The following is a 45,264-nucleotide window of genomic DNA, read 5'->3' as shown; positions in this document are numbered from 1 at the left end:
GTTTTGTGTTCGCTGGAGAACTCTGTAGGAGCTGCCGGAGGCTGCGATCTTTTGACCTTCCAGCATCGAAACACACTGAAAAACATCCGGCCGAGCGAGCTCAGAAATCCTTCCTAATCTTCAGGCAACCCATTGAGCAAGGAAGCTCACGATGCCTTTTAACCTGCACCTGTTTTTCATTTTTGTACTGAGCTTTTCCGGCTTGAGTGCGGACGCCGCCACATGCCCCGACTGGCCAGCCGAACGCGCCTCGAACGAAATCGCCGCACTGCAAAAACAGGTTGATACCTGGGACGACAGCTATCACCGCGAAGGCCGTTCACTGGTCGCCGACGAACTCTACGATCAGTCCCGCGCGCGTCTGAGCGAATGGCGCCTTTGCTTCAACCTGAGTACATCCGCAGAACCGTTACGCACTGCACGCGGCACGCTCGCGCACCCCGTCGCCCATACCGGCCTGGACAAATTGCGCGATGGGCAAGCGGTCGAAAACTGGCTGCGTGACCGTACAGATATCTGGGTCCAACCCAAGGTCGACGGCGTTGCCGTGACCCTGATTTATCGCGATGGTGTGTTCATTCAAGCCATCAGTCGCGGCGATGGTACGCACGGCCAGGACTGGACAGCTCCGGCGCAACAGATCGCCGCCATTCCCCAGCGACTCTCACAGCCGCTGGACCTGCTGGTGCAAGGCGAACTCTACTGGCGTCTGACCGATCACATTCAGGCCCAGGCCGGCAGCCTGAATGCCCGCACCACGGTTGCAGGTTTAATGGCCCGCAGGAATTTGAGCGCCGAGCAGGCGACCGGGATTGGCCTGTTTATCTGGGACTGGCCCGAAGGTCCGGCTAGTGTGTCGGAGCGCATCGAAAGGCTGGAGGAACTGGGTTTTCCGCCAACCACGCCGTACAGCCACTCCATCAACAAATTTGCCGATGCCGAGCAGTGGCGCGATCACTGGTATCGCTCGCCCCTGCCATTCGCCAGCGACGGTATCGTTCTGCGGCACAACCAGCGCCCACCCGCCGAACGCTGGCATGCCAAACCACCATTTTGGAGCGTTGCCTGGAAGTACCCCTTCGCCCAGGCACTGGCTGAAGTGCGCAAGGTCCAGTTCAAGATCGGCAGGACCGGGCGAATCACCCCGGTACTGGAACTGACGCCGGTGATGCTCGATGACCGATTAATCAAACGCGTCAGTGTGAGTTCCCTGCAACGCTGGCAAACGCTGGACATTCGACCGGGCGACCAGGTCGCCATCAGCCTGGCCGGCCTGACCATTCCCAGACTGGACTCGGTGGTGGCGCGCAGCATCGAGCGTGCGGAATTGAGTGTGCCGCTGGCGACGGATTTTCATGCGCTGAGTTGTTGGCAGCCGACAACGGGATGCGAAGGTCAGTTTCTCGCCCGTCTGACCTGGCTCAGTGGCAAGCAGGGTCTGGCCTTGCCCCACGTCGGCCCTGGCACTTGGGAAAAACTTTTTGTAACAGGCCGTCTGAACGGTCTGCTGGATTGGTTGACCCTCGATGCTCAAGAGCTTGCTACCATTGATGGTTTCGGCGAGCGCAGTGCTGCGCGCCTTTCGAGCAGTTTCGAGAGTGCCCGGCAACGCCCCTTCGCCCGCTGGCTCAAAGCGCTGGGCATGCCGCCGACCGGCCAGGCACGCCTCGCGGATTCCTGGCAGGCGCTCGCACAACGAAGCACCGAACACTGGCAGGCCGAACCTGGTATCGGCCCCGGACGCGCGACACAACTGAGCTCATTTTTCCGCGACCCACAGGTCCTGGCCTTGAGTGAAACATTACGTGAGGCAGGGATTGACGGCTTTTAGCCACCGACAATGCCTTCCCACCCGGGAACCCAATAGTACTGATGGGCTCAAACAAGCCATCGCCGCTTCGACCCGATTGCCTTTTCACATGGAGCTTTTATGAAATTTCTTTCACCGCTGGCCCTGTTGACCCTTTGCAGCGTAATGGCCGCTCCATTGATGGCCGCCGAAGACGCCCCGGGCCTGACCGGTTGTGCCGCCAAGAAGCAAGGCATCATCAACCAGATCGAACTGGCCAAATCCCATGGCAATGCCGACCAGCAGGCAGGCCTGGAAAAAGCCTTGAGCGAAGTCACCGCCAACTGCACTGACGCCTCGCTGAAGAAAGAACGGGAAAACAAGGTGCTCGACGCCAAGCACGAAGTCAGCAAGCGTCAGGCTGATCTCGACAAGGCCATGAAAAAAGGCGACCCCGAGAAGATCAACAAGCGCAAAGACAAACTCGCCGAATCCCGCAAGGAGTTGCAGGAAGCTGTCGACGAATTGGATAAATAAATCTAAAGATCGCAGCCTTCGGCAACTCCTGCAGGAGTTCGCATTCCATTGTAGGAGTTGCCGAAGGCTGCGAACTTTTCAGCAATCAATGATCCCGAAACTGTTTATGGCACGCACTGCAGGCATCTTCGACTTTCTGCACCGCCGGCCCCAGGTTGCTGGCCTTGTAGGGTTGGACCTGGCTGGCGATCACCAATTCACCGGTGGCGGCTTCAAGGGTGCGGGCCATTTCCTGGAAACGTGCCTGCTTGTCCCAGACATCGCTTGTGGCGCTGGTGTGGTCTTCTTCACGCACCTGAGGAAAATGCTTCCATGGCTCATGGGACAGCGCGTCGAGTTTCACCGCGCCGTCAGCGAACTTCGGACCATCGAACGGAATACGCCCACGCAACATGCCGCCCAGGTCTTCGCCGGTCTTGAGCATTTGCTTGAAAATGGCCTTGCGCTGACCGAGCGGAGAATTGGGATCGACACCGCCGCAAGCGGACAAGGTCAAACAGGCCAGCAATACAACAGAAAGTCTTTTGAGAGTCATGGTGGCTTCAGGTCACGGGAAACGGCGGCCAGTATCCTCGTGTCATCGGCAAACACCAATAGCCCTATTATCAATACGGGTTGCCTGAGCGCATGGAGCACCCAGGCAACCGGCAAAGGAATTACTCCATGAACAGCCGTTTCAAGGCGTGGCGTCACAGCCTGGCCTGGACCCTGCCGATGGTGGCCCTGCTCGCAGGCTGCACCGGTGGCGACAAGCAACAACCGAAAACCCATGCCTTGGCCACTTACTCCAGTGCTACATGGGAAGCGCTGCCGGCAGTGTCGGACACCGACCTCGTCGCCGGTTTCGGTTCATGGCGCAGCGCCTGCACCCGACTCAAGGCCGACCCGGTCTGGGGCGGTACGTGCGCAGCCGCCGCCAATGTGCCGCAAACGGCCAGCGATATTCGCGGCTTTCTCAAGCAGAACCTCGACGTCTACGGCCTGCGCGCCGCCAACAACAACCCCAACGGCCTGATCACCGGCTACTACGAACCGGTTTATCCCGGCAGCCTGACCCAGACCGCCACAGCGAACATCCCGGTGTACGGCGTCCCCGAAGACATGATCATCGTCTCGCTCGACAGCATTTATCCGGAACTCAAAGGCAAGCGCCTGCGCGGCCGGCTCGAAGGTCGAGTGCTCAAGCCTTACGACGATGCCGCGACCATCGAAACCAACGGAGTCAAGGCGCCGGTAGTGGCCTGGCTGACTGATCCAATGAACCTGCAATTCCTGCAAATCCAGGGATCGGGTCGTATCCAGCTCGACAGTGGTCGCCAGCTGCGCATTGCCTATGCCGACCAGAATGGCCACCCGTATCGGCCAATCGGTCGCTGGCTTGTGGAGCAAGGCGAGCTGAAAAAAGAAGACGTAACCATGGGCGCGATCAGTAATTGGGCCAAGGCTAATCCGTCGCGCATTCCAGAGCTGCTCGGCAGCAACCCGAGCTATGTGTTCTTCACTCGCAACCCGGACAGCAACGAAGGGCCGCGCGGCTCGCTCAATGTGCCCCTGACTGCGGGATACAGCGCTGCGGTAGATCGCAAGGTGATTCCGTTGGGCAGTCTGCTTTGGTTATCCACAACCAAACCGGACGGTACTGCATTGGTTCGACCGGTCGCTGCTCAGGACACTGGCGGCGCGATTGCCGGCGAAGTGCGTGCTGACTTGTTCTGGGGCACCGGCGATGCGGCCGGGCAACTGGCGGGAGACATGAAGCAGCAGGGGCAAATCTGGATGCTTTGGCCAAAAGGCGCAGCGCTGCCGCAAGTGCCTCAAGTGGCCGACAAGCTCTAAAAACAAAAGATCGCAGGCTGCACGCTCGATGTAGGAGCTGGCGCAGCCTGCGATCTTTTGATCCTTCTTTTAAGCCGACACCACAAAGAAACTCACGATCAGCCCCATCCCCACAAACCACATCAACGACCGCAGCGTCGCCAGGTCCGTCAGATAGAAAATGATGTAGAGCAGACGACTGGTGATGAACAACACCGACAGCACATTGATCGTCACCAATTCGGCATTGCCCGCCAGATGCGCCACGATCACTGCAGCCGCAAACGCTGGCGTCACTTCAAAGCTGTTCAGCTGCGCCGCATTCGCCCGCTTGCCCAGACCTTCCAGGGAATCAAGAAACCCCCGAGGGTCATGATTGTGTCTCAAACCATATCCGCCGCTGATCTTGGCCACGCCCGTGCACACATACGGCAGGAAGATCGCGATCAAGATGCACCACAGAGCAACCGTCATAAAGCAGTCCCTTTTTCACGTTTCAGAGCAGTCAGAATTTCATCACCAGCATGCCGATCAACACCAGCCCGCAGGCCAGAAGCCTGGGTCGGCCGAAAGGTTCTTTCAGGTAGCGCATGCCGAACAGCACCACCAGAATCACGCTGATTTCACGCAGGGCCGCCGCTTCGGCAATCGAGCCCAGCTGCATGGCCCACAGCACCAGAGCGTAGCTGAACAACACGCAGAAACCGACCGCCAATCCCAACCGCCACTGTTCACGCCAGAACAACTTGAAGGCCGGCCGCTTGCGCACCCACGCCAGCAACGGGAACGGCCAGGCACTGAGCAGCGTGACCCAGACCAGATAATCCAGTGGATGCGACCAACGCCGCAGCGCCTGCCCATCGATGAAGGTGTAGCAACCGATACACAGGCCGATCAGCGCCACCACCGGCAACATCGACCACGGCAGGCGCGCACCACCTCCGCCCTGCCAGAGCAGGCACAACATACCGAGTGGAATCAGCAGGATCCCGAAGATCTGCTGGTTCGTCAGCACCTCGCCGGCAAAAACCAGCGTCAGCGCCAATACCACCAGCGGCGACAATCCGCGCATCAGCGGATAGACCAGCCCCAGATCGCCGACCCGATACGCCTGAATGAGCAAATAGCGGTAGAGCAACTCGAAGGCCGCCGAGGCCAGAATCCACGGCCATAGTTCCAGCGGCGGCAAGGACACAAACGGCAACATCATGGCGACAAACAGCAGCGCCACGCTGTCCATGCAGGCCACGACCAGCAACCGTTCCGCACTGAATTTGATCAGGGTATTCCACGCCGCGTGCAACAGCGCCGCCACCAACACCAACGCCGTCGCAAGCACGGCACACTCCTTATTGTTACCCCAATTTCCACCTGTAGGAGCTGCCGAAGGCTGCGATCTTTTGATCGTGCTTTTTAAAAATAAAAAGATCGCAGCCTTCGGCAGTTCCTACATAAAGCGGATGGAGATTTGATTCGCCATATGTCAGCGGCTGTTTATACTGCAAACGACCACGCCGCACTCAGTTGCACACAGACTAATTCCAATAAAAATCTGCCCTGGCCCGCTCTCGTCGAGAACGGTCTTCGGCATGCGTATGCCTGATCAGAGCGTCAAGACTACCGACAGAGACCTTGCGCATGCCACTCGCTTTGCTTGCCCTCGCTGTTGCCGCGTTCGGCATCGGCACCACTGAATTCGTCATCATGGGCCTGCTGCCCGATGTCGCCCGCGATCTCGCGGTGAGCATTCCCCATGCTGGATTGTTGATCACCGGTTACGCCCTGGGCGTGGTGTTCGGCGCGCCGATCCTCGCGGTCGGTACCGCCAACATGCCACGTAAAGCCACGTTGCTGGGCATGACGCTGATGTTCATCCTCGGCAACATGCTCTGTGCCCTGGCGCCAAACTACGCAACGTTAATGGCAGCGCGAGTGGTCACGGCGCTGTGTCACGGCGCGTTTTTCGGGATCGGCTCAGTGGTTGCAGCCGGGTTGGTCGCGCCGAACAAACGGGCCCAGGCGATTGCCATGATGTTTACCGGGCTGACCCTGGCCAACGTGCTCGGCGTGCCACTGGGCACTGCGCTCGGACAATACGCCGGCTGGCGCTCGACGTTCTGGGCCGTTTCGGTGATCGGCGTGATCGCGGTAATCGCGCAGTGGGTTTGGTTGCCGAAAGACATCGCCATGGACAAGGCCAACCTCGCCAGCGAGTTCAAAGTACTGGGCAAGATCAATGTGCTGCTGGCTCTGGGCATGAGCGTACTGGCCTCGACCAGTCTGTTCAGCGTATTCACCTACATCGCGCCGATTCTGCAGGACATCACCGGCGTCAGCCCCCACGGCGTGACGATCATGCTGCTGTTGTTCGGGGTCGGCCTGACCGCGGGCAGCATGCTCGGCGGCCGTCTCGCCGACAGCCGATTGCTGCCTTCACTGGTCGGTATGGCACTGTCCGTGGTGGTGGTATTGGCCGCTTTCAGCCAGACCAGCCACTCGGTTGTCCCGGCAGCGATCACGCTGGTGCTGTGGGGAATATTTGCCTTCGCCCTGTGTCCGATCCTGCAACTGCTGATCATCGATCAGGCTCACGAAGCCCCTAACCTCGGCTCAACCCTGAACCAGAGCGCGTTCAACCTCGGCAACGCGGCGGGTGCCTGGATTGGCGGATTGGTAGTAGCCAGCGGAGCCGATCTGGCGGATCTGCCCTGGACCGGCGCACTGGTCAGCGGTCTGACCGTCCTGACCGCGCTCTTCTATATCTACCTGCAACGCCGGAGAGCAGGGGAAGAAAAAAACCTGGTCCAGATTGAGCCGTGACCCGATCAGAAATTGGCCGCGGACACCCACGCACCGGGGACAGGCGTTGTGTGAATATTTTCCAAACCGTATAGCCGATTACTGACGCGCACCGGAATGGCCTATGCCAGAGCGTTTCAGGTATTTTTTTGCTGGTCTTCCCCGGCTTTATTGCCAATTGATGCGTGAGGTTTTGCTGCGCCGCATCGGGGCTAAAGTGTCGCTTCCGAACATTTATCAAGGAAGAGGCAAACATGACTGGTGCCATCAGCCAATCAATTTCGACACGTCTTTTGAGTGTCGCGAACACCACCGATCACAACTCACCCACAACCCCGATAGACAATGATTGCGCAGACTTTCAGAACGGTTCCATGCGTATCGGACAGGGTACGTGCGAAGTGTTGGTGCACTGCGTGACAGATCGAGCGCTGACTATCCGGCGCTATGAAGACGGCGTTGTCGAGATGGACCTGAAACTCCCCGACATCGAGCGCCTGGTACTCAGTGGTGGCGGCGCCAAGGGCGTCGCCTTCTCGGGGATGGTCAAGGCACTGGAGGCCGACCAGGTGCTGGACAAGATCCGCACTATCTCCGGCTCATCGGCCGGGGCCATTTCAGCGGCTTTTCTGGCCAGTGGCATGGGCCACGCAGACTTCGACAAGATGTCGGACGAGACTAACCTCGTCGCACTGCTCGACAGTCACAACAAGATTCTCGGGCCGATTCAGCACGTCAGCTCCGTCATCGGCAAGGGCATCGCAAAAGTCCCCGGCAAGGCGGGTAGCATTGGACGGCTGCTGCTCGATCTGATGCCTCGCCTCCAGTCCAAAGCCGCACCGCTGGAAGAACTGCTTCACGAGAAAATGGTTGAGTCTGTTCAGTCACGCTTCAAACACGCCCTTAACGATCCGCAGCGACAGCTTTCACAGGCCACCAAAGACTGCGTTGAGCAAATAAACACCAACGGCTATGTGACATTCGGCGATCTGGCGACACTCAGCAAAGAGCTGCCTGAAATCAAACAACTGAACATCACCGGAACGGCCATGCTCGACGGACGCCCGCAAATGGTGGTGTTCAATGCCAGTCTGACACCGGATATGGATGTAGCCCGCGCGGCCCATATATCAGGTTCGTTGCCCGTCGTTTTTCAGAAGCCTTCGGAACAGGGACTGCCCTTTCAAACTAAGGGAGAGCTAACGTCCTTCCAGGACGGCGGAATCATGCTCAACACACCGGTTCTGGACCTTTACGAACCTCAATTTCCAATGAGTCCGATTCCCGAAAGCGATCAGCTAATCCTCAAGTTCGAGAGCGGGAATAACGACACCAAAAAAGATCGTGGGACCGTGGGCTCGGCACTGGCCGATAAAATCGTCGGCGTTCGCTACGCGGCTCGGGACGCACAAGAAGCAAGCGGCCTCAAGGCCTTTGAAAAGCAAACAATCGTCGTTCCATTGAAGACTGAAAAAGGCGACTTTACGGGTACGTTCAATGGCACCGTCAACTTCAGCATGCCGTTGAAGCACAAAAACCACTTACAGCAAAAACTGGAAGTTGAGGTGAGTGAATATCTGAAACGCCATGAAAGCGGCGAAACCTACACATTCAACTCCATCGGTGGCGCACTTCTGGCCCTCGATGACCAAATGTTCGAAGCTGCAGCGAATGAACTGCAAAACGATCCCGGCTGCGCAGAAGTCATCGACTTCCGCCAAAAATCTCAACAGACGATGACGGACTTAAGCCAAGCCTTGATCGAGGCGAAAGCCACAGGCTCCGACAAGCTGAACCTCACTGCTCCACTGAAAGATGCAATTCACGCTCTTGATCAACTCGGCGACACGCCGGGCAAGATTGAATGGCTGGCGAAAAAGCTCAACCATGGAAACGTTCCGGATTACATGGAGCTGCTTCAAGCCGTTAAACGCATGGATGCCAAGGCAACAGGGCCAAAGTCTGCTGTTTTAACCGCAGCTATCAAAGAAATGGGCGCCCGCGACATCGTAACCAAGAGCGAAAACTTCATTCGCGAAGTGATCTATCCTTCCCTGTACCGTCTTGACCAGCCTGATTCAAACGTCAAGCTGTTAAAGGCAGCAATCGTTGACCTGCGAGAAACTACCAGCGCCGAGGGTTACAACGCTGTACTCAATCGGATTGCCGATCAGTACGTCTCGCGCAACTTCCCTAACTCGTCACGCCCGTTCAATTCGACAACAGTCGATCAAGCCCGAGCATGGGTGATTCCCGGCGGATAAAAACTACGTGCCATTCGGTCGGGCGAGCTTTTGAGGCCTCGCCCGGCTAGTGTTCATCAGACTCCGGCTCGGCTTGGTTTCCCTTATCTTTTGGCGCGCCGGACTCACTGCGGATTTGCGCATGGCTGATCAACGCGAAAATAAAGCTGCCACCGATGATGTTGCCCGCCAGCGTCGGGCCGGCAAAGACCAGAAAAAAATCCTGCCATGGCAATTCACCGGCGAATACCAGGTATGCGACCTCCAGCGAACCCACCACGATGTGAGTGAAATCCCCTAGCGCCATGAAGTAGGTGATGAGGATGATGATCCACATCTTGGCGCTCTCCATGGAGGGGATCATCCAGACCATGGTGGCGATCATCCAACCGGAGATAATGCCCTTGGCGAACATCTGGCTGGCATGGTTTTCCATGACCTTGCGGCCGATGTCGAGGAAGGCCACGTCGGTCTTGCTGTCGAAAATCGGCAATTCCAGCATGACGTAAGCCACCAGCAAGGTGCCGCAGAGGTTCCCGAACAGCACCACACCCCACAGCCGCAGCAATCGACCGAAATTACCCAGGGTGGGTTTGCTCATGATCGGCAGCACGGCGGTCAGGGTGTTTTCGGTGAAGAGTTGCTGACGGCTGAGGATCACCGCGAGAAAGCCGGCGCAGTAGCCGAAACTGGCGATCACCTTGAAACCTTCGTCGTCCGGCAGGCGGGAATTGAGCAAGCCCATGGCCATCAGCGACAGGCCCATGGTCAACCCTGCCGCCAACGCCGACCACCACAGAGCGGCAATGCTGCGCTCAAGTTCCTTATCGCCTTGAGTCCGGATGATTTCGTGCAGCACCGCCGCGCGCGGTGGCTGGTTTTTTTCGACCTCGTGCTGTTCTTTTGCCGAGAGATCGGGGGTCTTGCCGTCTTTTCGAGTGTCCATGGAACTCCTGAACCGCTGGCGTGCGATGTAGTTACGACCCGCGCGGTTCAGATTCCGTTCGTCTTGCTCGAATTAATCGACGCTGCCGTCATCCTTGAACTGGTCCTTGACGTACTTGATCTCGGTCCGGCCATGGGGAGCGGGCAAGCCGTCCTCACCCAGGTTGACGAAAACCATCTTCTCCACCGTCAGGATGCTCTTGCGGGTGATCTTGTTGCGCACTTCGCAAGTCAGGGTGATCGAGGTGCGACCGAATTCGGTAGCGGTGATGCCCAGCTCGATGATGTCGCCCTGACGCGAAGCACTGACGAAGTTGATTTCAGAAATGTACTTGGTGACCACGCGCTGGTTGCCTAACTGGACGATGGCGTAAATCGCCGCTTCTTCGTCGATCCAGCGCAGAAGACTGCCGCCGAACAGCGTGCCGTTGGGGTTGAGGTCTTCGGGTTTAACCCATTTGCGGGTGTGGAAATTCATATTCACTCCTGACCGTCTTGCCGATTGATGCCCGCAATCATGGCAGAGCCCGCGCCAGAGCTCTATCAAGCATCGACTATGGCTTCGATTACCGTTCGGACATTGACCAACAGAAACCCTTTGGAAGATCAGCATAGCCCGCTATAATCGCCCCCGTTTCAAAACGGTAACTTCCACTTGATACCGTTTTCCCGCCACCTGTCCGAGGGGCGCTGCAGCAGGTTCAACCTGTCAGGCTCGGATGGGGCGTTGCCTGGCCTCGGCCGGACACTAAACGCACAACGGCGCCCATTCGCATACATTACGAATGGAGGCTCTTCATGAGCGCTGTCAACACGCCTGCAGATTTCACCGACTACAAAGTCGCCGACATGTCCCTGGCTGCCTGGGGCCGTCGCGAAACCATCATCGCCGAATCCGAAATGCCAGCCCTGATGGGTCTGCGTCGCAAGTACTCCGAAGAGCAACCGCTCAAGGGCGCGAAGATCCTCGGCTGCATCCACATGACCATTCAGACTGCCGTACTGATCGAAACCCTGGTTGCCCTGGGTGCCGAAGTACGCTGGTCGTCCTGCAACATTTTCTCGACTCAAGACCAGGCTGCAGCGTCCATCGCCGCCGCCGGCATCCCGGTTTTCGCCTGGAAAGGTGAAACCGAACAAGAGTACGAGTGGTGCCTGGAGCAAACCATCCTCAAGGATGGCGCGCCTTGGGATGCCAACATGATCCTCGACGATGGCGGCGACCTGACCGAGTTGCTGCACAAGAAGTACCCGCAGGTGCTGGATCGCGTCCACGGCGTGACCGAAGAAACCACCACCGGCGTACACCGCCTGCTGGACATGCTGGCCAAAGGCGAGCTGAAGATCCCGGCCATCAACGTCAACGACTCGGTGACCAAGTCCAAGAACGACAACAAGTACGGCTGCCGTCACAGCCTGAACGACGCGATCAAGCGCGGCACCGACCACCTGCTGTCCGGCAAGCAAGCACTGGTCATCGGTTACGGCGACGTGGGCAAGGGTTCGGCTCAGTCCCTGCGTCAGGAAGGCATGATCGTCAAAGTCTCCGAAGTCGACCCGATCTGCGCCATGCAAGCCTGCATGGACGGTTTCGAACTGGTTTCGCCGTTCATCGACGGTATCAACACCGGTACCGAAGCCAGCATCGACAAAGCGCTGCTGGGCAAGATCGACCTGATCGTGACCACCACCGGCAACGTCAATGTTTGCGACTCGAACATGCTCAAAGCCCTGAAGAAGCGCGCCGTTGTCTGCAACATCGGCCACTTCGACAACGAAATCGACACCGCTTTCATGCGCAAGAACTGGGCATGGGAAGAAGTGAAGCCGCAGGTTCACAAGATCCACCGTACCGGCGCTGGCGATTTTGATCCGCAGAACGATGACTACCTGATCCTGCTGGCCGAAGGCCGTCTGGTTAACCTGGGCAACGCTACTGGCCACCCAAGCCGCATCATGGACGGTTCGTTCGCCAACCAGGTTCTGGCGCAGATCTTCCTGTTTGGCCAGAAGTACGCCGACCTGTCGCCAGCCCAGAAAGCCGAGCGCCTGACCGTTGAAGTATTGCCGAAGAAACTCGACGAAGAAGTGGCCCTGGAAATGGTCCGTGGCTTCGGCGGCGTCGTGACTCAACTGACCAAGACCCAGGCCGACTACATCGGCGTGACGGTCGAAGGTCCGTTCAAGCCGCACGCTTACCGTTACTGATCGGATCCGCTGCCTGCTCTCCCTGTGGGGGCAGGCTTCTCAGGCTTGTGCGTTTTCAAGGGTATGACCATGTCCCAAGATCGTCGCTACAGTTTCGAGTTCTTCCCTACGAAGACCGATGCTGGGCATGAAAAGCTGCTCGCCACTGCTCGTCAGCTGGCTACCTACAACCCCGATTTTTTCTCCTGCACCTATGGCGCTGGCGGTTCGACCCGTGATCGCACGCTCAACACCGTGTTGCAGCTCGAAAGCGAAGTCAAAATCCCTGCCGCGCCACACCTGTCCTGCGTGGGCGACAGCAAGGACGACTTGCGCGGCCTGCTGAGCCAGTACAAGGCCGCCGGCATCACCCGTATCGTCGCCCTGCGCGGTGACCTGCCGTCAGGCATGGGCATGGCCAGCGGCGAATTGCGCCACGCCAATGACCTGGTGGAATTCATTCGTGAAGAGACCGGCGATCATTTCCACATCGAAGTCGCCGCTTACCCGGAAATGCATCCGCAAGCGCGCAACTTCGAAGACGATATCGCCAACTTCGTGCGCAAGGCCAAGGCTGGCGCCGACAGTGCGATCACCCAGTACTTCTTCAACGCCGACAGCTATTTCTACTTCGTGGATCGCGTACGGGCGTTGGGCGTGAACATCCCGATCGTTCCGGGAATCATGCCGATCACCAACTACAGCAAACTGGCGCGCTTCTCCGATGCCTGCGGTGCGGAAATCCCGCGCTGGATCCGCAAGCAACTGGAAGCTTACGGCGATGACACTCCGAGCATTCAACGCTTCGGTGAGCAGGTCATCACCGAAATGTGTGAACGTTTGTTGCAAGGTGGCGCACCCGGTTTGCATTTCTATACCCTGAACCAGGCAGAAGCCAGCCTGGCCGTGTGGAACAACCTGAAGCTACCGCGCTGATCGTCTCCACACAGGTACACGGGCCCTCTTCGGAGGGCTTTTTACATTTAAACGAACCCACGGAACGCTGTAGTTTAATGATGACCGCCCCTTCGACGTCACGCCCACAACTCGTCTACCTGGTTTTCGGTTCCGAGACATACCATCAGGAAGCCGTGTTCAGTATCTCCAGTGCCCTGAGCTGGTTGCGTGAAACACCCGATGCGGCGCTCGACATCCAGGTCTTCAGCGACAACCCGCAGCCCTATCAACACCTGCCGGTGCGCGTGCGCGCCCTCGACGAGGAAACACGCCGACGCTGGAACGAACCCCACGGCTATCATTTCCGCGCCAAGCACGTCGCTTTGCGTACGGTGCTCGAAGAGGCCGAAACCGCGTTGCTGATCGACACCGACACGTTCTTCCACTGCTCGCCGCTCAAGCTGTTTGAACGCGTGCAACCCGGCACGCTGCTGTGTAACGACTACTACACCCACTACGGCAACAACAAAGAAAACGTGCTCTACAGCGCACTGTCGGCCACGCTCATGGAAAAAGGCCTGGCTGACGATCAAATGATGCTGCTCAACTCCGGCGTCATCGGTTTGCACCGCCAGGATGTTCACGTGCTGGATCGCTCGATCGCGCTGATCGACGAGTTGTTCCCGTCCGCCCAAGGCGCCTACACCCTCGAAGAGTTCTGCCTGTCGGTGGCGGCCTATCGGACGCTGGAGGTCAAGAAGTGTCCGGACCTGATCCATCACTACTGGAGCCGCAAGCAATTGTTCAGGGCCAAGGTCAAGGCCTGGGTGGTCAAACATGCCGCGCAACCGACCAGCCAGGCAGCCCTGAACGACACCCGTCGCGTATCGGCCCGGCTTCCACGGCCACCACGATCCCAGCGGATGCTTTACAAAATCATCACCCTGGCACTGCCCGCACATCTGCGTCAGTTCATTCGTGAAATTCTGTATGGCTGCTATGAACATCCCAACGAATTCGACAAAGCCTGCGGGCCGGTCTGGTGGGAAAAGGCCCTGCAAAACCAGCAGGAACGCCTTGGCACCCCGGTTTGCCGGCATTTGCTCGAAGATTGGTTCACCAATGGCCTGGTCAAGCTGATTCTTGGGCAGCGGCGCGAGGCAATCCACGATCACTTGCTCAATTCTCCAAGCAAATAGAGAAGTCGCACGCAATCTGCCCAATACAGCGGTTAAACATGCACGCCAGAGCTTCTCATTAGGCGATAGGCATACTAACCTCAGGCCATGCCCGCCATTGCCCAGTTGCTCACCGTTGTGCTTTTTACTTGCTTTAGCTTCACCGCTTGGGGCGAGAAGCTGCGCATTGTCACGGAACCGTGGGCGCCTTACGTCTATGAGGAGAACGGCAAAGCCCTGGGCCTGGACTACGAAACCACGGCGATCGTCTTCAAGCGCCTGGGCATCGAAGTGGAATGGCAGTTCCTCCCGTGGAAACGTTGCCTGTCGATGCTCGAAACCGGTCAGGCAGATGGCGCGCTGGACATTTTTCACAGCGATGAGCGCGATGCGACACTGCTCTACCCCAGCGAGCCGCTCTCGGAAGTCCAGTTCGTGATGTTCTACGCCAACGAGCGCCCGCACCCGTTTCTCAGCCTCGACGAACTGCGCGGCCTGACCATCGGCACCTCGCCAGGCTACCTCTACAGCCAGGATTTCAGGGACTCGACACTGTTCACCCGCGAACCGGCACCGAGCCATGAAGCCAACTTCGGCAAACTGGTGCGCGGACGAATCGACCTGCTGATCACCGACCGCCGGGTCGGCCAGCATTTGCTCGACGAGCTGAAGATCCGCGACAAGATCACTGAAAACCCGACCATCATCAGCCAGCAAAGCCAGTTTCTGGCGGTACGCCGCAATGCCGGCATGGATTTGCTGGTGCAACGCTTCGGTGCCGAACTCAAGCGCTTCAAGCGCGAACCGGCCTACGCGGAGTTGAGCGCCCGCTACGGCGCCGATCCCAGCGCTGCCGTGAGTCCCGCAAGCGCCACGGCTATACGTGCAAAAACCGTTGAGCAGCAGGAAAGCGGCGCGCAGTGATTGCTCTGTTATACTCCGGCCTTCCCGCCAGGCTCACGCCCGGACGCTCGGAATCGTTCAAGGCATCTCGACCCCGCTACAGCGCAGCTTTTCAGCCCGCGCGAGCGCTCCAGACGAGCCTTCGAGACCGAAGCAGGACCGGACGGGATTGCGTCCTCTTAAACGCTATTCGCGCCAGGCAAGACTCCCATTGGGCCAAGCCCTAACTAAAACAGGATTACTCATGTCCTTTGCTTCCCTCGGTCTCTCCGAGGCTTTAGTCCGCGCCATCGAGGCGGCGGGCTATACCGAGCCTACTCCGGTGCAACAGCGGGCCATTCCCGCCGTGTTGCAAGGTCGCGACCTGATGGTCGCGGCACAGACAGGTACTGGTAAAACCGGCGGTTTCGCCCTTCCGATTCTGGAGCGGTTGTTCCCTAACGGTCACCCGGACAAATCCCAGCGTCACGGTCCGCGCCAACCGCGCGTACTGGTCCTGACCCCCACTCGCGAACTCGCGGCGCAAGTGCACGAAAGCTTCAAGGTCTATGCCCGTGACCTGAAGTTCGTCAGTGCCTGCATCTTCGGCGGCGTCGGCATGAACCCGCAGGTTCAGGCCATGTCCCGTGGCGTAGACGTGCTGGTAGCCTGCCCTGGACGCTTGCTCGATCTGGCCGGCCAAGGCAGCGTCGACCTGTCCCACGTGGAAATCCTCGTGTTGGACGAAGCCGACCGCATGCTCGACATGGGCTTCGTCCATGACGTGAAGAAGGTCCTGGCCCGTCTGCCGGCCAAACGGCAGAACCTGCTGTTCTCGGCGACGTTCTCCAAGGACATCACCGACCTCGCCGGCAAGCTGCTGCACAACCCGGAACGCATCGAAGTCACGCCGCCGAACACCACGGTCGAGCGTATCGAACAACGCGTGTTCCGTCTGCATGCCAGCCACAAGCGTGCGCTGCTGGCGCACCTGATCACCGCTGGTGCGTGGGAACAGGTGCTGGTGTTCACCCGCACCAAGCACGGCGCCAACCGCTTGGCCGAGTACCTGGACAAACACGGCCTGAGCGCCGTCGCGATCCACGGCAACAAGAGTCAGAACGCCCGCACCAAAGCCCTGGCCGACTTCAAGGCCGGTAGCGTGCGCATCCTGGTTGCCACCGACATCGCTGCGCGCGGTCTCGATATCGACCAGTTGCCTCACGTGGTCAACTTCGAACTGCCGAACGTCGATGAAGACTACGTGCACCGTATCGGCCGTACGGGCCGTGCCGGTCGTTCGGGCGAGGCGATCTCGCTGGTGGCTCCGGACGAAGAAAAACTGCTGAAAAGCATCGAACGCATGACCAAGCAGAAAATCGCCGACGGCGACCTGATGGGCTTCGATGCCAGCACCATCGAAGCGGAAAAACCTGAAGTACGCGAGCGTCCGGACATGCGCAACCCGCGCAATCCACGTGGCCCGCGTGGCGACGGTCCGAATGGCGGTGGCGGCGGTAGCGGTCGTAAAGACAAAGGCAAGGACAAGGGCAAGGAAAAACCGGCGTCGGGCGAACGCGGCGAGCGTCCAGCCCGTCAGCAGAAGCCTCGCGAAGGCACTCCGGCCCGTGAACAGCGTCAGCCAAGCCAGCCGCCCCGCGCCGCTGCTGACCGTGCGCCGGACGAGTTCCTGGACGATGATGTCGATAACTTCGGTAACCGCGTCGACTACGTACCGCAGCAGAAACCCGCTCAGGGCCGCGGCCGTCGTCCGGGTGCTCCGGCACAAGGCACCGCTGCAGGTTCGGGCGCGCCACGTGGCGGCAAGCCACAGGGTCGCCAGAGCGGTCCACGCAACAGCGATGGCGCCACCACCGGTACGCCACCCGCCAAGCGCAGCGGTCCACGCAACGGTGCACCACGTGACGGCCAGGCCCGTCGCGAAGATTCGCGCAACCGCCGCCCGGCCCGTGACGATCAACCGAGTTCGGAACCGGCCGTGCAGAACCCGCGCGGTCCTGCGCCGAAGATCATGCACAAGGAGTCGAAGGCTGACCGCTTCCCGACGCCTGAGCAACTGGATCAACTGCCAAGCCGTCCTCGTGGTGAAAAACCGGCATTGCTGACCCGCAATCGCTGATTTATCACTGCAATAAAAAATGCCCCGGTTCGTGAGAATCGGGGCATTTTTGTATGTGCTGCAAAGTGCTTTTGTAGGAGCTGCCCCAGGCTGCGATCTTTTAAAAGATCAAAAGATCGCAGCCTGCGGCAGCTCCTACAGTCTCAGCATTACTTCGCTTTGACACCTTCAAACGTCACGTACAGTTCAACTGCATCGGACGATGGGCCCAGGTCTTTCTGCTTGCCGAAGTCGGAACGCTTAATGCTGAAGTTACCCTCGAAGCCTGCACGGTAGCCGCCCCACGGATCCTTGCCTTCACCCAGGAACGTGGCCTTGACCACGATTGGCTTGGTGACACCGAGGATAGTCAGGTCGCCAGCCACGTCAGCAGTGTCCTTGCCATCGGCGTTTTTGCCGGTAGGTTTGACGCTGGTGGAAACGAACGTGGCTTTGCTGGCGTTCAGGAAGTCTTTGCTGGCGATGTGCTTGTCACGTTCGGCGTTGTTGGTGAACACGCTGGCGGTGTTCACGTTGAACTCGATCTTGCTGGCTTCAGGCTTGGCAGCGTCGAAGCTGAACTTGCCATCGATGTCCTTGAAAGTACCGGTGATGTAGCTGTAGCCCAGGTGGCTGATCTTGAAGTCAACGAAGGCGTGCTGGCCTTCTTTGTCGACCACGTAGTCAGCGGCCATTACGTTACCGGCGGACAACAGGGCGGAACCGATTGCCAGAGCGGCCAGAGTCTTTTTCAACATGCTTTGTTTTCCTTTGGAGTCGAGGTTGAACTTCAGGCTTTGCGACCCAGCATTCGCTTGAGGGTCACATCACGGTCGATAAAGTGGTGCTTCAATGCTGCCAACGCATGGAGGCCGGAAAAAATTACCAGCACCCACGCCAGGTAGAGGTGAATCACGCCAGCGGTATCTGCCTGGTCCGGTAGCCCGGACACCAGTGCAGGCACTTCAAACAAACCAAACACCGGGATACCGACACCTTCTGCGGTGGAAATCAGGTAACCGGCAATCATCACAGCGAACAGACTGAGATACAGAAAGCCATGGCCGAACTTGGCGCCGAGGCGCGTCATGCGGCTGTAGCTGGACAAGGTCGGCGGCGGCGGGCTGACAAAGCGCCACAACACACGCAACAGCATCACACCCAGCAACACCAGGCCGATGCTCTTGTGCAGGTCCGGCGCGTCTTTGCGCCAGGTGCTGTAGTAGTCGAGACCGACCATCCACAGCCCCAACGCGAACAGACCGACAACCGCCAGCGCCACGCCCCAGTGCATGAAAATGCTGACCCAGCCGTAGCGGGAAGTAGAGTTTCGTAGCTGCATTGCCTAGATCCCTGTAAGTGCTGGCCCAAGACTATCGAGTTATCTATCGAATTAAAGCCGAAAATTTCGCTTTGAAATATCGAGAAAACCGATCAAGAGTCTGAAGCAAGCGAGTTAAGGAAAGATTAAAGTCGAAATTGTGAAAAAAAGTGAATACAAACCAGAGAACACCTGTATCAAAAGGTTTATTCGATGGCTACCGCCGATTTTTCTCTGGGCAAAAAAAGCGCGGCCCTTAAGCCGCGCTTTTTACGCATGTACGTTACGGTGCCTGGTCTCAGTCCTCTCCGACCCGCCTAATTGTGGTACACGGGACGAGGCTGTAAACAGTCAGGATCGTACGGATTTATATCGCATTTATGGGCCAGTTCATGGCCGTATCTCCGCCTGTATTCCTCAGTAAATAACTCGGCATTTGCACAACCAGAAAGGACTATCAACAGGATGATCAATGTCAGTTCTTTCATGTGCTCTCCAGTTTCTGAAGAGCATAGAGTTCAAGGTCAAGCGCTACCCATCATTCCCTTCTGATTCGCTTGTGGGAAGTCTCTGATGTATCGCTGAGGCGTGTAGGACTGGCAGACAACGCCGCGATGTCTCATTTTGATGACAAAAAAAAGCGCGACCCTCGGGCCGCGCTTTTTTTACATCTGACCGTTACTGAGCCTTGGACTCAGTAGTCGCCGCCGGTTTGGCTGCTGGCTTCTTCGCCGGTTCAGCCTTTTTTGCCTGAGCCTTGGCCGGGGCTTTCTTGGCCTCGGTTTTGGCGGCCGGTTTCGCCGGGGTCTTGGCTGGAACCTTCTTGGCAGGCTCGGCTTTCACTGGCGTCGCAGGCTTCGGCGCTTCGACCGGGGCCGGTGCAGCGGCCGGGGCTGGTGTGGGGGCAGGTGCTGGGGCCGGTGCTACCGGCTCAGGTGCCTTGACGGGCTCTGGCTTTTTCTCGTCGTCCGAGCCGCCGAACAGGTTCGTGAAGAAGTTGCCCTTCTTCGCCGCGACTGCACCAGCGCCTGCCGCTGCAGCCGCCGCCACCGGAGCCACTTTCTCTGGTTCGAACGACTTGCCCGCCGCCAGATCTTCGACCTGACTGGCCGCTCGCTGACCGGTACGCAGCGCACCTTCCAGGGTGCCCGGGTACAAGGTGTCAGTGTGTTCGCCGGCAAAGGCTACGCGCTGAATCGGACGTTCCCACAGGCGCCAGAACTTGCTGATCTGGCCCGGGCCGAAGGCCAGGTACGCGCCGCCCATCGATGGGTCGGTGCTATAGCGACGGATTTCATAACCGGTGAACGAACCGCGCGCCTGTGGATAAAACGCATGCAGACGAATCAACACCTGATCGACCATCTGCTTGTCGCCGAACGCCTGCATCACGCGCGCGTTGTCGCCGGACAGGTTGATCACCACATTGGCGCCGCCCTTCAGGGCTGGCTCGATCCACAACATGCCAAGGCCGGCGTTGCTGAAGATCTCGCCGGACATGCGCGCCTTAGGCTCCCATACCGGGGTCTTGAACTTCAGCATGATCTGGTCGCGCCAACCGTAGTTGGTGCCCTTGATCGCAGCCAGGTGCTGGGCGTCCAGCGCCGGGGTCATCTGGATCTTGTTCAGGGCGCGCAACGGCACGGCCAGCACGACGTAGTCCGCCTGATAGCCAACGCTGCCGACTTTGACGGTAACGCCATCCTTATCCTGGATGATCGCCGAGACAGGCGAGCTGGTCTTGATGGTTTTCAGCTGTTTGACGAAGGCCTGGGCCAGCACCGGGCTGCCACCGACCAGACGCGAAGCCCGCAGGTCACGATCGGAAACACCACGGTACACGCGGCTCTGCTGAGCAAAGTACAGCAGCGAGATGCGCGAAGGTTCGTCATAACGGGTGCGAATCTGCTGGTTCACCAACTGACGGGCGGTGGCCGGCAGGTTCAGGCGATCCAGCCAGTTGGACACGTTGATCTGGTCCAGGGCATGCAGCGTGCTGTTGGCGGCCGGGTTCAGCGGGTCGTCAATCGAGCGCGCCAGGTCGTCCAGGGTCTTTTCGTAGCGCTTGAGCGCTTCGGCAGTGGCCGGTTGCTTGGTCGTCAGGTCAGTGGCGGAAAAATACTCGCCATCGATCAGATAACTTGGGGTGCGCACGAACTCAGGGGCTGGCGTGGTGCTCAACTTGAAGGTCGATACGTACTTGTTCAGCACTGGTTGGGTCTTGTCGTTGCCGATCCACTCGCTGGTGGCCATGCCGGAGCGACCGCCCAGGCTCGGCTTGGCTTCCAGCAGCGTGACCTGCCAGCCCTTGTTCTGCAGCTCATACGCTGCAGTGAGGCCCGAGACCCCGCCGCCGATCACGATCGCGGTTTTATCCTTGGCCAGCGCAGATACGCTGAACAGCCCCAACATCACCAGCGCACAGGCGCGCAGCCAACCGACAGACATTCAGCGAACTCCGGAAATACACGAAAAAATAGCGGTTTTGCGAGCCAGACAGCTCAAGAACCGCGAAGGATACGTCAGCCTTCAAACGCCCGCCAGCAGCGTCTATCGGCCTATACAAAGTAGCTCAATCGACACAATGGGTTGTCCCCGCGCGATGCATTGCATAGGCTTGCGCGATTGTTTGTTCGCGCCTGCCGCGGACCGCCTCGAGGAGAGAGAAAATGGGCCTGAATAATCAGTGGATGCAACGCGACCTCGCGGTGCTGTGGCATCCCTGCACCCAGATGAAAGACCACGAACAACTGCCGCTGATCCCGATCAAGCGCGGTGAAGGCGTCTGGCTCGAAGATTTCGAAGGCAAACGCTACCTCGATGCGGTCAGCTCCTGGTGGGTCAACGTGTTCGGTCACGCCAACCCGCGGATCAACCAGCGCATCAAGGATCAGGTCGATCAGCTGGAACACGTGATTCTCGCCGGTTTCAGCCATCAGCCGGTGATCGAGCTGTCCGAGCGTCTGGTGAAGATGACGCCGGAAGGCCTGACCCGGTGCTTCTACGCCGATAACGGGTCGTCCTGCATCGAAGTTGCGCTGAAAATGAGCTTTCACTACTGGCTCAACCGCGGCCAGTCGAACAAAAAGCGTTTCGTCACCCTGACCAACAGCTACCACGGTGAAACCATGGCGGCGATGTCGGTAGGCGACGTGCCGCTGTTCACCGAAACCTACAAAGCGCTGTTGATGGACACCATCAAAGTGCCGAGCCCGGATTGCTACATGCGTCCCGAGGGCATGAGCTGGGAAGAACACTCGCGCAATATGTTCGCCGCAATGGAACAGGCGCTGGCCGAGAACCATGACAGTGTCGCCGCCGTCATCGTCGAGCCGCTGATCCAGGGCGCCGGCGGCATGCGTATGTATCACCCGGTGTACCTCAAGCTGCTGCGCGAGGCCTGCGACCGTTATGGCGTACACCTGATCCACGACGAAATCGCCGTCGGCTTCGGCCGCACCGGGACGATGTTCGCCTGCGAACAGGCCGGCATCCGTCCAGACTTCCTGTGCCTGTCCAAGGCCCTGACCGGCGGCTACCTGCCGCTGGCGGCCTGCATCACCACCGATGAGGTCTACAGCGCGTTCTACGACGACTACCCTACCCTGCGCGCCTTCCTGCATTCGCACAGCTACACCGGCAACCCACTGGCGTGTGCGGCGGCGTTGGCGACGCTGGATATCTTCGAAGAAGACAACGTCATCGAGAACAACAAGGCCTTGGCGCAGCGCATGGCCTCGTCGACGGCGCATCTGGTCGATCACCCGAACGTCAGCGAAGTCCGCCAGACCGGCATGGTGCTGGCCATCGAGATGGTCAAGGACAAGGCAACTAAAGAAGCGTATCCGTGGCAGGAACGCCGTGGCCTCAAGGTGTTCCAGCATGCGCTGGAGCGTGGTGCTTTACTGCGGCCATTGGGCAGCGTGGTGTATTTCCTGCCGCCGTATGTGATTACGCCGGAGCAGATCGATTTTCTGGCCGAAGTGGCGAGCGAAGGCATCGACATCGCCACCCGTGACAGCGTCAGCGTGGCGGTGCCGAAGGATTTCCATCCGGGGTTCCGCGATCCGGGTTGATATTGCGCTCCCACACAAGTCACACCGATCCAGATGACCAATACTTTTTCCAGAGATCCAGCATGAGACTGTCCCGCTTCTTCATCGACGCCCCCCTGAGCACCGGCGAGCACGAATTGCCCGAGGCCCAGGCCCATTACATCGGTCGCGTGCTGCGCATGGCCGAGGGCGCTGCGTTGCAATTGTTCGACGGTTCCGGCCATGAATTTCGCGGCACGCTGGTGGAAGTCGGCAAGAAACGCGTGGTGGTGCAGATCGATGAGCAATTCGCCGGTCAGGTCGAATCGCCGTTGCAGATCCACCTCGGCCAGGGCTTGTCCCGTGGCGAGCGCATGGACTGGGCGATTCAGAAAGCCACCGAGTTGGGCGTCAGCGAAATCACGCCGATTTTCAGCGAGCGCTGCGAAGTGCGATTGAAGGACGAGCGCGCCGACAAACGTCTGCTGCACTGGCGTCAGGTGGCGATCAGTGCCTGCGAGCAATGCGGGCGCTCGCGGGTGCCGTTGATTCATCCGCCGATGCTGTTGGCGGATTGGTTGAAACAGACTGAAGCTGAATTGAAGCTGGTACTGCATCCGGTGGCCGAGCCGTTGGTGAGCCATGCCAAGCCTGCGACGCTGGCGTTCCTGATCGGCCCCGAAGGCGGGTTGTCGGATGCCGAAGTCGAACAGGCGAAGGCCAACGGTTTTCATGCCGCCCGCCTCGGCCCGCGGGTGTTGCGCACCGAGACAGCGCCGGTGGTGGCGTTGGCGGTGGCCCAGCAGCTTTGGGGGGATTTCTAAGGCCCCATCGCTGGCAAGCCAGCTCCCACAGCTTTTTTTGTCGAACACATTATCCGTGTTCCAACCACAATCCTGGGGGAGCTGGCTTGCCAGCGATTGGCCGCGACTCGGTTTACAAAACGTAGAAGAAAATCGCCACAAAGTGCAGCAAGCTCCCGGCGATCACGAACAGATGCCAAATCCCGTGGGCATGGCGCAGCCGATGGTCGAGGGCAAAAAAGATAATGCCCACGGTGTACAACACGCCACCCGACGCCAGCCAGGCGAACCCGGCGCCCCCCAGCGCCGCCAGCAATGGCTTGACCGCTACCAGCACGATCCAGCCCATCACCGCATAAATCACGATCGACAGGATGCGCGCTTCCGAGCGCGGCTTGATCTCTTGCAGGATGCCGATCAGCGCCAGCCCCCAGACGATCCCGAACAACGTCCAGCCCCACGGCCCGCGCAAGGTCACCAGGCAAAACGGCGTGTAACTACCGGCGATCAACAGGTAGATCGAGAAGTGATCGACCTTCTGCATGATCGCTTTCTTGCGCCCGCGCACGCTGTGGTAAACGGTCGATGCGCTGTAGAGCGACATCAAGGTAAAACCGTAGATCGCCACGCTGACGATCTTCCACGGACTGCCGTCCATGCTGGCGATCACCAGCATCCACACCACACCGACCGTCGCCGCCACCGCCCCGACCAAATGCGTCCAGGCGTTCAATCTTTCCCCGTGATACATCGGTTGCTTTCCTCGAAAATCGCTACCACAACACCCAAGGCTCAGGTCTGAAGCTTAAAAGCGCAATATTTCTGTACAACGCGTCCCCTACAAAGCTCCTACAACAACCCGCGTGCGTGCACAATCGGATCATTCCAAAAAGAGTCCGCCCCCATGCTGATCGATGAAGAGTTGACCCTGAAAAAACTCGAGGTGTTCCTGGCCTTCATGCGCACCGGCAACCTGGCCCGCGCCGCCGCCGAGTTGCAGACCAGCAACGTCAGCGTACACCGGGCGATCCACTCTCTGGAAAGCGCCTTGCGTTGTCCGCTGTTCAAGCACGAGGGCCGTAACCTGACGCCACTGGAAAGTGCTTTTGTGCTGGAAGAGCGGGCGCAGAAGCTAATTCAGGATGTCGTCGAAAGCGTGCGCCTGACCCGCGAGGCTGCCGGGTTTTCCGCTGAACGCTTCAAGCTGGGCTCGCTGTATTCGCTGACGGTGAAGACCGTGCCGCAGTTGATCATGGGCCTGAAGATCCGGCGCAGCGAGCTCAACATCGATCTGATTCTGGGCTCGAATATCGACCTGCTCTACAAGCTCAAGAACATGGAAGTCGATGCGATCCTGGTGTCGCTGGACGACAGCGTCAACGACCCCGACTGCGAGCAGATTCCGCTGTTCTCCGATGATATTTTCCTCGCCACGCCGGCCGACTCGATGTTCGCGCAACGGACCGAAGTCGACCTGGCGGAAGTGCGCGATGAAACCTTCATCACCCTGACCCAGGGCTTCGCCACGCACCGGGACGGGAAACGGGTTTTCGAGCAGGCGGGGTTTGAGCCGAAGGTGGCGATGCAGGTTAACGACATCTTCACCTTGCTGAGCATGGTCAGCTCAGGCGTGGGTTATGCGTTGCTGCCGGGCAGGATTGCGGCGGTGTACGAGAACCGGGTGAAGCTGATCCCGTTGCAGGAAAAATATCGATTGCAGCAGCACATCGGCGTGGTGTTTTTGAAGGCCAAGGAGCGCGATCCGAACCTGCTGGCGCTGCTGGCGGAGTGTCGGATGTATGCCAATCGGCAGGCTTGAAACCGTGTCGCCTGCATCGCGGGCAAGCCACGCTCCCACAGGTACTGCGCTGTCCCTGTGGGAGTGGCGGTGCGGCGATCCGACTTGCCCGCGATGGCGTCCTTAGCCCAACAACCCACGCATGATCAAAAACAGCAGCGAAGGCCCGAGCAGACAACCCAGCGCGGTATAGAACGCCGCCGTCAGGCACCCATAAGGCACCAGCTTCGGATCAGTTGCCGCCAAGCCACCGGCCACGCCACTGGAAGTGCCCATCAAGCCACCGAAAATCACCGCACTGCGCGGATTGTTCAGGCCGATCATCGGCGCCACGAACGGTGTCATCACCATCACCAGAATCGCCTTGATCAGTCCCGCCGCAATCGACAGCGCCATGACTTCGGAGCTGGCACCGATGGCCGCGCCGGTCACCGGGCCGACGATGTAGGTCACAGCGCCCGCGCCGATAGTCGTCAGGCTCACCGCATCGGTATAACCGAACGCCATCGCCACCGCGACCCCGGCAATAAATGAAGTGCCCACGCCAACAAACAGCGCCAGTACACCGACAAACCCGGCACGTTTGAGCTCATCGACACTCACGCCGAATGCCGTGGCAACGATGGCGAAATCCCGCAGCATCGCGCCGCCCAACAGACCGATCCCGGACAACAATGGAATGTCCACTACGCCCTTCTGGCCACCGGTCAACGCACCGCCAACATAGGACAGCACCAGCCCAAGCAGAATGGCAATGGCCGAACCGTGCAGGCGACCTTTGGTGAACGTATTGGAGATCCAGTAGGACACCCACATGGTCACGCCGACAACCAAAAATCCACTGATCAGGCCGTAACCGGTAATCACCTTCATCATCGATTCGTACATGGCGATTACCCCACTGTCTTCGCAGGATTGATCGAAGTCGGCTGTTTGTTGCCGATACGCACCAGCACCGGCACCAGGGCAAAGGCAATCACCACCGCCACTGTCCCCGCCAGGATCGCCATCGGCCCGCCCTTGAGCGCACCGTATACGTTTTGCTGGGCCGCCATCGCTACGACAATCGGAATGTAGACCGCGCTCCAGAACTCCACGCCCTGCTCGGTCTTGCCCTTGAACCAACCGCTTTTATTGAGGTAGCTGCCCAGGCCGATCAGCAGCAGCATGGCAATGCCGACGCCGCCGACGTTGGCCGGAACGCCGATCAACTTGCCGAGCAGTTCACCGATGAATATGCCTACCAGGGTACAGAAGGCGAGAAACGCCACACCGTAAATAATCATTGTTGTTGTCCTCAAAGTGCATCGTCGAATGTTGTTTTTGTTGTTCGAAGCCTGAGTCGGTGGTCTAGGATTGGCGGCTTCCCTCCTCACGCATCAGCGCCTGCAGGGTATCGAGCCGTGCACCGTCGAAGGCGATCACGGTGCCTTGCTCGAACACCCGGCGCGCCAGCCCGGTCAGTACCGCACCGGGCGGCAGTTCGATCTGTAGACGTACGCCACGCTCATACGCGCTTTGCACGGTGCCGCGCCAATCCACCACGCGGCACATGTTGAACGCGAGGTCGTCGCGCAGCGCGTCGACCTTGATCACCGGCCGCGCGCGACTGCCGCTCAGGTAACCGATCTTCGGGGTTTGCAGTGACACCTTGGCGAAGGCTTCGGCGAGGGTTTTCGCCGGCGTTTCCAGCAGCGGACAGTGCGACGGCACGCTGACTGCCAGACGTTTGGCCAGACCGGCGCCGCGACTTCTCGCCAACTCGGCCACGGCTTTCATCGCACCGTCACTGCCGGCGATTACTACCTGGTTATCGGCGTTGATGTTGGCCAGGTAAACCGGTGTGTCGACGCTGTGAACCTGCGCCAGCAAACCTTCCACCGTGGCCAGATCGAGACCGATGATCGCGGTCATGCCGTAGCCTTGTGGATACGCCCGTTGCATCAGTTCACCGCGCAGGCTGACCAGATGCAGCGCATCGCTGAAACCCAGGGCACCGGCCACCACCGCTGCCGGATAGGCGCCGATGGAAAGCCCCGCGACATAATCCGGCGACATCGACAACTGCCGTGAAGCCGCCACACCGGCGATCAGCAAGCAAAGCTGAACCGCCCTTGTCGACCGCAATGCCTCGGCAGAATCCAGTAGCAAAACGTCTTCACCGAGCACGTCGCTTGCCTCGCTCAGGATTTCCCGAGGCAAACGCTGGAGCATGCCCGGCTGCTGCGCGCCTTGCCCCGGGAACACCAGCAAGCTGCTCACGCTGCCTGCTCCTGCGGGTTCCATGGATTCGTCACCAGACAGGCTTCGATGGCGTTTTTCAGCAACACGCGATTCGACGCACCCGCCCATTCGCGCAAGGCAACGGCGCCCAACGGCGTCTGCAATTGCATGTCCACCACACACGGCGCCGTATCGAGCAACGCCACCAGCTCCCGAGCCTGATCACGCGCCAGAGGTTGTGGCGTGCGCAAAATCAGATCCAGATCACTGCCCTGATGAAGGGCTGCAAACCCGCTGGCCAATTCAAACCCGGCGCTGCCGCTGACACCCCAGACCCAACCGCAGGCATCGAGTGCAGGACGCAATTGCGCCAAGGCTTCGACGGCCGGCAAGTCGCGGGCGCTGTCGACATGGCAAAGTTGTTCTGGCATCACTCGACGGGTAATCGAAGCCATCGCCATCGAAGTCGCATAACGCTGCTCCCGCAAACGCCCACGCACGCCGACCGCAATCCGATCCGACGTCGACACCGCGCGGCGCACCACCACCGGTTGCCCGGCGCTGAGCGATTCGATCGCCCACGCAGGAGCGTCCGCAGGCAACTGCGCCGGGGTCATGCCCCAGAGCAGGTCGTGGGCCAGAAACGTATTCACCACTGTTCTCTCAGCAATTGGCGGACCTTGCTTGATGCCGCGCGGTTGGTTGCGCCGAGGCGACCGCTGAGATCGGCACCCTTCTCCGCAACATCGCCCATCGCTTGCGTCAGGCACTCAGTCACCCGCGTCAGATCCACCGAAGTCGGCTGTTCGACCTGCTCCACCGACAAGGTTTCCCACAGCAAACCAAGGCTGGCATAGCTGTCGATGTCGTAGGCCATCGGCGGCACGCTGGCGGCCAGGGTTTCCAGTTCTTCGACACTGCGCAAAGTCACCCGCGCCGCCGATGCCTTGCCCATGGCGTGCACCATCACACCCGGATCACGCAGGGCGATCAAGCGGTTGGCCTGATAACCGTGAGCGAGGAACGCCCCGGACATCGCCTTGCCCACCAGCAGACCGATAACGGCATGCCCGGCCAGACGTGCGCGGGCATAACTGTCCGCCGCGCCGGCCAGCGCCTGATGAATGCCGAGCGCCTCTTCACGACGACCGTAGGCCTGGCTTGGTACGTCAACGATGGCGATCAACGCGCGTTTCTGCGGTTTGTCCTGATCTGCTGTGATCACTTCATCCACAGCCTTGGCCAAACCCCAACCTTCAAGCAAACCGACTTCGCCATTGCGGGCTCGGACGAAACGGTTGTCAGGGTCAGCCACCACCGCGATAAACCGCACGGGCTGCCCGGCCAGGAATCCATCGGCGACTTTCAACGAGGCCGGCAAACCGTCGACCGGATTGGCATCGGCACTCAAGGCGTTGAACCAGTTCAAGCCTCTGAGGGAATACGAACTCATGAGCGCTCTCCTTGATACAGGTCGCGAACCACCGACGGTTCGATTTGCGGTTCGGCGTCCAGACGCGCCAACCGTTGCAGGAACAGATCGGCCTGGCGGCTGCGTTGCTGCGCCGGCAGACCTTGCTTGAGCAACTCACCGACCTGCTGGCGAATCTGCGCCACGTCGTCCTCCGCATAGCGATCCACCAGCCCCGTGGCGAAACGCTGCTCGCCACCGGTCAGGCTCCAGATGAACGGACGGTCGCGGGAGTCGTATTCCTCAAGCCCGGCTTCCTGCTCGATCACCTGTGGACCGTTCAAGCCAAGGCGTGCTTCCTGGGTCACCACGAGGTAACTGCACAACCCGGCGGCAATCGACATGCCGCCGAAGCAACCAACGCTGCCCGCAACTACACCGACCACCGGTTGGTACTGGCGCAGGTCGACAATTGCCGCGTGGATATCGGCAATCGCAGCCAAACCCAGGTTGGCTTCCTGCAAGCGCACGCCACCGGTTTCCAGCAGCAACACGGCGCGGGTCGGAACGCCTTTGCGGTTGTCTTCAGCGGCCAGTTCCAGCGCGCCGGAAATTTTCGCCCCGCCGACTTCACCGAGGCTGCCACCCTGGAAAGCGCCTTCGATGGCGGCGATTACCACCGGCAATCCGTCGATGCTGCCCTTGGCAATCACCACGCCGTCATCGGCTTGCGGCACGACGCCCTGACGCGACAACCATGGCGACATGACGCGCTGAAACGGATCGATCAATTCGCGAAAGGTGCCGGCGTCAAGCAAGGCCTTCGCCCGTTGTCGGGCGCCGAGTTCGACGAAGCTGTGTTTGTTGAGCAAGGCTGCACTGTCAGTCATGGCCGATCTCCTCGAAGCCCTGTTCCAGACGCAGGCGTACTACGCCGGGCGTGGCGCCGAAATCGTGGATATCGATGTCCATCGCCGCTGGCGTCTGACCGTCGAACATCCGCGCAAACAAGTGCTGCCAGCGCTGTTCGCTGCCATTGACCGAGGTCTGCACGGTGATTGTCAGCTTGCCGGCCTGGCCCGGCTGGATCAGCACTTCCAGATCGCCCGAGCCGACACAACCCACCAGCGTGCGTCCGCGTGGCGGCTGTCCGGCGGGGAATTCAAAGGATAAGGTTTCCATCAAAACGCTCCCTGGATAAGGCTCTCGCCCGACTCGACACGGTCGATGAACAGGCAGGCTGCGAGCAGGTCGGCAGCACCGCCGGGCGAGGCATTCAATGCGATGAGTTGTTCGTCCAGCTCATGCAGCCGACGACGACCGGCGAGGCTGGCACTGCCGCCTGCGTCGAGCACCGCTTGGGCGCCGAGCTGCATGGCCTGCAAGCCTTGCTCGCCTGCGCGGTATAGCACGCAGGTGTCGGCCAGATTGGTCATGATTGCCAGCAGCGCATCGAGCCGGGCGTTCTGTTCGCCCTGCCCGTTGGCGCGGCTGCGCTTGAGTTGCGGCAGAGCGCGTTGAGTCACCGCCGGGAAACCCAGTTGCGCTTCTTCACGGGCACCGCGAGCGCCGTAGCGTAAGGAGACTTGTGCACCGTGGCTGAGCGGACGCGGAGCGTAACGATCGTCGAGCAAGGCCAACCGCGCAGCGCGCAAGGTGATTGCACCGGCGCTGGTGGATTCGGGCTGCAACGCGGCAGCGGCGACCAACAGGCCCAATGCCCAAATTGCCCCGCGATGAGTATTGACGCCATTGGTAGTCGCGAGCATCGCTTGCTCGCCTTCACGACCGATCAGGCCCACCGCTTCGCGCAGCGGCAAACCGATCTCGCCGATGTCGATAGCGGCTTCGGCCATTTCCTTGAAGGCTGGCCATAGCGAAAGTGCAGAAGCGTGCATCAGCCCCAAGTGCAAATCAGTGTGGGCGCCATTGCCGCGACGGTCGACCAGCGCCGGTTTCGGCGACAGGTCCGCTTCGTCGATCAGCGCGTCCACCGCCATATCCGCCAGCCGCTCGGCGAGGGTCAGGGTTTTCGGTTGCAGGTTGAATGCGTGCATTACCAGCTCCTGAATTTGGCGGGCGGGTTGTAGAGACCACCGGACCACTCGACCAGATCGGCCACGCTTTTGGCGGCGAGCAATTCGCGGGTAGCGTCGGTGCGGCGGATGCCGAGGTCTTCCGGCAAGGCGATCAGGCCTTCGCGGCGCATGCGTGCGGTGTCTTTCGGGTTATGGCGCAGACCGATGGCGGTCACGCCTGCGACGGCAGCGATCATTGCCTGCCGCTCTTCCAGCGAGCGCGCCTTGTACAGATAGGCAATGCCTTCTTCGGTCAGCAGGTGGGTGACGTCGTCGCCGTACACCATGATCGGCGCCAGCGGCATGCCGCTTTTTTTCGCCACTTCGATGGCATCGAGGGTTTCGACAAAGGTCGGTTTGCCGCCCTCCTGGAAGGTCTCGACCATTTGCACCACGAGTTTCTTGCCGCGTTCGAGCATCGGTTCGGCCACGTCGGTGTGGCGCATGTCGAGCCAGGCCGGTGTGCCGTGGCGACGACCTCGTGGGTCATGGCCCATGTTCGGCGCCCCGCCGAAACCTGCCAGACGACCACGGGTCACGGTGGAAGAATGGCCGTCGCCATCGACTTGCAGGGTGGCGCCGATGAACAGGTCCACCGCGTATTGCCCGGCCAATTGGCTGAACATCCGGTTGGAACGCAGGGAGCCATCGCGCCCGGTAAAGAACACATCGGGGCGGGCGGCGATGTAGTTTTCCATGCCCAGTTCGGTGCCGAAACAATGCACGCTTTCGACCCAGCCGCTTTCGATCGCCGGGATCAGGGTCGGGTGCGGATTGAGCGTCCAGTTGCGGCAGATCTTGCCTTTGAGGCCGAGGGATTCACCGTAGGTCGGCAGGATCAGTTCAATGGCGGCGGTGTTGAAACCGATGCCGTGATTGAGCGACTGCACGTTGTGTTTTTCGTAGATCCCGCGAATCGCCATCATCGCCATCAACACGTGCACTGGCTTGATGTGCCGTGGGTCGCGGGTGAACAACGGCTCGATGTAGAACGGTTTGTCGGCCACCACAACGAAATCGACCCAGGACGCCGGGATGTCCACACGCGGCAAGTCGCTGACGTCGTCCACCAATTGATTGACCTGAACGATGACGATACCGTCGCTGAACGCCGCTGGTTCGATCAGCGCCGGGGTGTCTTCGGTGCTCGGTCCGGTGTAGATGTTGCCGGCGCGGTCGGCCATGAAACCGGCGGAGAGCACGACGTTGGGAATCAGGTCCACCACCAGCCGCGCATAGAGTTCGATGTAGGTGTGGATCGCGCCGATTTCCAGCAAACCGTCTTCAAGCAACTGACTGATGCGCAGGCTTTGAGTACCGGCGAAAGAGAAGTCGAGCTTGCGGGCAATGCCGCGTTCGAACAGGTCCAGGTGCTCGGAGCGGCCGACGCTGGGCATGATCATGTGCAGATCGTGGAGCTTGCCCGGATCGGCTTTGGCCAGGGAGCGGGAAAGAAAATCCGCCTGCTTCTGGTTGTTGCCCTCCAGCACCACGCGGTCGCCAGGCAGGATCAACGCCTCCAGCGCCGCTACGATTTTGTCGGTGGGCAACACCACACCGTCAGCCAGACTCGCCACTTGCGCCAGACGCCGCTGCTTTTCGCTGCGCCGCCGCGTCCATCGCGAGTCGGGGGAATTTGATGTTGTCATGACCACTCCACGGGTTTGCTGTCGTGGAGCTACCTTAGGAGTGTTGGGTGGAGGGCATCAATCAAGCAGCGTGGTGGATTGTTACGGTCAGGTTAATGATCGAGGTCTGTGTCGTTCATGCGGACCTCATCGCGGGCAAGCCCGCTCCCACAGGGTTAGTGGTTGCCGTTGAATTTGAGCAACACACGGACACTGTGGGAGCGGGCTTGCCCGCGATGGGGCCAGGAAAATCACCACAAACTCGGGATCAATTACCCAACCCGGCAGCCACCAACAACTCCTCCATCGCCAACAAATCCGGCACCTTCGCCACTTGATCCGCCACCTGCACCGCCGCTGTCTCCAGCGAACACAACGGCACATCGACATAACTCAACTGACTGTCGAGCTTGTACGAACGCGGAATCCCTTGCACCAGCATCGCGATGAACTTCAGTTCAGGCCGGCCGCCGAGCGCATTGAGGATGACGATCCGCGCGCGTTCGCCGATGACGATTTTCTGCCCGCACGCCGACTCGAAACTGAGCAACGGAATCTGCCGGTTGCGCCAACTGACCCGCCCCAGATACCACGGCGGCGTATCCAGATCGAACGCTGCAGGCTGGTAATCGATCAGCTCGGCGATCGCCACGTTGGGCAGGATCAGGTTGCGGTCGGCCAGGGGCAGCACCAGGCCGGTGAGGTTGATGCTGCGCTGATTGATGCGCCGCTCAAGCATGGGTTTTGCTCCACAGGGCGATGCTTTCGAGCAGTACCGATTCCTGGTACGGCTTGCCGAGGTAGTCGTTGACGCCGATGGCCATGGCCCGGTCGCGGTGTTTCTGGCCCGTGCGGGAGGTGATCATGATGATCGGCAGGTGCTGCAAGCGCTCATCGTTGCGCACTTGCGTCGCCACTTCGAAGCCGTCCATGCGCGGCATTTCGATGTCCAGCAGCATCACGTCCGGCAGGTGTTCTTCGAGCAGCAGCATAGCGTCGACCCCGTCCTTGGCGGTCAGTACGTTCATGCCGTGACGTTCAAGCAAACGACTGGTGACCTTGCGCACCGTGACCGAATCGTCGACCACCATCACCAGCAATGGTCGCTGCGGCTCTGCCTCGGTTTCGTGACTCACCGGGCGTTGCGGCACATGCGCCTGCATCGCGCGGATCGGCGCCAGCAAATCGAGAATCAGCACCACCCGGCCATCCCCCAGAATCGTTGCCCCGGACACGCCCTGCACTGCCGCAAATTGCGGGCCGAGGCTCTTGACCACGATCTCGCGGGTGCCGGCCATGGCATCGACTTGCACCGCGATGTGACGCTCGTTGCATTGCACCAGCAGCACCGGCAACGGCAGGCTCTGGCCCAACAGTTTTGGCCGGGGGCTGGTCTTCAGCAACTCGCCCAGGTAGCACAGTTCGTAGCGCTGCCCGGCGTATTCGTAGGTCGGTGGATCGAGGCGGAAATGCCCTTCGAGTTCGTTGGGCAACACGCGGACGATGCCTTCGATGGTGTTCAGCGGAATCGCATACTGATCCTCAAAGCATTGCACCATCAGCGCCCGATTGACCGACACGGTGAACGGCAGGCGGATGCGGAAGTGCACGCCCTGCCCCGGCACCGAGTCGATGCTCATGCTGCCGCCCAGTTGCCGCACCTCTTCGTGCACCACATCCATGCCGACGCCGCGACCGGAGATCTGGGTGATTTTCTCGGCGGTGGAAAAGCCCGGTTGCAGGATGAACTGCAACACGTCGCGATCGCTGACTTCACTGTTCGGATCGAGCAAACCACGCTTGATTGCCTTGCGCCGCACGGCGTCCAGCGGCACACCGGCACCGTCGTCGCGGATGTCGAAAATGATGTCGCCGCCCTCGCGCAACAGGTCGAGAGTGATCCGCCCTTGCGCCGGCTTGCCCGCCGCGACCCGCACCTCAGTGGACTCAAGGCCATGGTCCACGGCGTTGCGCAGCATGTGTTCCAGCGGCGCCGCCATGCGTTCGAGCACGTTGCGGTCCATCTCGCCTTCGGCGTTGCCGACGATGAATTCGACGTCCTTGCCCAACTCGCCGGCGACCTGACGGACGATGCGCCTCAAGCGCGGCAACATCCGCTCGAACGGCACCATGCGCGTACGCATCAAGCCTTCCTGCAACTCGGTGTTGATGCGGCCCTGCTGTTGCAGCAGGTTTTCCGCGTCCTGATTACGCCGGTCGAGGGTTTCCTTGAGGTCGAGCAAGTCGGAGGCGGATTCGAACAAGGCCCGCGACAGTTGCTGCAACTGTGAGTGACGGTCCATCTCCAGCGGGTCGAATTCTTCGTAACCCAAGCGCTCGGCATCGACTTGTTGGCGGCTGAGAATCCGACCCTGGGTTTCGGTATCGAGACGGCGCAACTGGTCGCGTATCCGCTCGATGGTGGTTTCCATCTCGTTCAGCGCCACTTGGGCATCGCTGACTTGCTGTTCGATCCGGCCACGGAAGATCGACGTTTCACCGGCCAGGTTGACCAGGTCATCGAGCAGCTCCGCCGAGACCTTGACCATGTCCGCACCGGCATCCGCTTGCAGCTGCGGCGTCTCAGGTTTTGCCGCTACGGGCAACACGATTGGTGGCGGGGCCTCAGGCACGGCCGGGTGACTGAAATTCTTGATCGTGTCGATCAATCGGTCCGCAGGCGGCAACGGCTCACCGGCGCGGGCCGCGTCGAGCATTTGCGCCAGTCGGTCATGGCTGCGTTGCAGCAGTTCAAACAACGCGTCTGTGGGTTTCAGTACACCGGCCGACAAGCCTTCGTAGAGAAATTCCAGCTCATGGGCCAGATCGCCGATAGGGGCAATTTCCACCATCCGTGCACCGCCCTTGAGGGTGTGCAGGTCGCGCAGCAGGGTTTCCACTTCCTGGCGGTTCGACGGCTCGGCCTGCCAGCGCACCAGCGCCGCACCAGAGCTCTCGATGATGTCGAAACCTTCCTCGAGGAAGATGTCCAGCAGCTCGCTGTCGTGATGCGCCGAATCATTGCTGGCCGCCGGCTCGATCACATCGGCGTGGCCCGCGTGGCCCTGACGGAACGCGCGAATCGCCTCGATCAGCTCGCTCGGGTCGCCTAGCGGCTGGTGGTTCTGCAACTGCTCAAGTAATTGCGCCAACCGGTCATGGCTGTGTTGCAGCAACTGCACGAGCACTTCGCTGTGGCTGTAGCGGCGGTCGACCAAACCTTCGTAGAGGCTTTCCAGCTCATGGGCCAAATCACCGACCGGCTCAACCTCGGCCATCCGCGCGCCACCCTTGAGGGTGTGCAGGTCGCGTTGCAAGGACGACAGCGGCGCACCGTTTTGCGGTTCGTTCAACCAGCGCTGCAAGGCCTGACCGGCGCTTTCGAGGATGTCCACCGCTTCTTCGAGGAAGATCGAGACGATCTCGTCGTCCAGTTCCACTGTGGGAGCTGGCTTGCCAGCGATGGGCGTTAACGATGATGCGTTTTCATTGGATGAACGTGGCGCCTGTGAGTCTATCGCTGGCAAGCCAGCTCCCACAGTGGTCGGTGCCAGGTCTCCCAAAGTGCTCTGTGCCAATTCGGCGGTGGCATCGGACAGGTCGCGAATGCTCAGGGTGCGGCTGCCATCGCTGCGAATCAGGCCCATGGCCGACGGGTCGAGGCTCTGATCGAGCAATCCGTGCAAGGCCTGAATCCGCTCCGGGCGCGGCGTGACTTCCTGGCCGGCGGCCAGTTCGTCGAGCATGTTGATCAGCGCTTCGTGGGCACTTTGCGCCTCGAGGAAAAACGCCTCGCTGACGGCCAGGCTGCTTTCTTCCACGGCACCGTAGAGGTCAAGCAAGGCTTCGCAAAGCTCATCCACCGGATGCAGATCGGCCAGGTGCGCGCCTTCGCCGAGGGTGGTCAATTCGTCGAGCAGCGCACTGAGTTCCTGACGCTCGCCGGGGTGTTGCTGCCAACGCTGCAGCAGACTTTCGGCGTCGAGCAGGATGTCCATGCCTTCGGCCAGGAAGTTGTTGATCAGCTGCGGATCACGCTTGATGCGCAAGCCGCTGCTCGGAGCATCCAGAAGGTTTTGCAGACGCTCGGCCAGCATCGCCCGAGCCCGCTCGATCAACGATTGGGTGTGGGGGATTTCCGCCAGTGGATCGGTCCTGAGCTGACGCAAGCCGAGCCGAAACAAACCTTCGGCCTCCAGCAGTACTTCGACTTCATCCAGGTCCAAGGCGATCTGGTGGGCTTTGTATTCCCGGGCCAGTTGATCCAGCGGTGTGGCCAGTTCGACAATCGGCAAAACCCCGGCCATCGACGCACTGCCCTTGAGGGTGTGCAAGGCACGCAGCAACTCGTCACTGGCCTGCAACGGCACATGTTCGGCGGCCTGTTCGAGGAAGCGATTGAGACTGCTCAAATGGGTTTCGGCTTCTTTGCGGAAGATCTCCAGCAACAGCGGATCGAGCGCCGTGACGTCTTGCGTGTCCTCGTCGCAGATCGGCTCTTCACCCTTGGCCAAGGCATGGGCGCGAGCCGCCAATTGGTCGACATCATTGCGCTGGCGCTGGGTATTCGCGGCGTATTCAGCCACCAACTCAGGCAACAGGTTCAGCACATCACCGAGCAGTTGCTGCACCGTAGCGCCCGGTTCCACGCTGTTTTCCAGTACGCGGTTGAGCAGGTTCTCCATGGCCCAGGCCAGTTCGCCGAGCACCAGCGCGCGGACCATGCGACCACTGCCCTTGAGGGTATGGAAGGCGCGGCGCAATTCACTCAAAGCCGAGCGGTTGTCGGGATTGACCGACCAGCGCGGCAAATACTCGCGAAGAATTTCCAGGACTTCATCGGTTTCTTCGAGGAACACTTCGCGCAATTCATCGTCCACCGGTTCCTCGCCAACAGGCGGCGGCAACAGGCTGCCCGGCGTGTTCAGAGCGGGCGGGTTCAGGGCCGAGACCGGGCTGGCGAGCACATCGGCCAGGGTTTGGACGATGGCGGGAGCATCCAGCTCCTGGCGTTGCTGCATGATTTGCGCTTCGCTGGGGCTCAACACATCGTCAAGCACCGGCACATGCTGTTCGCTGGGCTTTTCATTCGGGAAGAAGCCGAGCGCGGCCAGGCTTTTTTCCGCCACGTCGAGCAGTTGTTCGCCGGGCGCCTCGGGGTCGTCGCTGAGGCGCTCAAGGTAATATTCGAGGCTGGTGATGACGTCGGCAAGACTGTCGAGTTCCTGCCAGCCGGGCTGGCCGGGGTCGAGCAACAGATGTTCGCGGATGAAGTGATTGCAGGTTTCGATCAGGCTCGCGGCGCGGCTCAACGGAATCATCGCCAGCGCACCACGCACCTGGGTCAGCAAGGCCGGCAGTGCCTGCAAATGCTGGCGGTCCCAGTCGGCATCGATGTAGTCGACGATCATGTCCTTGGCCTGTTGCAGGCAGATGCGTGCTTCCTTGATCACGATCTGATGGATCTGCGTCAGGTCGGTGGTCGGCAGGCGACTGTCTTCCTGGCTCTCGGGCTCCACCGTACCGACCATGCCGGCCAGCGTGGCTTCGACGTAGAGCAAAGCCCCGGCGACGTCCATGAGGATCGCGTCATCAGGCGCGCGCTGGCCTTGGGCGAGGCTCAGCACCACCGCCAGTTGATCGATGATGACCTTGCGCGGCTGGCCGAAACCCAGCACCGCCAGGGTGTCGGCGATTTGCCGCAGCGGCGCCAGCAGGCTGTCGAGATCGGAGGTGTGTTGCCGGTCGCTGCGCACGAACAGGTCCAGGCGCTCCTTGACCCGCACCAGCTCTTCGCACAACGCGGCCAACACCGAGCGCATGGCATCGCGGTCAGGACCGGCCAGCCGTGCGCGTTCTTCATCGACCATCGCGCTGTTGGGCAGCGCATCGTCCAGTCCGTAGCGATCTTTCATGGTCAGCATCTGCCCGGTGGGGTGTTCGGCCTTGGCAATGTAAAACAGCAAACTCTTGAGCAGCTCCGGCGGCGCCGGTTGATTGATGGCACCGATGCCCTGTTCGAGCAGACGCTTGAGTTCCTTGTCGGCGTCCTTGAACAGGCTGCGCAAGGCCGGACTGTTGGCGATCGCGCCGCCGCGCATGCCTTCGACCAGCGCCGAAGCGACCTGCCACAACGGGCTCATTGGCGCGTTGCCGCACAGGCTTTCGAGACGGGTGAAAACCTTTGCCAGGTAACCGAGGTGGGTATCGTCATCCTGTTCGCGCAACAAACCAACCAATGCCATCTGCAACATTTGCCGCAACTTGCGCAGCACATTCGGCAGCTCCGCCGGCTCCAGCAACACCAGGGACTCTGCGCCCAGCGGCGGCAGGTCCGGCAATTGCGGGCTGAACAGGCTGGTTTCCGACAACAGGCTTTCGCCACGGGCGCTGCGCAGGTCGTTAATCAATGGCAGCACCACCAGCGGCAAGTCGCGGCGGGCACTTTGTACCCGGTCGAGGTAGATCGGCAGTTGCCCGAGGGCTTGCAGCATCAGGTGCAACGCTTCGTCACGATGGCTGACGCGCCCCTGTTGCAAGGCGCTGACCAGTTGTTCCATTTCTTCGGCGAGCAGGGCCGCGCCGTAGAATTCGACCATCTGCAAACTGCCGTGAACCTGATGGATGCACGCCAGGCATTCGCTCAGGGCGTGCGTCGCCTGCGGGTCATCAAGCTGGGTTTCGATCGCGTGATGAGCCTGCTTCAGCGTTTCGGCAATCTCGCCTTTGACCCATTCGAGGGCCACATAGTCGTGCCGATCACCCATAACCACTCCAGTTCCCACTTCAGTCAATGTGCCTACGCCCGTGGGCGGTTCAAGCTTTGTCCGTCACTTGCGCCTTGGTGGCCGGCAAGGTGAAACCGGACACCGAGCGGCGCAGCTGACTGGCCATTTTCGCCAGGTTGCCGATGCTCTCGGCGGTGGCGGTAGAACCGGACGAGGTCTGCGTGGTGATCTGCTGGATCACGTTCATCGTCAGGGAAATCTGACCGGCAGACGACGTCTGTTGCTGTGCAGCGTTGGAAATGCTCTGGATCAGCGCCGCGAGGGTTTTGGACACCCCTTCGATTTCTTCCAGGGCCACGCCGGCATCCTGCGCCAGACGGGCTCCTCGCACCACTTCGGTGGTGGTCTGCTCCATGGAGATGACCGCTTCGTTGGTGTCGGTCTGGATCGCCCGCACCAGCGTTTCAATCTGTCGCGTGGCCGCTGAAGAACGCTCGGCCAAGCGTTGAACTTCGTCGGCTACCACCGCGAATCCGCGCCCGGCATCACCGGCCATCGATGCCTGGATCGCCGCGTTGAGGGCGAGGATGTTGGTCTGATCGGCAATGTCATCGATCAGGCTGACGATGTCGCCGATTTCCTGGGAAGACTCGCCCAAGCGCTTGATGCGCTTGGCGGTGTCCTGAATCTGCTCGCGGATGTTGTCCATGCCGTGGATGGTGTTGTGCACCACCTCGTTGCCCTTGTTGGCGATTTCCACCGAGCGCTCGGCCACCGCCGAGGATTCAGCGGCGTTGGCCGAAACCTGATCGATGGATTCGGCCATGTCGTTGATCGCGGTGGAGGCTTCGGAAATCTGCTGCGCCTGATGCTCCGAGGCCTGCGCCAGATGCATGGCGGTGGCCTGGGTTTCCTGCACGGCGGCGGCGACCTGCCCGGCGGTCAGGTTGATGGTGGCCACGAGGTCGCGCAGCTGGTCCACGGAATAGTTGATCGAGTCGGCGATGGTGCCGGTGAAGTCTTCGGTCACCGAGGCGGTCACGGTCAGGTCACCGTCGGCCAGGTCCTCGATTTCATCAAGGAGACGCATGATCGCGTTCTGGTTGCGCTCGTTTTTCTCGGCGGTTTCGCGCAACTGCCGGTTGGTTTCGCGGACCATCACCAGACCGATGAGGATGATCGACATCAACGCCGCCAGGCCCAGTACATAACCACCGATGGTGTCGGTATTGCGTCCGCCGGCAAGGTTTTCAAAACCGCCAGCCAGGTGCGAGGCTTCGTCGAGCAGGGTTTGCGACAGGCTGAAAATATTGGTCGCCGACTCGCGCACCTTGAACAGCTCCGGCGAGGTTTCGAGGATTTCATCCACCGAGCCGGAAACAAATTCGAACAGCTCGGAAATTTCGCTCAACCGCGCCCGTGCATCCTGATCCTCGACCTGACTGATTTTCAGCGCCGCATTGCCCTGAAGCATGCCGTTGAGCACCTGACCGAATCGCGCCGCATCGCGACCGAAAGCGTCGGCGGCCTGTTGCGAGCTCTCGTCGCCGGACAACACCGTGTTCACCGCACCCAGAATGCGTTCGGCCAGCAGCGATTGACGCTGGGCCACCGCGACCTGAGCGGCCGGGGCGCCGCGTTGCAAGAGGATTTCCACAACCTTCTCGTACTCGACCTGCAACTGCGGCACGGTTTCGGCCAGAGTCGCGGCGACCTGATGCAGCGACAACACCGTCTGCTCACTGGAAAGAATGGCGTCGGTATTTTTCAGCAGGCGTTCCCAGTCCATCTGCACGGCACGCATTTCCGGGCGCACGGTGGCCGGTGCCGGTGGCAGACCGGTGGAAGGATCACCCTTTTTCAGATAGCTCCAGCGCTGGGCAAAATCGTTGCGCGCATCGCTGAGCAACTTGAATGCCGCAGCCTTGCCGGCGGCGGCTTCGGTGGCGTTCTTGGCAATGCGCTGCGACAGCACGCGCAGCTCGCCGGCGTGACCGATGTACTGTTTGTCGTAGGTGGCCTGGGTGTTGAGGTACGCGAAGTTGGCGAACAACAGCATGATGAAAATGATCAGCGCGATGAACAGCGCGATGATCTGCGAACGACTGCGCGACCCTTCCATTGGCTTGCCTGTTTTTGCTTTTATCATCGGTCTTCGCCTGTCCTGCCCAATTCCCCCCGCTCTTGTAGGAGCAAGGCTTGCCCGCGATGAACGATAACGCGGTGTACCTGATGAACTTCTGCGCCTGCATCGCGAGCAAGCTCGGCTCCTACAAGAGCCTATACCGCGATGTTCATGAACCCCTGCGACCGCGCCAGCGCGAACGGGCTGAACACCCGCCAGGTCTGTTCGCGCTGAAAGCAGCCTTCGACGAACGCTGCCATCGGTACCTGCACGTCATTTATCGGCACGGCTTCCAGACTGTCCTGGGCAAAGTGTTGAAGGCCGAACACTTCATCGACCATCAGCCCGGCGAACACCTCTTGATGCTCCACCACCAGCACTCGCCGTTGTCGACGCGCCACCGACAGTTCGTGCCCGAAGAACGCCCCCAGATCCATGATCGGCAGCAAGCGCCCACGCAGGTTGGCCACGCCCTTGACCCAGGATTTGACGCCCGGCACCTGAGTAAAACGCGGTTCGTGCAGCACCTCGCTGACTTCGCTCATGGGCGCGACATACCAGTGTTCGCCCAAGCGGAAGCCGATGCCGCTCCAGCTGTCCTGCCGGGTCGGCTGCGACGGCAAGTCCGCCGCCAGCAGGCGACAGCGCTGGTCGATCTGCAGCAGCAGCTCAAAAGCCGTCAGCGACTCGGTCATGGCCGGACGATCAACCGGCCAGCACGTTGTTCAGGGTTTTCAGCAGGGTTTCTTCATCGACCGGTTTGGTCAGGTAATCCTTGGCGCCCTGGCGCGTGCCCCAGACCTTGTCGGTTTCCTGATCTTTGGTGGTGATGATGATCACCGGGATGTGCCCGGTTTCCGGGTCCTTGGTCAGCTGGCGGGTCGCCTGGAAGCCGTTGAGGCCGGGCATGACGATGTCCATCAGCACCGCATCGGGTTTTTCCAGGCGGGCCAGGGCCACGCCGTCGGCGCCGTTTTCGGCTTTCAACACTTCATGACCGTGCTTTTCCAGCATGCCGGTCAGTTTGTACATTTCAGTCGGCGAATCATCGACGATCAGAATACGTGCCATGGTCTTCCCCATTCTTGTCGACGCAAGGCCCGCTGGCCGAGCGTCACTGTGCGTGTCTTACTGCGGCAAAACGGCGGCGAAGCCCGGAACATGGGCCTGGATCGCGTTCAGCAGTTCTTCCTTGCTGAAAGGCTTGGTCAAAAACTGGTCGGAGCCGACGATGCGCCCCTTGGCCTTGTCGAACAGCCCGTCCTTGGACGACAGCATAATTACCGGCGTGGACTTGAATGCACTGTTGTTCTTGATTAAAGCGCAGGTCTGATAGCCATCCAGACGCGGCATCATGATGTCGACAAAGATGATGCCGGGGTGATTGTCGGCAATCTTGGCCAGGGCATCGAAACCGTCGATGGCCGTGATGACCTCACAACCCACGTTCTTGAGCAGCGTTTCGGCGGTGCGGCGAATCGTCTTCGAATCGTCGATCACCATGACCTTCAAGGCGCTGGGCTGCTGTTCCATAAATGCTCTACCGTCGCCTTTGTGAATCAATTTGTCCGTTTGGCGGCTCGAAAGCCTTGATACTCAAGGGCCACCACAACATGGCAGTCTTTTTAGCACAGTCTCAATAACCAATCTATCGGCCGACCGGCGCGGTGGTTTTTCCTTGACCGGGAACACACTCAGCGCCACTCTGACGCCACTTTTTTCGTACCGATCCGGTAGCCAATTTTCGAGGAAAACCCAATGAGCGTTCGCGTCGGGATTGTCATGGACCCTATCGCCAGCATCTCCTATAAAAAGGATAGCTCGCTGGCCATGCTGCTGGCCGCGCAGAAGCGTGGCTGGGAACTGTTCTATATGGAACAGCGCGACCTGTACCAGGGCGAAGGCCAGGCACGGGCGCGGATGCGGCCGCTGCAAGTGTTCGCCAACCCGGAAAAGTGGTTCGAACTGGGTGCCGAGCAGGATTCGCTGCTCAGCGATCTCGATGTGATCCTGATGCGCAAGGATCCGCCGTTCGACATGGAGTTCGTCTACTCCACCTATTTGCTCGAACAAGCCGAAAGCGCCGGCGTGCTGGTGGTCAACAAGCCGCAGAGCCTGCGCGATTGCAACGAGAAGCTGTTCGCCACGCTGTTCCCGCAGTGCACGCCGCCGACCGTGGTCAGCCGCCGTGCCGACGTGCTGCGTGAATTCGCCGCCAAACACGGCGATGTGATCCTCAAGCCGCTGGACGGCATGGGCGGCACGTCGATCTTCCGTCACCGCGCTGGCGACCCGAACCTGTCGGTGATCCTCGAAACCCTGACCGCCCTGGGCGCCCAGCAGATCATGGGCCAGGCTTACCTGCCGGCGATCAAGGACGGCGACAAACGCATCCTGATGATTGACGGCGAACCTGTGGATTATTGCCTGGCGCGCATTCCTGCCGCCGGTGAAACCCGTGGCAACCTCGCAGCCGGTGGCCGTGGCGAAGCGCGTCCGCTGACCGAAAAGGATCGCTGGATCGCCGCACAAGTCGGCCCGACCCTGCGCGAAAAAGGCCTGCTGTTCGTCGGCCTCGACGTGATCGGCGAGCACCTGACGGAAATCAACGTCACCAGCCCGACCTGCATCCGCGAGATCGACAACGCCTTCGGCACTGATATCGGCAGCATGCTGATGGATGCCATCGATCAGAAGCTCAAGGCACGTTGATTAGCCAAACCAACATTGCGTTATCATGCGCGGCCTGTGAAAACGCGATGTTGGTTTCCTTGTCATGACCCTCCCGTCCGATCTGCCCGCCGAACTCGCCCACCGTGGCGTGCGCCCGGCCGATCGCCTCGGTTTTACCCTGTTTCTGGCGGCGCTGATTCACCTGGCCTTGCTGCTGGGCGTCGGGTTTGCCGTGGTCGAGCCCAAGCAGATCAGCCGGACCCTGGAAATCACCCTCGCCACGTTCAAGAGCGAAAAGAAGCCGGAAAAGGCCGATTTCCTCGCCCAGGAAAACCAGCAAGGCAGCGGCAGCCTGGATAAAAAGGCGATCCCCAAGACCACCGAGATCGCGCCGTTCCAGGACAACAAGGTGCAAAAAGTCACGCCACCGCCAGCGGCCAAACCTGAACAACAGGAAGCCCCGCCCAAGGCTGCCGTGACCACCGTCGCGCCGAAACAGAAGAAAGCCGCCACCAAAACCGAAGAACCCAAGCCTGTCACCAAGCCTGCGGTGGCCGCGCCGACGTTCGACACTGAACAACTGTCCAGCGACATCGCCAGCCTGGAAGCCGAACTGGCCAACGAACAACAGCTGTACGCCAAGCGCCCGCGCATCCACCGCCTGAGCGCCGCCTCGACCATGCGCGACAAGGGCGCCTGGTACAAAGACGAATGGCGCAAGAAGGTCGAGCGCATCGGCAACCTCAATTACCCGGATGAAGCCCGGCGCAAACAGATTTACGGTAATTTACGCCTGATGGTGTCGATCAACCGCGACGGCTCGCTGTACGAAGTGCTGGTGCTGGAATCCTCCGGGCAACCGCTGCTGGATCAGGCGGCGCAGCGCATCGTGCGGCTGGCGGCGCCGTTTGCGCCGTTTACCGGTGATTTGTCGGATATCGATCGCCTGGAAATTATCCGGACGTGGAAGTTTGCGCGCGGCGATCGGTTGTCCAGTAATTAAAAGATCGCAGCCTTCGGCAACTCCTACAGATGTACTCATTCCCCGGTA

At 60.2% G+C, this 45,264-nt stretch carries 39 protein-coding genes and 1 riboswitch; of the genes, 15 read left to right on the top strand and 24 right to left on the bottom strand.

The genetic code is table 11. The annotated features are described in order from the left end of the window. Positions 1-151 precede the first annotated feature (151 nt). A complete protein-coding gene (ligB, locus tag ACW9JC_RS08935) occupies positions 152-1,831 on the top strand; it encodes an NAD-dependent DNA ligase LigB (protein ID WP_457454737.1) in 1,680 nt (559 codons plus the stop codon). Between the two features lie 99 nt (positions 1,832-1,930). Beyond that, positions 1,931-2,326: a DUF1090 domain-containing protein gene (locus ACW9JC_RS08930; protein ID WP_338583634.1), complete on the top strand. Its 396-nt coding sequence runs from the start codon at positions 1,931-1,933 to the stop codon at positions 2,324-2,326. Positions 2,327-2,411: 85 nt separating this feature from the next. Here the strand turns inward: ACW9JC_RS08930 and ACW9JC_RS08925 are convergent, their stop codons facing one another. Then, positions 2,412-2,861, bottom strand: coding sequence for a c-type cytochrome (locus ACW9JC_RS08925; protein WP_416127653.1), 450 nt, complete (start codon positions 2,859-2,861; stop codon positions 2,412-2,414). Between the two features lie 128 nt (positions 2,862-2,989). On the opposite strand from ACW9JC_RS08925, the gene mltA reads away from it, so the two are divergent. After that, positions 2,990-4,162 carry a murein transglycosylase A gene (gene mltA / locus ACW9JC_RS08920; protein ID WP_457454734.1) on the top strand — a complete coding sequence of 391 codons (1,173 nt, stop codon included), beginning with the start codon at positions 2,990-2,992 and terminating at the stop codon, positions 4,160-4,162. Positions 4,163-4,231: 69 nt separating this feature from the next. Here mltA and ACW9JC_RS08915 read toward each other — a convergent pair whose 3' ends face one another. Then, the gene (locus tag ACW9JC_RS08915) at positions 4,232-4,615 is read right to left on the bottom strand and encodes an MAPEG family protein (RefSeq protein ID WP_338583637.1); all 384 of its coding nucleotides are present in this window, start codon (positions 4,613-4,615) and stop codon (positions 4,232-4,234) included. A gap of 31 nt (positions 4,616-4,646) precedes the next feature. After that, the gene (locus tag ACW9JC_RS08910) at positions 4,647-5,480 is read right to left on the bottom strand and encodes an EamA family transporter (RefSeq protein ID WP_457454732.1); all 834 of its coding nucleotides are present in this window, start codon (positions 5,478-5,480) and stop codon (positions 4,647-4,649) included. 299 nt (positions 5,481-5,779) lie between these two features. On the opposite strand from ACW9JC_RS08910, the gene ACW9JC_RS08905 reads away from it, so the two are divergent. Further along, positions 5,780-6,961 (top strand): MFS transporter, encoded by a 1,182-nt coding sequence (locus tag ACW9JC_RS08905; protein WP_457454731.1) that lies wholly within the window; start codon positions 5,780-5,782, stop codon positions 6,959-6,961. 233 nt (positions 6,962-7,194) lie between these two features. Beyond that, the gene (locus tag ACW9JC_RS08900; RefSeq protein WP_457454730.1) at positions 7,195-9,204 is read left to right on the top strand and encodes a patatin-like phospholipase family protein; all 2,010 of its coding nucleotides are present in this window, start codon (positions 7,195-7,197) and stop codon (positions 9,202-9,204) included. 46 nt (positions 9,205-9,250) lie between these two features. Here the strand turns inward: ACW9JC_RS08900 and ACW9JC_RS08895 are convergent, their stop codons facing one another. After that, positions 9,251-10,129: a formate/nitrite transporter family protein gene (locus tag ACW9JC_RS08895; protein WP_457454728.1), complete on the bottom strand. Its 879-nt coding sequence runs from the start codon at positions 10,127-10,129 to the stop codon at positions 9,251-9,253. A 72-nt stretch (positions 10,130-10,201) separates the two neighbouring features. Next, positions 10,202-10,606: an acyl-CoA thioesterase gene (locus tag ACW9JC_RS08890; RefSeq protein ID WP_457454726.1), complete on the bottom strand. Its 405-nt coding sequence runs from the start codon at positions 10,604-10,606 to the stop codon at positions 10,202-10,204. Between the two features lie 198 nt (positions 10,607-10,804). Then, a riboswitch (S-adenosyl-L-homocysteine riboswitch) is annotated at positions 10,805-10,903 on the top strand. A 23-nt stretch (positions 10,904-10,926) separates the two neighbouring features. Between ACW9JC_RS08890 and ahcY the strand changes: the two genes are divergently transcribed. The 5 genes from ahcY to ACW9JC_RS08865 all read left to right on the top strand — a co-directional run bounded on the left by ahcY (position 10,927) and on the right by ACW9JC_RS08865 (position 17,412). Further along, on the top strand, positions 10,927-12,336 hold the full coding sequence (gene ahcY, locus ACW9JC_RS08885; RefSeq protein ID WP_457454725.1) for an adenosylhomocysteinase: 1,410 nt from the start codon (positions 10,927-10,929) through the stop codon (positions 12,334-12,336). A gap of 69 nt (positions 12,337-12,405) precedes the next feature. Further along, positions 12,406-13,251, top strand: a complete 846-nt coding sequence (metF, locus tag ACW9JC_RS08880) for a methylenetetrahydrofolate reductase [NAD(P)H] (protein WP_338583645.1) — start codon at positions 12,406-12,408, stop codon at positions 13,249-13,251. A 77-nt stretch (positions 13,252-13,328) separates the two neighbouring features. Beyond that, positions 13,329-14,411: a hypothetical protein gene (locus ACW9JC_RS08875; protein WP_457454723.1), complete on the top strand. Its 1,083-nt coding sequence runs from the start codon at positions 13,329-13,331 to the stop codon at positions 14,409-14,411. Positions 14,412-14,498: 87 nt separating this feature from the next. Beyond that, complete coding sequence (locus ACW9JC_RS08870) at positions 14,499-15,314, top strand: substrate-binding periplasmic protein (protein WP_457454722.1); 816 nt, start codon at positions 14,499-14,501, stop codon at positions 15,312-15,314. 223 nt (positions 15,315-15,537) lie between these two features. Then, positions 15,538-17,412, top strand: a complete 1,875-nt coding sequence (locus ACW9JC_RS08865) for a DEAD/DEAH box helicase (RefSeq protein ID WP_448109646.1) — start codon at positions 15,538-15,540, stop codon at positions 17,410-17,412. A 149-nt stretch (positions 17,413-17,561) separates the two neighbouring features. Here ACW9JC_RS08865 and ACW9JC_RS08860 read toward each other — a convergent pair whose 3' ends face one another. The 3 genes from ACW9JC_RS08860 to ACW9JC_RS08850 all read right to left on the bottom strand — a co-directional run bounded on the left by ACW9JC_RS08860 (position 17,562) and on the right by ACW9JC_RS08850 (position 21,160). Continuing rightward, entirely contained in the window at positions 17,562-18,149 is a 588-nt protein-coding gene (locus ACW9JC_RS08860) for a YceI family protein (protein WP_457454721.1), read from the bottom strand. A 32-nt stretch (positions 18,150-18,181) separates the two neighbouring features. Beyond that, positions 18,182-18,733, bottom strand: a complete 552-nt coding sequence (locus ACW9JC_RS08855) for a cytochrome b (RefSeq protein ID WP_338583651.1) — start codon at positions 18,731-18,733, stop codon at positions 18,182-18,184. A gap of 657 nt (positions 18,734-19,390) precedes the next feature. Further along, positions 19,391-21,160: a flavin monoamine oxidase family protein gene (locus tag ACW9JC_RS08850; RefSeq protein ID WP_457454719.1), complete on the bottom strand. Its 1,770-nt coding sequence runs from the start codon at positions 21,158-21,160 to the stop codon at positions 19,391-19,393. Positions 21,161-21,381: 221 nt separating this feature from the next. Here ACW9JC_RS08850 and ACW9JC_RS08845 point away from each other — a divergent pair, with 221 nt between their 5' ends. Together ACW9JC_RS08845 and ACW9JC_RS08840 are read left to right on the top strand one after the other, a co-directional pair. After that, complete coding sequence (locus tag ACW9JC_RS08845; RefSeq protein WP_457454717.1) at positions 21,382-22,788, top strand: adenosylmethionine--8-amino-7-oxononanoate transaminase; 1,407 nt, start codon at positions 21,382-21,384, stop codon at positions 22,786-22,788. Between the two features lie 62 nt (positions 22,789-22,850). After that, a complete protein-coding gene (locus ACW9JC_RS08840) occupies positions 22,851-23,570 on the top strand; it encodes a 16S rRNA (uracil(1498)-N(3))-methyltransferase (RefSeq protein ID WP_457454716.1) in 720 nt (239 codons plus the stop codon). Positions 23,571-23,682: 112 nt separating this feature from the next. On the opposite strand, the gene trhA is transcribed toward ACW9JC_RS08840, so the two are convergent. Further along, positions 23,683-24,300 (bottom strand): PAQR family membrane homeostasis protein TrhA, encoded by a 618-nt coding sequence (gene trhA, locus ACW9JC_RS08835; RefSeq protein ID WP_338583656.1) that lies wholly within the window; start codon positions 24,298-24,300, stop codon positions 23,683-23,685. 153 nt (positions 24,301-24,453) lie between these two features. Here trhA and ACW9JC_RS08830 point away from each other — a divergent pair, with 153 nt between their 5' ends. Next, entirely contained in the window at positions 24,454-25,368 is a 915-nt protein-coding gene (locus ACW9JC_RS08830) for a LysR family transcriptional regulator (protein WP_457454713.1), read from the top strand. 102 nt (positions 25,369-25,470) lie between these two features. On the opposite strand, the gene madM is transcribed toward ACW9JC_RS08830, so the two are convergent. The 15 genes from madM to pilG all read right to left on the bottom strand — a co-directional run bounded on the left by madM (position 25,471) and on the right by pilG (position 43,073). Beyond that, positions 25,471-26,235 carry a malonate transporter subunit MadM gene (gene madM / locus ACW9JC_RS08825; RefSeq protein ID WP_416127672.1) on the bottom strand — a complete coding sequence of 255 codons (765 nt, stop codon included), beginning with the start codon at positions 26,233-26,235 and terminating at the stop codon, positions 25,471-25,473. A gap of 5 nt (positions 26,236-26,240) precedes the next feature. After that, positions 26,241-26,633, bottom strand: a complete 393-nt coding sequence (gene madL, locus ACW9JC_RS08820) for a malonate transporter subunit MadL (protein ID WP_457454711.1) — start codon at positions 26,631-26,633, stop codon at positions 26,241-26,243. 64 nt (positions 26,634-26,697) lie between these two features. Then, complete coding sequence (gene mdcH / locus ACW9JC_RS08815; RefSeq protein WP_457454710.1) at positions 26,698-27,609, bottom strand: malonate decarboxylase subunit epsilon; 912 nt, start codon at positions 27,607-27,609, stop codon at positions 26,698-26,700. Continuing rightward, the gene (locus tag ACW9JC_RS08810) at positions 27,606-28,226 is read right to left on the bottom strand and encodes a malonate decarboxylase holo-ACP synthase (RefSeq protein WP_457454709.1); all 621 of its coding nucleotides are present in this window, start codon (positions 28,224-28,226) and stop codon (positions 27,606-27,608) included. The genes mdcH and ACW9JC_RS08810 overlap by 4 nt, the downstream gene beginning before the upstream one ends. Then, complete coding sequence (gene mdcE, locus ACW9JC_RS08805; protein WP_457454707.1) at positions 28,220-29,023, bottom strand: biotin-independent malonate decarboxylase subunit gamma; 804 nt, start codon at positions 29,021-29,023, stop codon at positions 28,220-28,222. Before mdcE ends, ACW9JC_RS08810 begins: the two co-directional genes overlap by 7 nt. Then, entirely contained in the window at positions 29,020-29,871 is an 852-nt protein-coding gene (locus ACW9JC_RS08800) for a biotin-independent malonate decarboxylase subunit beta (protein ID WP_457454706.1), read from the bottom strand. The genes mdcE and ACW9JC_RS08800 overlap by 4 nt, the downstream gene beginning before the upstream one ends. Next, complete coding sequence (locus ACW9JC_RS08795; protein ID WP_338583664.1) at positions 29,864-30,163, bottom strand: malonate decarboxylase subunit delta; 300 nt, start codon at positions 30,161-30,163, stop codon at positions 29,864-29,866. The genes ACW9JC_RS08800 and ACW9JC_RS08795 overlap by 8 nt, the downstream gene beginning before the upstream one ends. Further along, positions 30,163-31,038, bottom strand: a complete 876-nt coding sequence (locus tag ACW9JC_RS08790) for a triphosphoribosyl-dephospho-CoA synthase (protein WP_457454704.1) — start codon at positions 31,036-31,038, stop codon at positions 30,163-30,165. The genes ACW9JC_RS08795 and ACW9JC_RS08790 overlap by 1 nt, the downstream gene beginning before the upstream one ends. Next, entirely contained in the window at positions 31,038-32,708 is a 1,671-nt protein-coding gene (gene mdcA / locus ACW9JC_RS08785) for a malonate decarboxylase subunit alpha (RefSeq protein WP_338583666.1), read from the bottom strand. Before mdcA ends, ACW9JC_RS08790 begins: the two co-directional genes overlap by 1 nt. Positions 32,709-32,955: 247 nt before the next feature. Beyond that, the gene (locus ACW9JC_RS08780; protein ID WP_457454702.1) at positions 32,956-33,426 is read right to left on the bottom strand and encodes a chemotaxis protein CheW; all 471 of its coding nucleotides are present in this window, start codon (positions 33,424-33,426) and stop codon (positions 32,956-32,958) included. After that, positions 33,419-39,454 carry an Hpt domain-containing protein gene (locus ACW9JC_RS08775; protein ID WP_457454700.1) on the bottom strand — a complete coding sequence of 2,012 codons (6,036 nt, stop codon included), beginning with the start codon at positions 39,452-39,454 and terminating at the stop codon, positions 33,419-33,421. Before ACW9JC_RS08775 ends, ACW9JC_RS08780 begins: the two co-directional genes overlap by 8 nt. 49 nt (positions 39,455-39,503) lie before the next feature. Next, positions 39,504-41,564: a methyl-accepting chemotaxis protein gene (locus ACW9JC_RS08770; protein ID WP_457454698.1), complete on the bottom strand. Its 2,061-nt coding sequence runs from the start codon at positions 41,562-41,564 to the stop codon at positions 39,504-39,506. A 131-nt stretch (positions 41,565-41,695) separates the two neighbouring features. Then, positions 41,696-42,235, bottom strand: a complete 540-nt coding sequence (locus ACW9JC_RS08765) for a chemotaxis protein CheW (RefSeq protein ID WP_416127683.1) — start codon at positions 42,233-42,235, stop codon at positions 41,696-41,698. Positions 42,236-42,245: 10 nt separating this feature from the next. Continuing rightward, complete coding sequence (gene pilH, locus ACW9JC_RS08760; protein WP_338583670.1) at positions 42,246-42,611, bottom strand: twitching motility response regulator PilH; 366 nt, start codon at positions 42,609-42,611, stop codon at positions 42,246-42,248. 57 nt (positions 42,612-42,668) lie between these two features. Continuing rightward, positions 42,669-43,073 carry a twitching motility response regulator PilG gene (gene pilG / locus ACW9JC_RS08755; RefSeq protein WP_046053663.1) on the bottom strand — a complete coding sequence of 135 codons (405 nt, stop codon included), beginning with the start codon at positions 43,071-43,073 and terminating at the stop codon, positions 42,669-42,671. Positions 43,074-43,298: 225 nt separating this feature from the next. On the opposite strand from pilG, the gene gshB reads away from it, so the two are divergent. Beyond that, the gene (gshB, locus tag ACW9JC_RS08750) at positions 43,299-44,252 is read left to right on the top strand and encodes a glutathione synthase (RefSeq protein WP_338583671.1); all 954 of its coding nucleotides are present in this window, start codon (positions 43,299-43,301) and stop codon (positions 44,250-44,252) included. Positions 44,253-44,316: 64 nt separating this feature from the next. Continuing rightward, positions 44,317-45,216: a TonB family protein gene (locus tag ACW9JC_RS08745; RefSeq protein ID WP_457454697.1), complete on the top strand. Its 900-nt coding sequence runs from the start codon at positions 44,317-44,319 to the stop codon at positions 45,214-45,216. The last annotated feature ends 48 nt before the right edge of the window (positions 45,217-45,264 follow it).

Source organism: Pseudomonas sp. SDO5591_S426 (genome assembly GCF_054070755.1).
The sequence above is the reverse complement of the archived record's forward strand: the minus strand, read 5'-3'. Positions and strand labels throughout refer to the sequence as shown.

Coding starts and splice junctions, on each gene's coding strand:
- ligB (WP_457454737.1), top strand. CDS start 152: ATGCCTTTTAACCTGCACCTGTTTTTCATTTTTGTACTGAGCTTTTCC.
- ACW9JC_RS08930 (WP_338583634.1), top strand. CDS start 1,931: ATGAAATTTCTTTCACCGCTGGCCCTGTTGACCCTTTGCAGCGTAATG.
- ACW9JC_RS08925 (WP_416127653.1), bottom strand. CDS start 2,861: ATGACTCTCAAAAGACTTTCTGTTGTATTGCTGGCCTGTTTGACCTTG.
- mltA (WP_457454734.1), top strand. CDS start 2,990: ATGAACAGCCGTTTCAAGGCGTGGCGTCACAGCCTGGCCTGGACCCTG.
- ACW9JC_RS08915 (WP_338583637.1), bottom strand. CDS start 4,615: ATGACGGTTGCTCTGTGGTGCATCTTGATCGCGATCTTCCTGCCGTAT.
- ACW9JC_RS08905 (WP_457454731.1), top strand. CDS start 5,780: ATGCCACTCGCTTTGCTTGCCCTCGCTGTTGCCGCGTTCGGCATCGGC.
- ACW9JC_RS08900 (WP_457454730.1), top strand. CDS start 7,195: ATGACTGGTGCCATCAGCCAATCAATTTCGACACGTCTTTTGAGTGTC.
- ACW9JC_RS08895 (WP_457454728.1), bottom strand. CDS start 10,129: ATGGACACTCGAAAAGACGGCAAGACCCCCGATCTCTCGGCAAAAGAA.
- ACW9JC_RS08890 (WP_457454726.1), bottom strand. CDS start 10,606: ATGAATTTCCACACCCGCAAATGGGTTAAACCCGAAGACCTCAACCCC.
- ahcY (WP_457454725.1), top strand. CDS start 10,927: ATGAGCGCTGTCAACACGCCTGCAGATTTCACCGACTACAAAGTCGCC.
- metF (WP_338583645.1), top strand. CDS start 12,406: ATGTCCCAAGATCGTCGCTACAGTTTCGAGTTCTTCCCTACGAAGACC.
- ACW9JC_RS08875 (WP_457454723.1), top strand. CDS start 13,329: ATGATGACCGCCCCTTCGACGTCACGCCCACAACTCGTCTACCTGGTT.
- ACW9JC_RS08870 (WP_457454722.1), top strand. CDS start 14,499: ATGCCCGCCATTGCCCAGTTGCTCACCGTTGTGCTTTTTACTTGCTTT.
- ACW9JC_RS08865 (WP_448109646.1), top strand. CDS start 15,538: ATGTCCTTTGCTTCCCTCGGTCTCTCCGAGGCTTTAGTCCGCGCCATC.
- ACW9JC_RS08860 (WP_457454721.1), bottom strand. CDS start 18,149: ATGTTGAAAAAGACTCTGGCCGCTCTGGCAATCGGTTCCGCCCTGTTG.
- ACW9JC_RS08855 (WP_338583651.1), bottom strand. CDS start 18,733: ATGCAGCTACGAAACTCTACTTCCCGCTACGGCTGGGTCAGCATTTTC.
- ACW9JC_RS08850 (WP_457454719.1), bottom strand. CDS start 21,160: ATGTCTGTCGGTTGGCTGCGCGCCTGTGCGCTGGTGATGTTGGGGCTG.
- ACW9JC_RS08845 (WP_457454717.1), top strand. CDS start 21,382: ATGGGCCTGAATAATCAGTGGATGCAACGCGACCTCGCGGTGCTGTGG.
- ACW9JC_RS08840 (WP_457454716.1), top strand. CDS start 22,851: ATGAGACTGTCCCGCTTCTTCATCGACGCCCCCCTGAGCACCGGCGAG.
- trhA (WP_338583656.1), bottom strand. CDS start 24,300: ATGTATCACGGGGAAAGATTGAACGCCTGGACGCATTTGGTCGGGGCG.
- ACW9JC_RS08830 (WP_457454713.1), top strand. CDS start 24,454: ATGCTGATCGATGAAGAGTTGACCCTGAAAAAACTCGAGGTGTTCCTG.
- madM (WP_416127672.1), bottom strand. CDS start 26,235: ATGTACGAATCGATGATGAAGGTGATTACCGGTTACGGCCTGATCAGT.
- madL (WP_457454711.1), bottom strand. CDS start 26,633: ATGATTATTTACGGTGTGGCGTTTCTCGCCTTCTGTACCCTGGTAGGC.
- mdcE (WP_457454707.1), bottom strand. CDS start 29,023: ATGAGTTCGTATTCCCTCAGAGGCTTGAACTGGTTCAACGCCTTGAGT.
- ACW9JC_RS08800 (WP_457454706.1), bottom strand. CDS start 29,871: ATGACTGACAGTGCAGCCTTGCTCAACAAACACAGCTTCGTCGAACTC.
- ACW9JC_RS08795 (WP_338583664.1), bottom strand. CDS start 30,163: ATGGAAACCTTATCCTTTGAATTCCCCGCCGGACAGCCGCCACGCGGA.
- ACW9JC_RS08790 (WP_457454704.1), bottom strand. CDS start 31,038: ATGCACGCATTCAACCTGCAACCGAAAACCCTGACCCTCGCCGAGCGG.
- mdcA (WP_338583666.1), bottom strand. CDS start 32,708: ATGACAACATCAAATTCCCCCGACTCGCGATGGACGCGGCGGCGCAGC.
- ACW9JC_RS08780 (WP_457454702.1), bottom strand. CDS start 33,426: ATGCTTGAGCGGCGCATCAATCAGCGCAGCATCAACCTCACCGGCCTG.
- ACW9JC_RS08775 (WP_457454700.1), bottom strand. CDS start 39,454: ATGGGTGATCGGCACGACTATGTGGCCCTCGAATGGGTCAAAGGCGAG.
- ACW9JC_RS08770 (WP_457454698.1), bottom strand. CDS start 41,564: ATGATAAAAGCAAAAACAGGCAAGCCAATGGAAGGGTCGCGCAGTCGT.
- ACW9JC_RS08765 (WP_416127683.1), bottom strand. CDS start 42,235: ATGACCGAGTCGCTGACGGCTTTTGAGCTGCTGCTGCAGATCGACCAG.
- pilH (WP_338583670.1), bottom strand. CDS start 42,611: ATGGCACGTATTCTGATCGTCGATGATTCGCCGACTGAAATGTACAAA.
- pilG (WP_046053663.1), bottom strand. CDS start 43,073: ATGGAACAGCAGCCCAGCGCCTTGAAGGTCATGGTGATCGACGATTCG.
- gshB (WP_338583671.1), top strand. CDS start 43,299: ATGAGCGTTCGCGTCGGGATTGTCATGGACCCTATCGCCAGCATCTCC.
- ACW9JC_RS08745 (WP_457454697.1), top strand. CDS start 44,317: ATGACCCTCCCGTCCGATCTGCCCGCCGAACTCGCCCACCGTGGCGTG.